The following is a 56,745-nucleotide window of genomic DNA, read 5'->3' on the forward strand; positions in this document are numbered from 1 at the left end:
CCGGGCGGGCTGGGTTGGGTTGTGGCCTGCTTGTCCTCGGGCGCCGGGCGGGCTGGGTTGGGTTGTGGCCTGCTTGTCCTCGGGCGCCGGGCGGGCTGGGTTGGGTTGTGGCCTGCTTGTCCTCGGGCGCCGGGCGGGCTGGGTTTGGGTTGCGGCCTGCTTGTCCTCGAGTGCAGGGCGGGTTGGGTTGGGTTGTGGGCCGGTTGTCGTCGAGCGCTGGGCGGGTCGGGTGCGGGGTTCGGGTGGGTGTTCGGCGCAGTGGCCGTTGCCTTGGGGGGGTTTGGGCGTTGGGACTTGTGTCGGTCGGGTGTGAGGAGGAGGGCGCATGGGTGCGGTTGGTGCGGAGCCCGGGCGGTTGTTGGTTTCGTCGGGAACGCGTGACCACCGCTACGATCCGGCGACCGCCTGGCGGGTGTACCAGGGCGATGACGGCAGCCTCACGGTCAGCACGGACGCGTGGCAGGAGGAGTCGCACACGCTGATGGCGATCCGTACCGACTGGTACGCCGACGCCGCGGCGGCCTCCGCGGCGGGCGGGATGCCGCCGGACGTGGCCGGCCGGGTCACTCGCGCGCTGGGCACCGAGCCGGTCCCGCCACCGCCGTACCGCGACTTCGCCGAGGCGTTTCGCGCGGGCGTGACGCCGTCCCACCCGGAGCCGGTCGCCGGCTTGGAGTTGGCCGTGCGGCACCGGCCCGCGCAGGACGAGTTCGGTGTGGGCGGCGACTGGTACGACGTGTTCACGCTGGACGACGGCCAGGTCGCGCTGGTGGTCGGCGACGTCCAGGGTCACGGCGCGGGCACGGCGCCGATCATGGCCAGGATCCGCACCCTGCTGCACGCGTACGCGGTGGTCACCCCGGACCCCGGCCGGACGCTCGCCCTGGTGAACGACTTCCTGGACCGGTTCCCCGGCCCGGCCTACGCCACCTGCACGCTGGCCTACCTGGACCCGGCCACCGGCAGCCTCCGGGTCGCGCGTGCCGCGCACCCGCCGCTGCTGCTCGCGGATCCGGCCGGTACGCCGCGGATCGAGGACGTCGAGGGCGGGCTGCCGCTGGGCATGCTGGCCGATCAGGGCTATCCGTACACGACGCTGACCGTGGCCCCGGGGGAGACCCTGGTGCTGGTCACCGACGGGCTCGTCGAGGGACCGCAGTTGTCCTTGGATCGGGGTATGGAACGGCTCGCGCACCGCTTCGAGCGCAGCCGGGGCCTGGATCTGGAGGCGACCGCCGAGCGCCTGTTCGGGCTTGCCGACCTGACCGGTCATCGGGACGACGTGACCTTGTTGTTGGCGCGTACCAAGGCGGTTTGAACGCGCCCCATTTCGCCCGTCGAAACGATCTTGCCCTAAAAGCGCGGCGGTGATTGTCGACCACCCTTCGATTTCGGGCCGGTCGGTGTTTTCCGGTGCGTTCATCGGGGCGCTTCCGCGCGGTCGCAGCAGGGGTGTCGCGGGCCACAAAGGGCCGTTCCGCTGGATCTTCGGCCTTTGCCGCGAGAGGATCTGACTATGCGTCAGCTCGATGTCCCGGGCGGCGCCTGACATCTGACGTGACGTTAGCCACGTGTAAACAAAGTTCCGGCCGACGCTCGCATACTGTCCCGTACGCAGACCTCATACAGGCGTACGCAGCGCTGGTTGAACCAGGCGATTTTGGGAGGCTCCACGTGGAGTTCGGCATCTTCCTGAACGGGTACACCCCCGGTCCGGCCGCTCACGATCGCGCGAGCGAGCACCTCGTGCTCATGCGCGAGATGGAATTGGCCATCAAGGCCGACAAGCACAACTGGAAGTACGCCTGGTTCGGCGAGCACCACGGTCTGGTCGAGTACAGCCACATGTCGGCCCCCGAGGTCGTCATCGGCTACGTCGCGGCGAAGACCGAGCGGATCCACCTGGCGACCGGCATCAACAGCCTGTCGCCGCGCAAGGAGCACCCGGTCCGCTACGCGGAGCGCGCCGCGATGATGGACCACATCACCGAGGGCCGCTTCGAGTGGGGCACCGGTCGTGGTGCGGGTAGCCACGAGATGGCCTCGTTCAACATCATGGACAAGAACTCGACGAAGACCGAGTGGGACGAGGTCGTTCGCGAGATCCCCCGAATGTGGGCGCAGACGGACTACACGTTCGAGGGCGACCACTTCACCGTGCCGACCCCGCACGACATCCACCCGAAGCCGTACGGCGAGTCGCACCCGCCGATCTGGGTCGCCTGCGGCAACCCGGCAACCTTCGGCAAGGCCGGCTCGATGGGCATCGGCGCGATCGCGTTCAACTTCGAACCGGTCCACAACCTCAAGGGCCGCATCGAGGCATACAAGGAAGCCGCCGAGAACCCGGTCGAGATCATCGGCGACTACCAGAACAACAACGTGATGATGACGAACGCCGTCATCTGTCTGTCCGACCGCAAGCGCGCCCGCGAGATCGCGCTCAGCAAGGGTCGCGGCTACCTGGTCACCCTGGTGAACCTGTACCACGACACCATGCCGAAGTCGGCGGACGCGATCACCTGGCCGTCGCCCACGTTCGACCTCTCGATGGGCGGCGACGAGCTGCTCGACGAGCTGATCAAGGGCGGATACATGCTCGTCGGCACCCCCGACGAGGTGTGCGAGCAGGTCGAGGCGTACCAGAACGTGGGCTGTGACCAGCTCGTCTTCGGTATCAACGACGGCATGACGCACGAGGAGAACCTCGAGATGATCGAGCTCTTCGGCGACAAGGTCATCCCCGCGTTCGACAAGGACCCGGAGCACTCGACCACCAAGTACCGCCGTACCGCGGTGCCCAAGTTCGGTCGCTTCCAGGGCGCGGGCCCGGACCCCGACCTCAAGGTCGAGGTGCTCCCGACGAGCGCGGTCCTGCCGCTCCCGTACCCCTCGGCGTAACGCGAGCAGCACGCGGGCGGAACCAGGCGACACGCACCAGGCCATCGGGGCATCCCGGTGGCCTCGTGCGTTTCGGCACCGGGTCGCCACATGCCGCGGCGCACGGGCGGATCAGCGCGCCGGTGGGTCCACCGGGCGGGTTCGCGCCGTGTGAGGTTCGAGCTCCTCGGGCGCGTCGTCGTCGGGACGCCCGTCCCCGTCGTCTCCGGCACGGCGTCGCCTGCGGCGGTTGCGGGCGGCGAGGACGCGGCGGACGACCTCGACCAGCGCGGCGATCACCGCGGCGGTGGCCAGGCCCGCGCCGATGCCCTTGATCGGGCTGTCCTTGAAGGCGGTCCCGCCCCAGAAACCCAGCATCACGCCGTAGATCGCCCAGGTCAGGCCCGCGATCGCGGTGAACACCCGAAATCGCGCGATCGGATACTCGACCATGCCGGCGACCAGCGAGATCGCGGTCCGACCGCCGGGGATGTACCGGCCGACCACGATCATCGCGCCGCCGCGTTCGGCCAACCAGCGTTCCGCCTGCTTGCGGGCCCGTTGGCCGCGCTCGCCGTTCAGCATGTGCCGGTTCGCGAACGGTTCGGCCCACCGGCCGATCGCGTAGGTGATGTTGTCGCCGAGGAAGGCGCCGATCGCGCCGGCCAGGATGAGCAGGAAGAGGTTGGGCGACCAGCCCGTGACGGTGGCGAAAACACCGCACGCGATCAGCGAGCTCTCGCTCGGCAGGATCGGCAACATCGCGTCCAGGAGCGCGGTGAGGAAGACGATCAGGTAGGCCCACGGCGAACCCGCGAAGGACATGATCGGGTCGAACCACGCGTCCACGCGCACTCCCTCCTTGTCGTCCGGTGGCGGTCCGCGACCGGTTGGCCGATGCCTCGCTCGATCGGTCGGTCCGGCCGTCTGTTCGGCGGCTACCCGTCGAACCCGGAAACAAGGCACCGTGCGCCGATCGGTCGAACGTCTGTCAGGCTTGATCCCTTCGGCTCGGCCCCTCGATCGACGCGGGTCGTGCGACGCGAAGCATTCGAAGCAGACGAACAACGCGAGGGACGTGGCATGGACGCCGTTCACGAAGGCCTGGACGCCGTGCGGGCGGAGCTGGTCGGCCTCGATCGCCCCGTGGTGCGCCTGTTGGAGCCGGGTCTGCCGGCAGAGGCGGTCCGTACCCGGGTGGGCGCCGAGGTGCCCGCCGAACTGGTCTCCTGGTTCGGCTGGGCGGACGGCACCCGCGAGGAGCCGGACCAGTTGGTGGACGAGGCGTCGTTCATACCGGGCTACGTGCTGGTCAGCCTGGCCGAGGCGCTGGAGTTTCGCGAGGAGGTCGAGATGGACCAGCCGGAGGGCGTGCAGTGGCTGCCGCTGCTGGTGTCGCCGGCCGCCGACTTCTACGCGGCGGTCTGGGACGGCGCGGACGTCCAGGTGGCGAGCTACGTGCAGGGCGCGGATGAGCCGATGGTGTACGCGTCGATCCCGCTGATGTTGCGCACGGTCACCGAGAGCTTCCGGACCGGGGCCTTCGAGGTGGACGAAGAGGGCTACTTCGACATGCACCCCGAGCTGTGCGACCGGGTCTATGAGGCCCTGAACGGCTGATGCGTGGCACGCGGACGAGGTAATCCTCGTCACGCCACGGCGCACGTACGGGCGCGTACGTCGCTGGGCTACCTTGTCCGCGTGTCTATACCCCGCCGCCGGACCGTCGCGCTCGGCCTCGTTCCGCTGCTGATCGCCGGTCTGGCCTCGTGCGGACTGCTCTCCGACTCCGGCGACTCGTCGGGCAGGACGAAGAACGCCTCGGACGCCGATCCCGTGGTCGGCAGGCCTGACCCCTCGGGGGCTCCGGGCACCGGCTCCGCGCCGCCGCCGGCCGCGGCCGCGCCCGGGACGGAGATCACCGTCGCGCTCGCGGGCGACGTGCACTTCTTCGAACGCACCCAGTCGCGGCTGAACGCCGGCACCGAGGGCGCGCTGGGCCCGATCGGCAAGACGCTCGCGGAGGCCGACCTGGCGATGGTCAACCTGGAGAGCGCGATCACCGAGCGGGGCACGCCGGAGAACAAGACGTACCACTTCCGGGCCCCGGCCAAGGCGCTGACCGAGCTCCAGTCGACCGGCATAGACGTGGTCAGCATGGCCAACAACCACGCCGTGGACTACGGCAAGGTCGGCCTGGAGGACTCGATCGCCGCGGTGCGGAACCCGCCGATCGGCGTGGTCGGCATCGGCAAGGACGCCGAGCAGGCGTACCGCCCGTTCGTCAAGAACGTGAAGGGCGTCAAGGTCGCGTTCCTGGCCGCGAGCCAGGTGCAGGACATCACCAACCAGCTCTACCAGGCGGGCAACGCCAAGCCCGGGATAGCCACCGCGTTGCAGACCGACCGCCTGGTGCGCGCGGTGCGGGAGGCGAAGGCACAGGCGGACGTGGTGATCGTGTACATGCACTGGGGCATCGAGGGCGACAAGTGCCCGAGCGCGGACCAGAAGAGCGTGACGCGCAAGCTCGCGGACGCGGGCGCGGCGGCGGTGTTGGGCACGCACGCGCACGTGATGCAGGGCGCGGGCTGGCTGGGTGACACGTATGTGGGCTACGGCTACGGCAACTTCCTGTGGTACGGCACGTCGCCGTACCCGAACTCGAACGACACCGGCGTGGCGACCCTGACCATCAAGGACGGCAAGGTCGTCGGCGAGAAGTTCACCCCGGCCTCGATCGACAAGCGCGGCGTGCCGATGCCGGTGACCGGTGCCGAGTCCAGGCGCATCCTGGACCGCCGGGAGACGTTGCGGCCGTGCACGGGGTTGACCGCGGCGCCGAAGAAGTAGCGCGGGACTCGGGCGTTCCGCGGGCGTGCGGGGCGATGTCGGCCGGCTCGGGACCGGGTCGAGATCGCGGGGGTGTGGGTAGATTGCCGGGCATGTTCCTCCTCTGTGCGTAGGACCGCTCCGGCCGAGCCGCCGTCGACGGGGTCGGTCGTTCGAGCGCCCACGCAGGTTGTCGGTGCGGCCGGGTCGTGCCGACTTCGCGGAGGAATCCCGACACCGTGGCTGACGAGCCCGCTTTCGTTCGTGCCGACGCGCGTCCCGCGCTGGTTCCCTCCTATGCCGCCGTGCTGCGGATCCCTTTCGTGGCGCCGACGATCACCACCGCCTACCTGTCGGCCGACGCGTGCGCGACCGCGAACTCCCGGACCAGGGTGGGCGCGTGGGTCAACACCGCACTCAACGCGGGCGCCTCGACCGGCACCGCGACCACGGGCCTCCTGATCGGCCGGGTGCCACTACCGTTGATCTTCACGGTGGCGGCCCTCCCGACGCTGTTCGCCGCCGCGACGATCGTCATCGCGCCTGCCTCGCCGGAGTCGTGATGTTTCGTCGGACCACGGCTTCAGTGCGCGGGGTCGCCGAACTCGGCCCACCAGGACTCGAACGGCACGGCCTCGGCGAGCGCGAGATCACGGAGACGGCAGAACTCCCCCGACCAGTCGAGCGGCAACACATCGGCTGCGAGGAAGGCTCCGTCCTCGTCGTAGTTCATCACCGCGGTGGTGGTCGAGTCGAAGAGCCAGAAGTCCGGCACTCCTTCGAGGGGATTCGCGCGTTCGGTGACGTCGAGGATGAAGAATTCCTCACCGGCCGTCATGTTTTTGCGGTATCCCCAGCCCAGTTCGAAGCGGAGATAGGGGCTGAGCGGGCGAGTGAGCACGTGCACCCGATGCACGCGGCGGCCTGCCGCCGTGTGCGTACGAAGTTTCGCGAGCCAGGGGGCGTTGTAGTCGGCGGGCTGCGGTTTTCCGGCGAGGAACGCTTGGTAGGCGTCGACATTGCCGGACCGGCCGTAGTCGTCGAGGGTCTCCAATCGGAACGCGTCGGTGTCGAACGAGTCGAAGAGCTCCGCGAATCCGCTGTGCGGGTCGGGCATCGTGCGCCTCCGGGGGATCGGATGCTTGCGTGGTCCGCATTCTCGCCGCGAGGCTCGCCCCCGGGAGCGAAAGCGGCAAGGCGCGGTCTTGCTCACAGCGTCCAGGACAGGGCTTCGACACCCTGCATGGTCGGAAGCCCACCGGAGGTGGGGTCGGGGATCCGGGCTTCCTGGGAGCCGTCGGCGGAGACGGTCCAGCCGAACGCCTCCACGCTCGGCCGGCCGGCCGCGCACCAGCGGGCCCACGCCGCCTCGATCTCGTTCCACAGGTGGCGCGGTCCGTGTCGACGCACGGTGAAGGCGTCGAGTCGCCGGCCGTCGTAGTCGACGCTCGCCCACGAGGTGCCGGCCTCGTCGCCCACCCACAGGCGGGTGTGTACGCCCTCGACGTCGGGGTCGTCGTCCCAGTGCTGCCAGACGCCGGGCACCATCAGGCCGATCGCGAACTCGGCGACGGGGTCGCCGCCGGCCACGTCCCAGGGTGACAGCGTGGTGCCGCTCGACGCGGGGACCTGGTCCGAGAGGACGACCTGGCGGATGTCGGTGATCCGGGAGCGGTGTCCGCGCAGGTGCATGAACGCTCCGCCCGCGCGGAAGCGGCCGTGTGCTCGGCCCAGGTCGTCGACGGTGGCCACGAGGGTGCCGTTGGCGGTCCAGGCGGTCGCCCACGGCGTGACGATCACGGCTCCGGGCCGGCACTGCCGAATCCAGGCCGGCGGGAGGTGGGTCACCGCCGCACCCGACAGGACCCGGTCGTAGGGGGCGCCGGTGGCCCAGCCATCGGCACCGTCTCCCCAGACGACGGTGGGATGCCACCCGAGCGCGGCCAGGCGGGTGCGTGCGGCGCGGGCGAGCGCCGCATCCACCTCGATGGTCACCACGTGTCGGTCGCCCAGCCGATACGCGAGCAGTCCGGCGCTCCAACCGGTCCCGGTGCCGATCTCCAGGACGCGGTGCCCTTCGGTGACTTCGAGGGCCAACAGATGCGCCGCCACGATCGAGGGTTGCGACGCGGAAGAGGACGGCCACTCCGGCCCGCCCGGTCTCGGCGCGCCACCGTCGCACACCTGCACGACCACCGGCTCGTTCGCGTACGCGGCCGACCACCAGCGTCGGGGGTCCTCGTCACGCTCGCAGCGCTCGTGTCGATCGCCGTCCGGCCGACGCAACCACACCGCCTGGGGCAGGAACGCATGGCGCGGGATGCCCACGAAGGCGTCCCGCCACCCTTGGGGCAAGTCACCGACCGACTCCTCGATCAGGCGGAGCAGACCCAGTCGGGCCTCCTGCGTCCCCTCTGCGCCCACGGACACCCGCCTCACCGCCCCTTCGGCGTGCCGGGACGAGCGGGCTTGTCCGGTGGAATGGGTGGCGGAACCGGCTTCTGCGGCTTGTGTCCGTCATCGGTTGCGGGGTCGCGGTGCTTTCCCATGGATATCTCCTCGATAAAGTTCGAAGTCGCTTTCCATGGATACTCGGGCCTGCTGTCGGATGTCCAATTTCAGTCACGTTCCTGCATTGATTGCGTCCGGAAGGATGCGGCCCAGGATTCGATTTCCGCCCGCGCCTCGTCACCGGAAAGCGCGAGACCGGTGAAGTACTCGAACAGGCTTCGGTGATATGAGACGTCCTTCGGGTCACGGAAGACCAGTTGTCCGCTGAACAACTCGACAGTCACCAGGTGGTCGCCATAGACGACGAACGTATTGAACGGAGCATCCGCCAGTCGGCGACAGAGCGGTAATATATGCACGTGGACCTGTGGGAGTCTCGATACGGCAACAAGGTGATCCAGTTGTAGCGCCATTGCCGATGCTTGGCACAGTTGCCAGCGGATCGCCGACTCCGTCAAAAGGAAGTCGAATCGTTTCCGACGATCATGCAGTACCGATTGTCGTTCGAGCTTTATGGCCATCATCCGTGCCGTGTCACCGGCCGCGGGGTCGACGGCCGGTGCCAGGGCCTGCCGCATGTACTCCGGCGTCTGGAGCAGGCCCGTGATCATCACCGGCAGGAAATGTCGGATGTGATCGGCGCCGGCCTCGAGCGCCGCCAGCTCGCGTTGGCGGTGATGGAGACCACGCCGGACCGACGTGCGGACGTCTTCGTACTCGGTATTGGCAACTTCCGCCAGGCGGGTGATCTCGTCTGCGGTTGCGGTATCCACGTCGAGGGCTTCCAGTATCTGCCGCACGTCGAGGATGGACGGCAGAGTCCGTCCGGTTTCGATCCGGGAGATCTTGCTCTGCGACATGGCGCATCGAACGGCCAAGCGCTCGCCGGAGAGACCGCTTGCGTTCCGCAGGGCACGCAGGGCCGAGGCCAGGCGCAGTCGGTCCCGGCCCGCCTGTCGCGGGTCGAAGGTCAATCCGGGAGATATTCCGAGAGGGGGACGGACAGGGCGATTGCCGTTTCCTTCGCCCGGCGATACCAGGCGAGATCCGGAGACTCCAGCAGAATGCGAGCGATTTGAGCGCCGTGTTCGTCGTATCGCATCTCTACGACTTTCGAGTTGTCGAGCATCCAGAAATCCGAAGGCAGTGACGGGACGTCCTGAAGGCGCGTCGTGTCGAGAATTCTGACGTCTTCACCGGCCGCGACGTTGTAGCGATACGCCGCGAACTCGTATCGAAGATAATTGGACAGGGGCGGTGTGACGACGTGGACCCGTCGAATCCGGCGGCCGCCCCTCCGGTAGTGGGCGAGCTTCAAAAGCCACGGATCATCTTCGGGAAGAACCAGACGGCCGGTGGCCAGGAAATCGGAGTATTCCTGCTCTTCGTCGACCATGGAATATACGGACAGCGTCTCCAGTCTGAACGCTTCGTGTGCGAACGAGTCGAAGAACGCGGTCCAGCGCTCACCAGCCAAGTGCACGCGCGGCCTCCCGGAGCACCTCTTCCGGCAGCGAGACGACTGCCTCCCCCTCGGGCGTTCGGTGATCCACGAGGAAGCCTTGAACGGCGATCGTGCCGTTCAGGTCGGTGGTGAAGACAGTCGGGCAGTCGTTCGACCGACATTCCGGATTCCCGCCCGCGACGCGCGACAGCTTCATGTTTCGCCCTCCGTGTTCGTTCGACTACCTATGGGGACGCTAGGAGATGGCGACGAGCCGGGGCAAGGGCTACCCGCGTTGCTGCATAAAACGGGTGCGGGGACGTGGCCTGTGCCGAGGGCGTCGGGTCAGCGTTCGGCGAGGCGGGCCAAGGGGTTGCCGGTGAGGCGGTAGCCGAGCCATTCGCGTTCGGGGAGGGCGCCCAGGGAGTCGTAGAAGCCGATACTGGGCTCGTTCCAGTCCAGGACCGCCCATTGGAGGCGCGCGTAGCCGCGGGAGACGCAAATGGCGGCGAGGCGCTTGAGCAGCGCCGTGCCGTGGCCGCCGCCGCGGGCCTGGGGGCGGACGTACAGGTCCTCGAGGTAGATGCCCGGTACGCCCTCCCAGGTCGAGAACGTCGTGAACCACAGGGCGTAGCCGACCACCTCGCCGCTTTCCTCGTCCTCGGCGACGTGTGCGAAGGCCGCCGGGTTCGGGCCGAAGAGGGCCGTGTGCAGTTGGGCCTGCGTCGACTTGACCTCGTGCAGCAACTTCTCGTAGTCGGCGAGTTCGCGGACGAGGGTGTGGATGGCGGGGACGTCTGCTGCGGTGGCTTCGCGGATCATGGTTCGAAGCTATCGCGACCCCACCGGTCGGCTCGGCGGATTTTGCGCCCGCGTTTTTATGCCGTGGGTGCCACATACATGTAGGACTTCTCCTCGCTGCGCGAGGAGATCCGCCACTCGCCGGCCACGCGTGTGAACGTGTCGATGTACCACAGGCCGCAGAACATCACCGGGCCCGGCGTCTCGTCGTCCTCGCCCTTGAAGACCATCGGGTTGTGACACATCGTGCGGCCCGTGGCGGTGTCGCCGTCGACGGTGATCGACGAGTTCGATATCAGGTGCTGGTAGGCGCCGAAGCCCGGCATCACCGAGGCCAGGAACTCCTTCGTCTCCTTCAGGCCGCCCTTGGAGCCGCCCATCGCCGAGTAGTCGATCAGGGCGTCGGCGGTGAAGACCGTGTCCAGGGCGTCCCAGTCGCCGGTGTCCACGGCGTGCGAGTAACGGACCATCAGGTCCTGGATCTCCATCCGGTCCGAGATCTCCTGAAGCGTCAGCATGTGCGTGCCCACCCTCTCCGGCCCTGCGGCGTCGTTCCGTGATCACGGGTCGATCCGAGGGGCCAACTTGACACGAACAAGCACATGGCGAAAGGGGCACCGCCTCGGCGGGACGGTGAAAAGTCCGATCCTGGGGTTAGTACGAAGAATGCTCGGGGGACCGGCCCCGCTATCGGTATCCGGGCCGTCGCCGGCGACAGCCGCCGAACCCGAGGGAGACATCGTGGGCAGGACGACGCGGCGACGGGTCACGGTCGCGCTGACGGCCGCCGTGATCGCCCTGGGCGGGCTGGGCGCGTGCAGCGACGACGACGGGTCGAAGAAGGACTCGTCCCAGGACGGCGCCACCGCCGGCGGCAACGTCGCCTCGGGTTCGGCCGCGCCGAGCAACGCGCTCGCGAACGACCTCCAGGCGAAGTACCAGGAGGTCGTACGCAACGTGCTGCCTTCGGTGGTCCAGATCACCACGCAGACCGGGCTCGGCTCGGGCGTCGTCTACGACGACAAGGGCAACATCGTCACGAACGCCCACGTGGTCGGTCAGGCCACCACCTTCGAGGTCACCCTCCCGAACGCGAGCAAGCCGGTCACCGCCAAGCTGGTCGCCGCGTTCGCCCCCGACGACCTCGCGGTGATCCGCCTGGACAACCCGCCCGGCGACCTCAAGCCCGCCAGGTTCGCCGACTCCGCCAAGCTCCAGGTCGGCCAGATCACCATGGCGATGGGTAACCCGCTCGGCCTGGACTCCAGCGTCACCGAGGGCATCGTCTCGGCCGTCGGGCGCACCGTCAGCGAACCGCAGAGCACCGGCTCGACTGGTGCGACCATCTCCAGCGCGATCCAGACCTCGGCGGCGATCAACCCGGGCAACAGCGGCGGTGCGCTGGTCGATCTGGACAGCCAGGTGATCGGCATCCCGACCCTGGCCGCGACCGACCCGGAGAGCAACGGCGGCGCGGCGCCCGGCATCGGCTTCGCGATCCCGGCCAACACGGTCAAATCGATCGCCGACCAGATCATCCGGAACGGCAAGGTCGACAACTCCGGCAAGGCCGCGCTGGGTGTCACCGTGCGCACCGTGGCGGGCTCCAACGGGCGGGCCGCCGGCGTCGGCGTCGTCTCCGTCCAGGAGGGCGGCGCCGCCCAGGCGGCGGGCATCCGGCAGGGCGACGTGATCACCTCGATCGACGACCAGCCGATCACCGACGTCGCGAGCCTGTCCGAGGCACTGGGCGGCAAACGACCGGGCGACAAGGCCACGGTGAGCCTGGTCCGCGCCGGCGCCGGCGGCCAGGCCACCGTGGAAGCGACCCTGGGCGAACTCAAGAGCTGAGCGGACGGCTTCCCGACCCGAAACGGCCTCCCGGTCCGGGTACGCCCCCGACCCCGACACGCCCCCGACCCGATCCACCGTCCCTCGGCGCAAGGGACGATCTACGCGATACCGTCCCGGTCATGACGATCCCCCAGCCTCCACGCGGGCCCGGGTCGCCGTACGGGGAGCAACCATCCGTCGACGGTGACCCACACCTGTCCTGGCACCAACCGCCCGTGACCGCAGCACCCCTGATCCCCGATCAGGGGCAACCGCCGCTGCCCGGGCCGCCCGCCGCGCACTTCGACCCGACCCGGCCGCCGCCGCCACCGGCACCGGCACCGGCCGCGAGCCCGACCGACTCCGGCGAACTCCCGCTCGCGTCGCGGACCATGCGCCTGATCGCCCGCACCACCGACTACCTGCTCACCACCGCGCTGGTGCTGCCACTGTGGTTCCTGGCCTACCACTACCTCCAGACCAAGGCCACCGACCTGCCCACGAAGGTGGTTCGCGACGCGTTCCTGGACGTCGTGTTCGGTCGTGCCGGCGAAGCCCAACGCGCGCCGCTGGAAGCCGTGGACGGGCTGTGGGGCACCACCAAGACCCTGCTGCTCCTGCTGATCCTGGCGCACCTGCTGGTGCCCACCGTCTACGACTGGTTCATGCACGCCAGGTTCGGCCGCACGCTGGGCAAGATCATGGTGGGCGCGAAGGTGGTGCCGGTGGGCACGTCGGCGCAGGCGGTGCGCGGCAGGGTGCCGGTCGGCGGGTGGCGATCGGCCCGGCGCACCCTGGTGGCCGTGGTGGTGCCGTGGGCCGCGCTGCTGCTCACCTGGTACGAGATCGCGCTGCGCCAGTGGAGCATGGCGGGCCTGTTCGCGCTGATCACCCTGATCGGCTTTTTGGATCCGCTGGCCGTGCTCGGCCCGCGCCGGCGCACGTGGCACGACCGGACCGCCGGCACCGTGGTGGTCAACGTCAAGCTGCTCGCCCGGGGTTGGTCGGCCACCCGCAACGCTTCGGCGGCGATGGCCCAGGGCGCGCGAGAAGCGTCCGGCAGGGTGGCCCAAGGTGCTCGGGGCGCGTCCGGCGCGGTGGTCCAGGGCGCTCTGGGCGCACGTGAGCGGTGGCAGTCGACCAGGGCCCGCTCCGACGATCCGTCGTCCGGCCCCGGCGACTCGGGCCGACCCGGGGCGGGTTGAGGTCCTACCCGCCACGCCGGGCCGGCCGCGGGTCAATCCTGGATCGAGATGGCTCGGGTCGGACAGAGCCGAGCCGCCTCCTCCACCTGCGGCCGCAACCCTTCACCCGGGTTCTCGTTCAGGATGTAGAGGAAGTTGTCATCCCGGACCTCGAACACCTCGGGTGCCTCGGCCATGCAGAGTGCGTTGCTCTTGCACTTGTCGAAGTCGACGACGATCTTCACATTCGGCCCTTCGGTCGTGGAAGCGGTGCGATGCGGCGATACCTCGAAGCGGTGCCGAACGACGGCCTTCCGCGGCGGTGCGACCCGGTGGCCGCGCCGGCCGACACGCGAACCGTCGTCCCGCGCCGGGGCGTTGGCACACCCGGCGCAACCGCTGGCCTATCACGCGACCCCTCGGGTAAGGCGAGCCTTTTCGCCCGAACGGGGAACCAGCCGGTGCCCTGGGGAGGTCACAAGACCGGATGAGAGGATTCCATCCCGGTACGGCCGCAGCCGCGGGCCGGCGAACCAACACGGGAGGCACGTCCATGACGGCCGAGGGCGGCGCCGAGATACGTCCGTTGCGTCCGGGAGACCCACAACACATCGGACCGTTCCGGATCACGGGCAGACTCGGCGCGGGTGGAATGGGCGCGGTGTACGCGGGCCTGGACGGCTACGAACGCCGCGTCGCGGTCAAGGTCGTGCACGCGCAGTACGCCGACGACCCGGAGTTCCGGGCCCGGTTCACGCGCGAGGTCAACCTGCTGCGCGCGATCAAGGGCACGTGTACGACACCGGTGCTCGACGCCGATGTGGACGCCGAGACACCGTGGTTCGCGACCGAGTACGTCCCGGGCCCGACCCTGGACGTGCGGGTCAACCAGGGCGGCCCGATGCGCGGCGACGAGCTGATGGGCCTCGCGGCCGGGCTCGCCGAGGCGCTCGTGGCGCTGCACGACGCCGACGTGATCCACCGCGACCTGAAACCGCAGAACATCATCTGCTCGCCCGCCGGACCGCGCGTGCTCGACCTGGGCATCGCGCGCTCGATGGAGGACAGCGGACTCACCCGCACCGGCATGATGATCGGCTCGCCCGCGTGGATGAGCCCCGAGCGCTTCAAGGGCCACGACAGCACGCCCGCCGCCGACGTGTACGCGTGGGCGATGCTGATCACCTACGCGGCCACCGGGGTGATCCCGTTCGGTACCGGCGCGCCCGAGGTGGTCGCGCTCCGCGTGCTCCAGGAGGAGGCCGACCTGTCCGGTGTGCCGGACGCGTTGCGCCTGATCGTCAAGCGCGCGGCCGACAAGGAACCGCACTACCGGCCGCACGCCCGCGAGTTGCTGGCCTCGGTCACCCATGTGTGGCGCGGCGCGCTCGGCACCGCCGCGGCGCCCTCGCTCGACCCGGTCGCGGACGCGACGTCGCTGATCGGGCAGTTGTGGACCACGCCCGCGTCCGGCGGCCCGTGGCAGGTCCAGCAGAACCAGCAGCAGCAGACGCCGCAGCCTCGGGTGTACGAGCCGCCGCGCGGTCCCGCGCGTTCGGGCGGCACCGCCGCCTTCGGGGCACCCAGCGTGCCGCCACCGCCCGCGCACGGCGGGCCCTCGCACGACCCGTACGGCGCCTCCCCGACGCAACCGCCGCTGTATCGCGACACGCCGACCTCGGGCGCGCACGGAATCCCCTCGCAGCCCTCCGGCCAGTACGGCGCCCCCTCCGGCCAGTACGGTGCCCCATCCGGCCAGTACGGCGCGCCGTCGGGCCAGTTCGGCACCGCCGGCCAGGCGCACGGCACCCATCAGCATCAGGCGCCCGCCAGTGGCGCGTTCACCCCGCCCCCGGCCGGCCGCGGCGCGGACACCCCGCCGCCCATCGGGCGGGCCGCGGCCCGGCAGGGCGCGGCCGGCGGCGGTGCGGGCCGCAAGCGGGTGGTCATCGTGGCCGGCGCCGCGGTGGCGGTGGTCGCGATCGCAGTCGGCGCGGTGTTCGCGTTGCGCGGCGACGACGGGGACAAGACCAAGCCGAAGGCGAACCCGAGCCCGTCCGCCGAGGCGCCCAAACTCACCGGTAAACCCGGCGGCTTCACCCAGGACATCCAGGGGATGAAGTTCGCGGTGCCCGTCACCTGGGAGCTCAAGCAGGTCAGCGACACCGAGGTGTGCGTACTGCCGACCGCGACGCCGGCCGCGCTGCGCACCACGTGCGAGCGTGCCGGGCTGCGGATCTGGGTCGGCAAGAACGACCAGCGCAAGATCGACTTCAAAAATCAGGCGAACTGGACCTTGGGTGCGAAGGCGACCTGCGTGACCCGGGCCGACGACGCGGTGGCACCGACCAGCAAGACGGACGGGAAGAAGTACGCCGAGCCGGGCAAGGGCAGCCTGAAGTACGAGTACGCGTCGTACAGCGTGACCTGCAAGAGCGGCGACTCGTTCCAGCCCCAGTTGTGGTGGTTGCCGCAGTCGATGATCTCGTTCTCCACGGCGGGCCTGTCCCGCGAGTACGACGCGGACCTGAACAAGATCCTGGCGTCCGTGGACGTGACGAGCTACAAGAAACCCAAGGTGTAGCCCGTCACGTCCGGCGGGACGCGGTGGGCTAGAAGTCGGCCGCCGCGGCCACCGGCAGGAACGGGTTCTCCGGTCCGGCCGGGAAGGAGCTCCAGCTCTGCTCCTCGTAGAGGTTCATCAACTCGTGCTCGGACTCCTCGGTGTCCGGCCACTCGGCGTTGACGACCACATGCACCGAGGGCTGGGGATACTGCTCCCACCACTGGACTATGTGGCCCTCGCCGTCCACCGGGACGGGGTGGTGCTCGACCCGGTGGACCATCATGTACGGTCCGCCGGTCCACGGCCCTATGTGCGCGCCCCCCAGCGGGATCGCCGAGACCGAGTCGCCGCCGCGCGGCAGGGCGGGCCCGGCGAAGTCGCCCGAGAGCAACGAGCCCACGTATCCCGTCGGGGGACGGTCCGGTGGGACGTCCTGGTAGAAGTCCACCCGGACCCTGTACCGGATCACTCGCGTCCCCTCCGCTTCGTTTTCGTCTTGGTGGCGTGCTCGCTCGGAGCCCGGCCGGCTTGTTGCGACCGGTAATACGTATACCAGCCGGCGACGGTTCCGTTTCGTCGATCGGGCGGGGGCTGGACTTCCCGGCGGGGCGCGGGCAGGATCACGCGCACCGGAGGCGGCAGGCAGCGCCCGGATCTCTCCGTGCGCCCAGGCTCGCCGGACGAATGCGGGGAGGCACGATGGGCGGCAGCCGGGACGAGGTGGCGGCGGCACTCGCACGGGGCGGGCCGGGCGCGGGCGATGTGGGCGACCGGGTGTGCCGATTCACCGAGTGGACGATGGTCGACGGCGACCTGGTCTGCCGCTACGTCTGGCACAACCTGCCGGATCCCACCGGCGGCGCCACCAGGTACACGGTGCCCGGGACCGAGATCGTGCGCCGGCTCGGCGACGGCGATCGCTTCGAGACGGTGGGCGAGTTCCGCAACGGCGACGACGCCGACGCGATGATCGCGCGCTGGCACGCGGCGGGCGGCCCGGCCGCCGGGCACGACGGAGCCGAATTGCGCGGCATCGTCGGCTGGGCGCCGGAGCCGATGCCGGTGCCGACCCCGCGCGAGGAGATCGAGCGCGCCTTCGGCGACTTCACCGTGCGACTGACCTCGGCCTCGGCCGGCGGCGAATGGGCGCCGGTGGCGGCGGTGTTCACCGACGAGGTGCGGGTGCGCGACCACGTGATCGGCTTCGTCGAGGGCCGGCACGCGTTGAGCGCGTACATCCGCGACGGTGTGCGCCGCTCGCCGTTCACGCGCTACCCGATCCGGCTGCGGATCATCGACGGCAATCGGGTCTCGACGGTGGTACGCGCCGAGGGGCCCGTCGGCAGCCTGGACGTCAACGTGGTGCTGCACTACGCGGGCGAGGGCCGCTGGTCCTATGTGGAGGTCGTGTACAACCCGCAGGAGATCGGTCGTCCCCCGGCCTGACAAGGTGTCGGATATGGACGACGTGCAACGGCTGCTGGCCTACGAAGACATCCGTCAACTCGCCGCGCGTTACGCGCTGGCTCTGGACAGTCGGGACCTGGACGCGCTGTGCGCGCTGTTCGTGCCCGATGTGCGGGTGAGTCGGCAGGAGTCCGGGCGCGCCGCGCTGCGGGCGTCGTTCGCGGCCCAACTGGCCCCGCTGGGGGTGAGCATCCTCAATGTCGGCACACACGTGATCGACCTGTCGGACGCGGATCACGCGACCGGGCACGTGTACTGCAAGGCCGAGATCCAGGAGGGGCCGCGCTGGTTGCACCAGGCGATCCTCTACCGCGACGTGTACGAACGGCGGGACGGCACCTGGTACTTCGCCCGCCGGCGACACGACCTGTGGTACGGCGCGAACGTCGGCGCCAACCCCGTGGGGCTGCCGCCGGCGAACTGGCCCGAGCGTTCCTACGGCTCGGGCACGGTGCCGGCCATCTGGGACACCTGGCGGGAGTTCCATCGATCCTCGGACGAAGGGGACCGATCGGGTTCCGTCCGGGGATGACGGGGCAGGCGAGGAGCAACCGGATACTCGGCGGCAGACTGCCTACTCGGCGGTGGGAAGGTCGGCCATGGCGCGCGACAGGCTTCCGGACGGCGCGAGAAACGCGGCGGCGCGTACCGGTGTGCTCCTGGCGCTCACCATCGTCGCGGCGATGGTGGCGCTGCTCGGCGTCTGGGCGCACACGTGGTTCTGGGTGTGGGCGATGTTGTTCGTCGGCCTGGGCATGCTCGGCATGGCGTGGAGCGCGCTGGAGATCCTGATCGCGCTCCAGGTGGCCGAGGAGCAGCGGGACCGGGACCGGGGCGTCTACCAGGTACGACCGGTCGAGATGCGCCCCCGGCGGCGCACCGGGCGCTGACCCGGCGCCGGAGCGGCCCCCGCCGCGCGATCGCCCCCACGTCGCCCGCCCCACCCGCGGGCCCGCTTCGTCGCGCCCGGCACGGGGCGCGGCACCCCGATCGGCGCCGCGCCGCGCGAGCCGCGAGCGGTCAGGGGACGATGCGCTCCACCGCGGCGGCACCCAGCTCGGCCAGCCGCCGCCGGGCCTCCTCGATGTTCTTCTCGGTCAGGTCCTTGCCCTCCGCGAGCACCAGGTCCTCGGGGTCGACGGGCGTCTCCGCGCCGCTGCGCAGGTCCATCCGCGGTCGGTCGCCCTCGGGGATCTCGTCCACGGGAATCCGCTCGTCACTCATGTCGCCGTCCTTCGCTCGGAAGTGGAGTCGGTGCCCCCGCACCGCACCCGACTACCCGTTGCGACCGGGGTGGGAACCCCGCGGTCGCGCGCCTGCCCGGAGAGCCGCCCGGCGGCCGCGTTCGCCGTGTGCAGCGCGTCGGCGGGCACCCCTTCGGGACTCGCGTCCCGCATGTCCCGTACGTCCGGCCACGTGCGCGCCGCGGCCGACGGGTCGACCGAGTCGGTGCGTACCCACTGAGGAACGGCTCGCGCATGCCCCGCCGGGTGTGCGTGGGCGACCGGAGGCACCCGAAGGCGATCCCGCGAGGGGTCGCCTTTGTGATGAATGCGGGAAATGCGGAACGGATGAAGGCCAATGATGCTCGCATGGCAGGATAAACGCGCCCGATCAGGTCGAATCGGTATTGATTCTCGCCATTTCGAGCAGCCGGGCCGTACTGAAAGCCTTTGCCCACAGGTTTTCCACAGGATGTGGATCTTCCTTGTGGAAGATCAGCGGGCTGCCCGGCTCCGGCTGTGGATAAACGTCTCCAGTTCGAGGTTCTCGGCGTCCGAAAAGACCCGGCGGGGAATGGTCATCGCCTGGGTGGGACCGAACTCGAAGATCCATTGCGCGTCCACCGAGCGCACCTTGCGGAAGGTGTCCCACTCGGTGGCGCTGCGGCTGCCGCCGAGCGTGGTCACGAACTCCTCGTCGGTCAAGGTGACCTCGCACGGCACCCCGTGCATGTGCTTGTTCTGGCGCGCCGCCTGGATCGGTGCCCAGAACCGCAGCGCGAGCATCGCCAGGCCGAAACCCACGAACGCGAGCGGCCACAACACGGTCGTACCGGACAGCAGCGCCTTCGTCACCAGGACGACGCCCAGCACCGAGAGCACCGCCCCGGCCCCGAACAGACCCCGGAAGAGCCCGCGCCGAAAGGCGAGCACGCCCTCCGCGATATCGGCCTCGGTCGGGACGTAGGTGGTCGAGATATGCACCCGGCCATGGTCGCACGCGGTCGACCCGGGCCGGCTACGCCTCCCGGCGCTCCCCGTACGGCGGGCCGTCGGGCGGCGGGTGCGGGGCGTCGCCGGGGCGGGCGTACCAGATGGGCGGGCCCGGCGGCCCGGTCCGGGCGGGCACGGCATCGTCGGCCGACGCCTGTGGCGGACCCCACGGCGAGCCGGGCGGCCCGGTCGGCTCGGCCCGGGCGCCGTCGGCCGCGTGCCGGGGCGGTTGCCACGGCACCGGGGCGCCGTACGACGGCGCGGGTCCCCAGGCGGGGTGCGCGGCCGGATGCCGAGCCGGCGGCACCCACCCGGGCGGCGGCGGTCCGAACGGCGCCGTTCCCGCCGGCGGCCCCCAGCCGATCGGCGCCCCGTACGGGGCCGTTCCGGCCGGAAGTCCGTACGGCGCCACGCCCGGCGGCCCGTACCGCATCGGCCCCGGCGGGCCCCACCCGGGCGGCGGCTTGATGTAGCGCCAGCGCGGCGAGGGCATGGTGTGGTCGATCACGTGTCCCAGGCTCGGCTTCGCGGCCCACAGCCGGTTCAGCAACTCCCGTTCCTGTTGCGGATACTCCGGCGTCGGCCCGCGGCGCGACCGGCCCGCGCGCCGGCGCAGCTCGGCGAGCAGCGTCGCGTCCGCCTGATACGCGCGCAGCCGCGCCACGCCGGCCGGGCCCAGTGTGGTCCGCGCGGTCCGCAGCGCCCGCGAGCGGTCCGCCATCGAGGACAGCAGCAGCGGCTCGTGCGGCCGGAACCAGCCCGCCGCGACATACCCCGGCAACTCGTCCTCGACCGCCCGCAACTGATCGCGGCGCACGATCACCGCGTACCAGACGAGCGCGCCCAGGATCGGCATCATGACCAGGAAGTACACCCCGAGGAAGGCCAGACCCTGGCTGGCCGAGCCGTTCCAGGCCGCGTGCAGGCCGACCGCGCACAGGTACCCGCCGAGCGGGAGCAGGATCCGTGCCTGGCGGGACCGGGCCAACAGCGAGAGGCCGAAGCCGAGGCCGATCATCGAGGTGAACAGGGGATGGGCGAACGGCGACATGATGCCGCGCGCGATGAAGGTCCCCCACGTGGTGCCCAGACCGTTGCCGCTGTCCTCGCTCGCCGCGAACTCGCGGCCGAAGTACAGGATGTTCTCGGTGAACGCGAAGCCCGCCGCGCTGACCGCGGCCGGGATCAGCCCGTCCAACACGCCTTTGAAGCTGCTCCGGATGGTCACGAACAGCAGCAGGACCGCGAGTCCCTTGACGCACTCCTCGACCACCGGCGCCACGATGGTCAGTCCGAGCAGCTCGGCGTCCTCTTCACCCTTGAGGTCCATCAGCTTGTCGAACGACCAACTGTTCGCGAGCAGCGCCACCAGCGCGCCCGCGCACGAGCCCCACGCGAACGCGAAGAGCAGGCTCTTCCACGGCATCGGCCGGACCCGGCCCAGCCACACGATCGCGCTCACCACCAGCGGGGCGGGCACCAGCGCCAGCAGCGCGCCGACCAGCAGTCCCTGCGCGCCGATGGTGTCGCCGAGCATGACCGCGACGGTGACCGCGCAGCCGAGCAACGCGAGGACGAGCACGGATATTCGGGCGGTCTGGTTCGCGGCGAGCGCGCGCAGCCCCGACTTCTCCGTGGGCCCGGGCCGGTACAGGGCGAACTCGTACGCGGCCCGGTCCGGGGGGACCGGACCGGCCGGCGCGTCGGGTCCTCGCTCAGCGTCCATATGGGGTGACGATAACGCCGCGCGGTGCCGCGGCGCCCCTCTCTCGCTTGGCTGTGACTTGGTCGGTATGGGTGCCTTGCCGAGATCGGGCCGGGCCGGCGCGCCTCGGGCGTGGTCGCCTCGGGCCGAGAGCCGGATCAGCGGCGGCGGAACAGCAGATCCGCGACCTCGTGGCCCTTGTCCAGCCCCTGCTGTTCGAAGCGGGTGACCGGTCGCCAACTCGGCCGGGGTGCGTAGCCGTCGACGGTGTTGACCAGTTCGGGCTCGGCGCAGAGCACGTCGAGCATCCATTGCGCGTAGTGCGCCCAGTCCGTCGCGCAGTGCAGCGTCCCGCCCGGGACCAGCCGTGACGCGGCGAGCGCGGCGAAGCCGGGCTGGATCAGCCGGCGCTTGTGGTGGCGGGTCTTGGGCCACGGGTCGGAGAAGAAGACCCGGATGCCCGCCAGGCAGGCCGGCGGCAACATGTCCCGGAGCAGTTCGATCGCGTCGCCGTTGGCCACCCGTATGTTCGTCAGTCCCCGGCGCTCGGCGTCGTGCAACAGGCTGCCCTGGCCCGGGGTGTGCACGTCGATGGCGAGCACGTTGGTGCCCGGATCGGCCTCGGCCATCGCCGCGGTGGTCTCGCCCATGCCGAAGCCGACCTCCAGCACCACCGGACGGTCGTCGCCGAACAACTCGCCCAGGTCCAGCCGCCGGTCCGCGACGTCGAATCCCCACCGCTCCCACAGCCGGTCCAGCGCGTCGCGCTGGGCGAGCGTGACCCGCCCCCGCCGGGGGGTGAAGCTGCGCACGGTCGCGAGGTGTCGGATCGGTCGATCGGTGATCGGGACGCCGGAGGCGGTCGAGGCGCCGGGAAGAGGGGACATAAGACAAGGATTTTACGGCCGAACCTACGATCGGCCGATCGTCGGGGGAACACCGGGCATCGGCGGCGGCGCGCCCGTGGGCCCGGGCACCGTCGACGCGATCGGCGCGGGGCGCTGCCCCGGTGGACCCGGCGGCGGTCCCGGGCGCAACCGGAACACCGCCCAGAACGCCACGGACGCGATCAGGAAGGCGCCGAACAACCACACCGCGCGCAGCCACATCTCCCGGCTCGCGCCCGTGCTCACGCCGGTCGGGTCGAGCAGGGTGAGCAGGAACAGGAACACCGCGACGGCGTACACCGCCGCCCAGCCCCGGCGGCTCCAGCGCCACAGCAGGTGCCCGTCCAGGAAGCGGATCGGCAGCAGGCCGAAGACCAGGCCGATCACCGCGGCGACGTAGGTCTGGGTGAGCACGTTCTCGGCCAGTACCCAGCCGAAGGCCGGCGTCTCGTCGTCGGCCAGTACGTGCTCGACCGGGATCCGCCACACCCACGCGCTCACGCCGAGCCCGGCGAGCGCCCACGCGCCCAACGCGCCGGCCCGCCCGTCCTCGCGCACGGACAACCGGCGCAGCCCGGCGTGCGTGAAGGCCAGGAACAGCCCGTAGAGGTAGCCCGGCACCAGCTGCCCGAGCCGGGACCCGATCCCCAGGAGCAGTGCGACCACCAGGGCGCCGGGGACCAGGTGCGGGAAGGCGCGGATCCGCGAGACGCGTCGGCGGTACGCCTCGGCCACGCCGGAGTAGGCGAGCACGGTGAGCGGGATCGCGATCAGCAGGGACAGCGCGAGCGTGTACGTGCCGGTGTCCAGGGCGACGTTCGGTTCGACCGCGACGGTGCCGAGCGCGGACAGCGCGACGAAGGCGAGTACCTGGAGCCGGGGCGCTCGGGGCATCGAGCGCGGGCGGGCCGCGCCGGGCCGTAGCCGGCGACGGATCCGCAGCCGGTTCTCCTCGACGGTCTTGTTGAACAACTCGGCCGCGAAGCCGATCAGCGGGAGCGCGAGCGCTGTGCCGACACCGGCCGCCGCCAGGGGCGCGGGATGATCGAGCAGATCGTCGGGGGAGGGCAGGCGGCGCGCGGAGTCGGCGCGGTCGGTGGGTCGGCCCGCCTCCGCCGCGGCCTCGGCCGGGCTTCGGGTCGGCAGCACGGTGAGCGCGAGCCGGACGCTGCCGTCCAGGCGCTCGGTGGCGCACGCCGCGGTGAGCTCGGCCGGTCCCTCGGGCAGCCCCGCGGGCACGGTCAGCTCGCCCTCCACCCGGCCGTCCGGGCCGACCGGCACTCGGGCCAGCTCCCGGTCGCCTCGGCGGATCGCCACCTCGGCCGGCGCGCCGTCCAGCCGTGCGGCGCAGCCGGTGAAGCCGGTTCCGCTCGCCCGGATCCGGTCGCCGCCCCCGGCCCGGGTCGTGGAGAGGGTGAACGTGGCGGGTGCGACCGCGAGTTCGGCGCCCAGGACGGTGTCCGCGTCGACGACGCCGAAACCGTCCCGGCCGGCCAGGCAGGACACGGTGAACTTGTGTCCGCCGCGCACGGGCGTCTGCGGGATGCGTACCCGCAGTGCCCGGGGCCCCTCGTACTCGGCCGGGGCGTGGAACGTGGTGACGAAGCGACCGTCCCAGAAGAGCGCGCCGCTGTGCGTCGCGTAGGCCGGGCCGCAGCGCAGATCGGTCCACACGGTGACCGGCGCCTCGGGCACGGCCTCGGCCGGCTCGACCACCAGTCGCCGGCTCGCCAGGGTCGCCGGCGGCGGACCCGGGGCCGGGAAGCCGTTCGGATTGCCGGGTTCGCTCTCCGGATAGGCGAACGTGGCCTGGGCCATCGGCGCGGGGTGGATCACCGAGCCCCGGTTCGTGCACACCGTGCGGAAGCCCTGATCGCCGGTGTAGATCGGCGGGTCCAGGGTGAAGCGCACGGTGAAGCCGTGATCCCGTGCCGGGTCGATCGGGACGTCCGCCGCGATCAGCCGGTCGGCGCCCATCACGTTCGTGCGCAGTCGCGCGTCGTACCCGATCACGTCGACCCGCCCGGTGGCACAGCCGGTGTGCCCGGTGCCCCGAAGCGTCACCACGTCGCCCGGGCGCAGCGGCCCGCCCGGGGAGATCACCAATCGGGCCCCCGGGGCGTCCGCGTGCGCCGGCGGGTAGCCGCCGAGCAGCACGCCCATTACGCCCAGCACGAACGCGGCACCCACGAACAGGATCCGCGGCAAGGCGGATTTCACGGCCACAACAGTCCCCCGATCGCAGGCCCGCGCCCATGATCTCGTGCCGGGTCGGTGGCAGGCGAGCGCACCCGGACCTTCCGCGCACTCGACCCGGGCCGGGGTCAGCGGCCGGCGAGTGCGCCCAGGCGTTCGTCGACCCGGGTGGCGATCTCGTCCCCGATCGGTAGCGAAGCGGTCGCGGCGGGCGAGGGCGCGTTCAGCACGTGGATCGTGCGCGGGCCGCCGGTGATCAGGAAGTCGTCGACCAGATCGCCGTTGGGTCGCACCGCCTGGGCACGCACTCCAGCCGGGGCCCGGACCAGGTCGTTCGCGGTGACCTCGGGCAGCAGCCGCTGCACCTCGCGCACCATCGCGGGCTTGGCCACCGAGCGCAGCAACTCGCCCGCGCCGTAGCGCCAGTGTCGGCGCGCGATGTGCCACATGCCCGGGTAGGCCAGGGTCTCGGCCAACTCGCGCGGCGCGATCCGGGCCCACGAGTAGCCTTCGCGACGCAGCGCCAGGACCGCGTTGGGACCCACGTGCACGTCGCCGTGGATGCCCCGGGTCAGGTGCACGCCCAGGAACGGGAAGGCCGGATCGGGCACCGGGTAGACCAGCCCGCGCACCAACCCGCGTCGTGAGGGCACCAGTTCGTGGTATTCGCCACGGAACGGCACGATCCGCACCGGCGGCGGATCGCCCGCCAGTGCCGCGATCCGGTCGCTGTACAGGCCCGCGCAGTTGACCAGGATTCGCCCGCGCAGCTCGCCGAGCCGGGTCTGGACGACCACCTCGTCCGGATGCACGGCCAGGTCGACCACGCCCGCGCCGGTGCGCAGCGCGACACCGCGTTCGTGCAGCAGCGCGACCAGGGTCCGACACACGTCGGCGTAGTCCACGATGCCCGTGGAGGCCACGTGCAGGCCGCCGACGGACAGGATGTGCGGCTCGCGTTCGCGGACCTGCTCGATGCCCAGTTCGGTGACCGGCACGCCGTTCGCCAGGCCGCGCTCGTACAGCGCGCGCAGGCGCGGGAGTTCGTGCACGCTGGTGGCGACCACGAGCTTGCCGGTGACGTCGTGCGCGATGTCGTGTCGGGCGCAGAAGTCCGTCATCCGGCGAGCGCCCTCGACGGCGAACCGTGCCTTGAGGCTGCCCGGGCGGTAGTAGAGGCCGGAGTGGATCACCCCCGAGTTGCGGCCGGTCTGGTGGGCCGCCCACGAGGTCTCCTTCTCGACCACGGCGACGGTGCGTCCGGGGTCGCGTTCGGTGATCGCGTACGCGGTGGCCAGGCCGACGATCCCGCCGCCGATCACCACCACGTCGTAGGTCAACGTCATGAGAGCACACCTCCGGCCTTCGACCCTAGACGGTGCGGGCCGGGAGGGGGCGTCGGACGGCGGGCGCCGGTCGTGCGCCGGTCGGCTCACCGGCCGCGGCGCCACCTCGCCGGGGACCACCACGCGGTGGACGCGGCCGGCGCCGGGGCGGGGACCGGGTCCTGCCGCACGGGTGGTGCGGGCGCGGGCGCAGGTACGGGCTCGGGCATCGGCGGCGCGGGGATGGGTGCGGGAGCCGGCTCGGGGGTCGGGTCCGGGTGGGCGGCGGGTGCCGGCCAGGGGGCGCCGCCGTGGATCGGTCGGTCGGGCGTGAAGGCGACCGGCAGCGCGGCGAGGGCGCGGATCCAGGGGGAGGATCGCCAGGTGAGCCTGTCCGGGCGGACGGCCAGGCGCAGATCGGGCAGCCGGTCGAGCAGCGTGTCCACGGCGGTCTTGGCGATCAGCCGGGCGTGGTCTCGAGCGGGACACATGTGCGGCCCGCCGCCCCAGGCCAAGTGCGCGCGGTTGCCCGTGAGTTCGGTGCCGGCGGTGCGCACGGCCGGGTCGGCGTTCGCGGCCGCGATGCCCAGCACCAGGAAGTCGCCGCCGCGGATCACGGTGCCGCCGAGCACGGTGTCCTCGGTGGCCCAGCGACCGGCCGCGTTCTGCATCGGCGGGTCCTGCCACAACACCTCGTCCAGCGCTTCGTCGGTGGTGTGCCGGCCGCCGGTGAGGGACGCGTGCAGGTCGTGGTCGGTCAGCAGGATGCGCAGCGCGTTGCCGATCCAGTTGGCGGTGGGCTCGGTCGGGGTGATCACGAGCAGGTCCTCGATCACCTCGGCGTCGGTCAGCCCGGCCGGGTGCGCGATCAGCCAGGACGTGACGTCCGCGCCCGGCGCGGAGCGCTTGGCCGCGACCAGGTCGGTGATCATCGTGTGGAAGGCCAGTTGATGCGCGAGCGCGTCCGGACCGCCGTCGAACATCCCGTTGATCGCCCGGACCAGGTGCGGTCCGTCCGGGGCGGGCATGCCGACCATCCGGCCCATCGCCAACAGGGGCAGCCGTTGCGCGTACTCGGTGAGCAGGTCGGCCTCGCCCCGGGTGACGAACGTGTCGATCAGCGAGTCGGCCATGTGCTCGATCTCGCCCCGCAGGGCCCGCCGGTCGACCCGGCCCAGGCTGTGCGCGACGGCCGTGCTGCGCCTTCGATGCTCGGCCCCGTCGGCGCACAGGACCGACGGGCGATACTCGACCATCGGCGCCAGCGGCCAGTCGTCCGGGACCAGGCCCTTGATCCGGTCGCGCCACAACCGCGAGTCGTGCGAGAACAGGACCGGATCGCGCAGCACGGCCAGCACCTCGTGATAGCCCAGGACCAGCCACGCGCGCACGTCGCCCTCGAGCACGACCGGTGCGACGGGACCGTGCCGTTCGCGCAGTTCCCGGTACAGGCCGGCCGGGTCGGTCTCGAAGCGCGGGCCGGTCAGGGCCGCGTACGGGCAGCCGGATCTCTCGGTCATCTCAGGACACATCCCGCTCCGCCGCTGCCACGGCTGTCGCCGGCGCACATCGGCCCGCCCCCGGTGGGCGACCCGCCCCCTCTACGGCCCGGAACCATATCGTGCCCGCGACCGCTTGCCACGGGTTCGAATCGGACAGGAACGGCCTTTCTCCGTACGGGAATCGATCTTCGCCCCGGGAGGACCGGCCGGACCCGGCGCGCGGCCCGCCCGAACGAACGAGCCGGCCCGCGCGGGAATTGGTCGTGGGCGCGGTCGCGATGGCGTACAGTTGGGGTTACCGACGCGGGGTGGAGCAGCTCGGTAGCTCGCTGGGCTCATAACCCAGAGGTCGCAGGTTCAAATCCTGTCCCCGCTACTTGGATCGCAGGCCCGACATGTACATGTCGGGCCTGCGGCGTTTTCCGGGACGGCGCCGCACGGTTGCCCGCGCCGGTCGGGGGGCGTTCCCGGAGCGGCTCAGACGGTGATTCCGCCGACCAGCCTGGCGCGTTCGGTGAAGTCCTTGACCGCGCGCACGTCGGCGTACGGCTTGAGGCCGACCATCAGATCGTTGAGGTAGGCCGCGTTGCGGGACGAGTGCACCCGGTCGGCGATCTCCAGGGCCTGTCGGCCGGTCGCGCACGCCGCCTCGATCTCGCCCGCGCGCAGCTCGGCCTGGGCGCCCACGGCCAACCGCAATCCGTGCGAACGCTGGAACGCCTCGCCGCGCAGGCCCGCGAGCGCCTGCGCGGTGAAGTAGCGGGTGCGCTCGGGCACGCCGAGGTCGCGGTAGCACTCGGCGCCGTCCGCGCACAGTCGATCCCACGTGAAGAAGTCGATCCACTCCGGGTCGGCGTCGCCCGGGCGGGACCGCTCCAGGTGCGCCTCGGCCGCGTTCAGCGCCCGTCCGCAGCCCGCCGCGTCGCCGGCCCGGGCCTGGGCGCGGGCCTCGACCAGGTGCAGGAAGCCGGTCACCCGCGCGGTCGCGATGCCTTTGTTCCGCTCGATGGCGGCCTGCGCGAGGTCCACCGCGATGTCGGGGTTGCCGCGATAGGTGGCCTGAAGGCTCATCGACGCGAGCACATAGCCGCCCAGCGGTACGTCCGCCGCCGCGCGGGCCAGCCGCAGGGCCTGGATGTAGTAGCGCTGCGCGACCTCGTGTTGGCCGGTGTCGAAGGCCATCCACCCGGCCAGTCGGGAGAGTTCGGCGGTGGCGCCGAACAGCCGGCGGCCCACGTCGTCGTGGTAGCTGCCGCGCAGCAGCGGCGTCGCGTCGCAGCGCAGACACTCCGGCACCATCGACGCCCGCCAGTCGCCGCCGCCGTATTTGCTGTCCCACCGGCGGGCCTCCTCGGCCGCCTCGCGCAGCTTGGTGACGTCGCTGTGGCCGACGTGCGACCCGGTGCCGCGGTGCTCGGCGCGGGCGTCCGCCGGGGTGATCAACCATCGGGCCATCGGGGTGCCGTAGGCGGTGACGGCGAACGTCCCGGCGAGCAACTCGCGTCGATTCACGTGGTCGTGCCTCCACAGGTCGGTGGCGGTGCGAACTGCCTCCCCGACGTCGCGTGGGAAGGCCAGACCGAGATCGGGATCCACCGGCCGGCTGTCGTCCAGGCCGATCTCCTCCAGCGGCACCGGGCGGCCCAGGCGCTCCGCGAGCACGGCCGCGATCAGGTGCGGCACGGGGCCCTGTGGAGTCATCCCCTTGCCGACCCAGCGGGCCACGGAGGTCTTGTCGTAGCGGAGGGACAGGCCGCGCCGCGCGCCCAGATCGTTGACCCGGCGGGCGAGCCCGGCGTTGCTCACCCCGGCGACGCCCAGCAGTTCGCCGAGTCGGCCGTTGGGTCCGCGCTCGCGCGGGGTTCGAGGGCGGGGGTCGACGGCCTCCGGGCCGGTGTGGTCGGGCGCGGGAACGAGACGGACGCGGTCGGAGGGCGCCTGCTCGGCGCCGGCCGGGGAATCGCCGAAGGAGCCGTCGGACCCGGTGCCGACGCCTCCGCTCACCACTCCCGGATCGGAGACCTCCGGGTCACCGTGGCCGGGAGCACAACGCCCCGACTGATCCTGCTTGGGACTGCCGCGCATAGTTTGCCCCCAAAGGCAACCCTCCGTCCGCCTCAGCGTAACCGGACCGGCCACCGTCGGTAAGGGAGATATTCGCCATTCCGGGGTGTCGTGCGACGGGATTTCACGTGTCGTTCGTGGTCGAGCCGCCGCCGGGACAACGCTTGGCCAAGCCGTCACCAAGGCCCGGTCGCAATCATTGACAGAACGTACTTGACGGCGCGTCAGTACCCAGGCACGGTCAAAAGGAACCATGCGCCGGGTGTGTGTCCCCGTGCGCCGTCGGATGCGCTCTACTCAGGCTTGCCTAACCTTGGTTTCATGGAAGTGTCGGAGCACATACGGCCGGTATCCATGGTGGTTCGCGCGGAGCCGTAACCCGAAGGGGGTCGAGATGCGCTGGTTCGCAGGGACGTCCGAGAGTCGGAGCGTGACCCGGCCGACCGGGGCCAGGACGCTGTGGGACGGCTCCGATCCGCTGTGGCTGGTGGGGGATTGGCCCGCGGACGAGGTCCGGGTGGTCAGCCGGGGTGGGATGCGGATGGCGGTGCTCGGGGTGTGCGGCGCCACCGACGCCGAGCTCGAGGTCGGTCTCGCGGTCGCCCGCGGCGGCGCGCTGCGCCACCTGACCGGGTGGGCCGGCAGCTATCACGTCGTGCTGCGTACCGGGCTGCGTACCGTGGTGCTCGGTGATCTCGCGGGCGTACGGCAGGTGTTCCACGCCGAGCCGGCCGACGGCGTGGTCTACGCCTCGCACGCGCTCCCGCTCGCCGACCTGACCAGGGCGGGCCTGGACACCGAGGCGTTCGCGGCCCGACTCGCCTGCCCCGATGTGCCCGAACTGGTTTCCGGACGCTCGATGTTCGTCGGAGTCGGCCGGCTGGAACCAGGCCATGCGCTGGACGTCGCGCACGGTGTGGCGCGGGTCCGGCTGTACGAACAGCACCGCTCCCCGCTCGACTTCCCGGGCGCCGCCGACGCGCTGGGTCGTGCGCTGAACGACGCGGTCGGCCGGCGGGTGGCCGGATCCAAGCGCCCCGGCGCGGATCTGTCCGGTGGACGGGACTCGGCGGTGCTCGCGCTGCTCGGCGCCCGCTCGGTGTCGATGGCCAAGTCGCGGGACCTGCTCGCGGTCACCTGGGCCGAGCCGTGCGCCCCCGGCGACCCGGAGTCCGCCGCGGACATCGTCGCCCGCTCGGCGCGGCTGCGGCACCTGGTGATCCCGGGTGGCGTCGACCACCTGCCCTACACCGGTCTGGAGGACGTGCTCGGCGGCGCGGTGATGCCCGACGAACCGGGCTTCTCGCTGATCGGCATGGCCCGAACCACCCGTACGTTCAACGCCATTCGCGAAGCCGGCATCGACATGCACATCACCGGTTACGGCGGGGACGCGGTGCTGGGCACCCCGCTCGCCTACCTCGCGGACCTGGCGATGGACCGCCGCCGGATGACCACCGCCCGACACGCCCGCACCTGGGCGCGCAATCTGGGCATGAGCGGCCACGAACTCGCGAGCACCGCGAACCGGGTCGCGCGCACCACCTTCCCCCAGGCGCTCGACCAACTCGCCGAGATCTTCGCGGGTTCCGGTCGGGTGGCCCCGGGCCCGGCCGCCGCGATCGCGTGGTGCACCGCGGCCCCGACGGCGGTCTGGACGACGCCGGACATGCGCCGCCGTCTTGCCGTGTCGCTGCGCCGCCTCGCGGGCGAGTCGGTGGTCTCCGCCGGATCCGTTGTCGCCGCGGACCCGGCGGTCCATGGCCGTCCGGGGGACCGCGCCGCATGGGTCGCGGTCCGCCGGGCGGCTGAGCGCCAACGCGCCTGCCAGCAGCTCGCCGAGCGGATCGGGGTGCGGGTCCAGGCGCCGTACCTGGACACCGCCGTGGTGCGGGCGGGGTTGTCCCTGCCGGCCTGGGCGCGCGATCGGGACGACGGGCCCAGGGCGCTGCTCACCGCGGCCGTGCAGGGGTTGTTGCCCCGACACACGCTGGGCGAGGTGCATCGGGCCGACTACACCGAGGCGGAGCGGCGCGGGTTGCGGCTGAACGCGCGCGTGCTGCGCGAGCTGTTCGCCGATCCGCTGCTGGCCGAGCTGGGTGTGCTCGATCCGGTCGAGGTGCGGCACACGCTCGACCGGGCGATCGGCGGCCCGAACCTCGGCAAGGGCGAACCGGTCGTGCGACCCGACGTGCCGCTGGGCGCGCTCGCCGACATCGTCTCGGCCGAACTGTGGCTGCGCGGCGTCTGGGAGGGCCGAGTAATGCGCTGGGACGCAACTCCCAGCTCCGCCCCCGGCATCCGCATGGCCGCCGTCGCCTGACCCCGCACACGCCTTCGCCCGGCTGCGCAAAGGGCGCGGTCGGGCGAGCGCGCAGAGGGCGCGCACGCCTTCGCCCGGCCGCGTGGACGACGGGCCCGCCTTTCGCGGTCGCGCACAGGGCGGGCACGCCTCGCACGGTCACGTGCCCGCCCGCACCCGGATCGCACGCCGTTGACCACAGTCCGCCGCACCCTCGGCGCGGCCACCGAGGGGCGCGGCACCCCGGCCACGCCCGGAGGCCGCCACGCCGGCCCGGGGCCATGGGGCCTCTGGAGCCACCACCGCGCGCTTGTCCGCCCGGCCCGCCATCGATCGGGAGACGGCGCCCAGCCGCGCGGGGTACGTGAATGGCCACCGCCGGGCGGACATGGCCGCCGCCGTCGCCCGACGCGATCGCTTCGGCGTGCCCGCCGGTCGCGGCGCGATGCGGTGGGTCCGGTGCACGGGAGCCCGACCGCCCGGCACAGCGAGCCTGGTGGACATGGCCGCCACCTTCTCCCGACACGAGGTCGGCAGGCCCTTGGCCCACCGCACGGCCCGCCTCGCGGGCCACCGAATCCCACCCGCCGCCCATCCCACCCGCCGCATGGCCGCTCGCGTGTCCGGCGCCGCTCGCTCGCGCGGTGCGCGCCCCTGCCGGCGCCTCACGTCGTGGCTCGCCGCATGGCCCCCACCGCACCGAGCGCGTGTCCGGCGCCGCCCGCTCGCCCGGCGCGCGCCCATGCCGGCGCCTCACGTCGTGGCTCGCCGCATGGCCCCCACCGCACCGCCGGCGTCCTCACTCGCGCCGCCCTTCCCGCTCCCCGCGCGCGTGCCGGGTCCGCCCCCTCAGCATCGCAGTGTTGCTAGAGAGCTAGCCGCTCCCCGCGCGCGTACCGGGTCCGCCCCCGTTCCGCCTCGTGGCTCGCCGCGCCGCAGGCGTCCCCACTTGGGCGGCCCGTCTCGTTCGCCGCGTGGCCGCCCCGTGCCCGGCGTCGCTCGCTCGTCCCATCCGCTCCCATCCGCGCCGCCCGTCGCGTTCGCCGCGCGGTCGCCCCCGCGCCGCAGGCGTCCCCGCTCGCCACGCGGCCGGTCGCGTGCCCGGGCGGTGGGCGTGCGTTGTTTGGGGTGCTTCGGGGGTGAGGGGTTGGTGGGGGATTCGGGGTGGGGGCCTTGATCCGCTTTCGGTGCGGACCTAGCATGCGAGCACGTGGCACCTACCGACCGGTAGGAATGTCCGATCCGGCTCGATCCACCGCGACACCGCAGGGGGAGCACACACATGAGGGACCGCCACCTCGAACCCGAGCACATCGCCTTCCGCGAATCCGCGCGCGAGTTCTTCCAGCGCGAGGTCGTCCCGTTCCACGACCAGTGGGAGAAGGACGGAATCGTGGACCGCTCGGTCTGGCTCAAGGCCGGCAAGCAGGGGCTGCTGGGCATCGACGTGGACGAGCGCTACGGCGGCGGCGGAGTATCCGACTTCCGCTACTTCGCGACGTTGTCCGAGGAGCTGATCCGGGTGGCCGCCTCGGGCGTGGGCTTCGGGCTGCACAACGAGGTGGTCGCGCCGTACCTCAACGACCTGGCCACCGACGAGCAGAAGGAGCGCTGGCTGCCCGGCTTCTGCTCCGGTGAGATCATCACCGCGATCGCGATGACCGAACCCGGCGCGGGCAGCGACCTCCAGGGTGTGCGCACCACCGCGATCCGCGACGGTGACCACTACCTGCTCAACGGCGCGAAGACCTTCATCACCAACGGCATCAACGCCGATCTGGTGATCGTGGTGGCCAAGACCGACCCCACGGCCAAGGGCAGCAAGGGCATCAGCCTGATCGTGGTCGAGCGGGACATGCCGGGCTTCGAGCGCGGGCGCAATCTGGACAAGATCGGGATGAAGGCGCAGGACACCGCCGAACTGTTCTTCGCCGACGTCCGGGTGCCGGTGGCCAACCTGCTCGGCGAGGAGAACCGCGGCTTCTACCACCTGATGAACAACCTGCCGCAGGAGCGCCTGGGCATCGCGAGCGCGGCGGTCGCCGGCGCCGAGACGGTCTTCGCGCACACCCTGGAGTACGTCAAGACCCGTACCGCGTTCGGCCGCCCGATCGGCTCGTTCCAGAACACCAGGTTCGAACTGGCGGAGATGGACACCGAGTTGGACATCGCGCGCACGTATGTCGACGACTGCGTCATGAAGCACATCGCGGGCGAGCTGGACGCGGTCGCGGCCTCGAAGGCCAAGTGGTGGACCACCGACCTGCAAAAGCGCGTGGTCGACCGATGTCTGCAACTGCACGGCGGCTACGGCTACATGCTGGAGTACCCGGTGGCCAAGGCGTTCATCGACACGCGCGTGCAATCGATCTACGGGGGGACGAACGAGATCATGAAGGAAATCATCGGCCGCTCCCTCGGCATCTGAAGCGGAGTGCGAACATGACGCAGAGTCCCCTGGCCGAGGCATTGCGGCCGGAAGCCATCACGGCCTGGCTGGCCGAGCGGACCGAGGTGTGCGCACCGCTCGGCTTCGACCTCGTGCTCGGCGGTCGCTCCAACCTCACCTACGTGGTCTCGGACGCCGACGCGCGCCGCTGGGTGCTGCGTCGGCCCCCGTTGGGGCACGTGCTCGCGACCGCGCACGACATGGGCCGCGAGCACCGGATCCTGGCCGCGCTCGGTTCCGGACGCACCGACGTGCCGGTACCGCCGGTGCTCGGCCTCTGCACGGACGACACGGTCAACGGTGCGCCGTTCTTCGTGATGGACTTCGTCGACGGGCACGTGATCCGCTCCGCCGAGGACGCGACGAAGCTGCTCACGCCGCAGGCCCGACAGCGGGCCGGAGAGCAGCTCGCGGACGTGCTCGCCGCGATCCACGCGGTGGACGTGGACGCGGTGGGCCTGGGCGAACTCGGCCGTCGCGAGGACTACATCGGGCGCCAGTTGCGCCGCTGGCATCGCCAGTGGGAGGCCACCCGGGTGCCCGGGATCGAGGCGATCGACGAGGTGCACGACGCGCTCGCGGCATCCGTACCGCCGCAGCAGGGCGCCACGATCGTGCACGGCGACTTTCGGCTCGACAACGTGATCCTGGGCCCGGACGGCACGGTGCGGGCCGTCCTGGACTGGGAGCTGTGCACGCTCGGCGATCCGCTCGCGGACGTGGGCACCACGCTCATGTACTGGGTCGAGGCGGGCGAGGACGGCGCGTTGTTGCCCGCCGACGGCACCGCGAGCGAGGGCTTCGTCGACCGGGCCGCGTTCGCCGCGCGTTACGCGGCGGCCACCGGTCGGGATCTGTCGCACATCCGCTGGTACCAGGCGTTCGCGTGCTGGCGGCTCGCGTGCATCCTGGCCGGCGTGCTCGATCGCTACACCGCCGGCGCGATGGGCGACCAGGACGCGGCCGGCCGGTTCACCGCCGACGGCCTGCGCGCGCTGGCCGAGCGCGCGCGGGAGATCCTCGCGCACGCCTGACCGCCGTCCGGGTGGCGTTGCCGCGGAAAGGTGAGCGCGCGACATCCGGGTGGTATGGGGCCCTCCACATCCGGATCCGGTGACGAGGAGGGCCCATGGCCGACGCTGAGCCGAAGGGCGTCGTGGTCGGCGTGGACGGGTCGGAGCCCGCCCGGCGGGCGCTGGACTGGGCGATGACCGAGGCCGAGCTGCGCGGCCTGCCGCTGTACGTGGTGACCGCGCAGCCCGCGACCCCCGGGTATGTGCTCCCGGCGCCCGACCCGAACTTCCAGGAGGACCTCGAGCGGGTGCTCGCCGAACTGCGGATCCGTACCGAGACCACGTTCGCCGAGGTGAACGGCGAACGCGAGCGGCCGTTCGGCGGGCGTGCGGAGGTCCAGGTGTACTCGGGGACGGCGACCGAGGTGCTGCTCGGGATGTCCGAGCGGCACGAAATGGTCGTGGTGGGCTCGCGTGGTTCCGGCGGCTTCTCCCGCCTGCTGCTCGGCTCGGTCAGCACGGCGGTGGTGCACCACGCGGCGTGCCCGGTGCTCGTGGTGCGCGGCTGACCGGCGCGAAGCGTGTGAGTGGGCCGGGGAGGGCGAACCCGGGAGACCGGGCTCGGCGCGGTGCGGCTCGGCTCAGGAAAGCGGTGCGGCTCAGCTCAGGAAAAGGGTGTCCAACTCGTCCTGCGTGAACGGCTTCCCGGGCAGCGGGGAGGAGTGTCCCGCGTGCAGGCCGTCGAGCAGGATCTCCAGATACCGTCCGGCGATGGTCAACCGCTGTGGATGCGGAAGCCCGGACGGGGGCAACAGGCACGACATCATCAGCGAGATGTCGGCGTCCGAGACGTCCGCCCTGAGCAACCCGCCGGCCTTGGCCCGATCGACCAATACGCCTACCGCGTCGTTCAGTTCGGCACGTGAGGAACTCATCTCCTCGGTCACCGGAACCCGGCCGCTGAGCGCGGGGAACAGCCGCCCGGCACCCGAGCCGACCGCGCGACGTAAGTAGCGCGCGAGGGCGGACCACGCGTCCGGCTCCTCGTCCAGCGCGTTGATCGCCTCGGCGGTGAGCCGATTGGTCTCGGCGATCATGATCCGCTGGACCAGCGCCTCCTTGCCGGTGAAGCGGCGGTAGATGGTGCCCACCCCGACCCCGGCGCGGCGGGCTATCTCCTCCATCGGAGCGTCGTAGCCCAGCTCGCCGAACACCTCGCGGGCCGCGCGGAGCACCTGTTCCAGATTGCGTCGGGCGTCGGTGCGCAACTGCGGCGACGGCTCGGCCGGCCGGCTTCGTTGCGGCTTGCGAGCCGGTGGGATCGTCGTCGTGTGCCGACCCCCGATGCCGTCGCCGGTGTCCTGTGTCTTCGTGGTACGCGTACGCGAAGCGCCGCTCATAGCGTCTCCCCCGAAAGGCAAGTGTGTCGATTCCCCCACCAGACCCCGCTTTGCCCAGGGCGTCGAGACTACCCGAACCGACCCCGCCCCAGAAGCGGAATCCGACAGCACGGTTGTGAAGATATCGCTGACCGCTGACGTCTCGTCACCAACCGTGCGGGGCACGCAAACCCGATGAACATCTGTCTGTGGCCGCCGGAAAGGGGCAGAGTGGGACGCATGACGACCTCGACTCGGCCCGAGCGCATCCTGATCGTCGGCGGCGGCTACGTCGGCATGTACACGGCCCTTCGCCTGCAACGGAAACTCAAGGCGGGAGAGGCGACGGTGACCGTCGTCGAACCGCAGTCGTACATGACCTACCAGCCCTTCCTCCCCGAGGCCGCGGCCGGCGCCATCTCGCCGCGGCACGTGGTGGTCCCGCTGCGCTCGGTGCTGCCCAAGTGCCGCATCGTGACCGGGACCGTGGAGCACGTGAACCACGCGAAGCGGACCGCGACCATCGAACTGCTCGGCGGCGAGACCTACGACGCCTCCTACGACCTGCTCGTGGTCGCGCCCGGCTCGGTCGCCCGCACGCTGCCGATACCCGGCCTGGCCGAGTGGGGCATCGGCTTCAAGACCGTGGAGGAGGCCATCGCTCTGCGCAACCACGTGCTCGAGCAGATGGACACCGCCTCCTCGACCCGGGATCCCTCGATCCGCGACCACGCGTTGACCTTCGTCTTCGTCGGGGGCGGCTACGCGGGCGTGGAGGCGCTCGCGGAGCTGGAGGACATGGCCCGCTACGCGTGCCGGTACTACGACAACATCACTCCGGCGGACATGCGCTGGATCCTGGTCGAGGCATCGCCGCGGATCCTGCCCGAGGTGGGCGAGGACATGGGCCGGTACACCGTCGCCGAACTGCGCCGGCGCGGCATCGACGTACGGCTGAACACCCGGCTGGAGTCCGCCCGCGACCGGCACGTGGTGCTCTCGGACGGCACCGAACTCGACGCGAGCACGCTGGTGTGGACGGCGGGCGTCAAGCCCAGCCCGATGTTGATCGCCACCGACCTGCCGCTGGACGACAAGGGCCGGCTCAAGGCGCGCGCGACGCTGGAGGTGGACGGCGTCCCCGGCGTGTGGACGGCGGGCGACTGCGCGGCGGTGCCCGATCTGACCAAGCCGGGCGAGGAGTTCACCGGCCCGAGCGCGCAACACGCGGTGCGCCAGGCGCGTGTGCTCGCCGACAACATCATCGCCACGCTGCGTGAACAGCCGCAGCGGCAGTACCGGCACAAGCACGCCGGTTCGGTGGCCTCGCTGGGCCTGCACAAGGGCGTCGCGCAGGTGTACGGGATCAAGACCAAGGGCCTTCCGGCGTGGTTCATGCACCGCACCTATCACCTCAGCCGGGTGCCCACGCTGAACCGCAAGATGCGGATCATGGCCGAGTGGACGCTGTCCCTGATGTTCCGGCGCGAGATCGTCTCGCTGGGTTCGATCGAACACCCGCGCGCCGAATTCGAGTACGCCACCCGAGGCGACCGCAAGCCCACCAGGTAGGCGTGAACGACCGGCGGGCTCGTAGGCTGCCGTGGTGCCCGAGGGTTGAGTGTCTCGCGACCGGGTCCCGTACATTGCCACAGCGCACTCCTGTGGTACCCCGAACGGGGGCCCGGTCACGGGACGTGATTCCCTCACGGCCGACTTTCGCCCACACTGGTGATGTCACCTGCGGTAAACCTCCATGCGCTTTGCGTGAACGAACTCCCTAGGAAGCGAGCGGTTGAACATCACTCGGTGGGGCGCCCGGCTGGCCGGTGACCGGCGGCGCTCGGTGCCGGCGGCACGCAGCCAGGAATCGAACGACACCTTCCCGTTGCGCGACGTGCTGGCCCACGCGCCCGCGCTGATCGCGGTCACCCGAGGGTCGAACCACGAGCTGTGTTACGTCAACGACGCCTACCGGGCGGTCTTCGGCGCGCGCAGATCGGGCGTTCCGGCCCGGGACGCGTTGCCCGAGTTGGCCGAGCACGGGCTGCTGACGCTGATGGATCAGGTCTACCGGACCGGGCGCGGGCGGACGGTGCGCGCCCGCCGCGTCGACCATCGCGGCGAGACGTATCCCGGCATGCCGGAGAGCGAGCGCAAGCACGGCTACTACACGTTCGTCTGCACGCCGGTACGACCCGAGGCGGCCGGGCGCGGCGGCGACACGCGGGGCGTGCTGGTCTTCGCGGTCGACGTCACCGACCAGGTGCAGGCCACCGACCGGCTGCGGGAGAGCGAGCGGCGGCACCGGCAGGCCGCGGTCACCCTGCAACGCAGCCTGCTGCCGCAGCGGCTGGAGAACCCCGACGACCTGATCGTGGCCGCGAAGTACCTGCCCGGCGGCACGGACGCCGCGGTGGGCGGCGACTGGTACGACGTGATCACCCTGGGCGCGGGCCGCACCGCGCTGGTGATCGGCGACGTGATGGGTCGGGGCGTGCGCGCCGCTGCGGTGATGGGTCAACTGCGCACGGCGGTCCGGGCGTACGCGCGGTTGGACCTGCCGCCGCACGAGATCCTGCAACTGCTCGACGAGACCGCGATGGAGATCGACGCCACCCAGATCGCCACCTGCGCGTACGCGGTCTACGACCCGGGGGAGGGCGTGCTGACCTATTCGACGGCGGGCCACCTTCCGCCGCTGGTCCGCGACGGCGAGGACGTGATCCACAAGCTCGACGACGCGAACGGGCCGCCGCTGGGCACGGGTGCGAGTTGGCCGCACACCTCCGGCCGGATCACCCTGGACCCGGGCTCGACGGTGGTGCTGTACACCGACGGCCTGGTCGAGCGCCGGGGCGAGGACCTGGACGAGGGCATCGACACGCTGGGCGCCGCGCTGTTGTCGTCGGTGGGCGAACCCGAGGCGGTCCGCGACCATCTGATCGCGCACATGCAATTGCCCGAGGAACACGACGACGACATGGCCATGCTCGTGCTGCAACTGCCGCGTCGGGAAGGCGCCCAGGCCCGGCTGTTCCGGACCGCGTCGCTGGACCTGCTCGGCGGCAGCGAGGTGGCCGCGCGTGGCCGGGCGTTCACGTCGGGCGTGCTGGCGAGCTGGCAGGTCGGCGAGGAACTGCGCGAGTTGGGCGTGCTCGCGGTCAGCGAGTTCGTCGCGAACGCGCTCACCCACGGGGCCGCGCCGATGCGGTTGCGCCTTCGGCGCACCGACAAGCGGTTGATCGTCGAGGTCTCGGACGCGGACGATCACGTGCCGCGGCGGAGGCGGGCCGCGGCCGACGACGAGAGTGGGCGTGGGGTGGCGATCGTGGCGACGATCGCGAAGTCGTGGGGGAGTCGGCTCACGGACGAGGGCAAGACGGTCTGGTGCGAGTTCCCGTTGGGGTGATGGGGTTTTTGGCCTCATGCGCCGGCCGGGCTGGGTGGCCTCAAGCGCCGGCCGGGCTGGATTGGTTTTGGCTGACCTTGGGCGGTGGGTTGCTTTGGGGTGGCCTCAAGCGCCGGCCGGGCTGAGTGGCCTCATGCGCCGGCCGGGCTGGATTGGTTTTGGCTGACCTTGGGCGGTGGGTTGCTTTGGGGTGGCCTCAAGCGCCGGCCGGGCTGGGTGGCCTCAAGCGCCGGCCGGGCTGAGTTGGCGTCATGTGCCGGCCGGGGTTGAGGTTGGTGGTCAGGCTGTGAGGGCCTGGGGGGTGGGGTGGGGGGTGGATTCGGCGATTATTGTGCCGTTTTGGGTGGGGTTGAGGGTGTGGCGCATGCGTAGGGCGAGTGCGGTGATCAGGAGTGAGCAGGCCATCAGGGCGGCCAGGTAGGGGCCGTACAGGCCGGCGCCGACCATGACGCCGGCGAAGGCCGGACCCGCTGCCATGGCGAGCTGCTTCACCAGGGACTGGGCCGCGTTGTACTGGCCGAGCAGGTGCGCGGGTGCCAGGTCCGCGACCATCGGCCCCAGCGTCGGCGCGAGCAGCGACTCGCCCACGCCGAGCAGCGCGAACGTGATGATGATGGTGACCGCCGCCGCGACCTTGTCGCCGTGCACCAGGCCGGACACCGCGGTCACGATCCAGGCGAGCAGCCAGACCAGGCCGGTGGCCGCGATCACCGTGCTGCGCCGGCGGCGCTGGGTGATCCGCAGGACGGTGAGCTGACCGAGCACGATCACCGCGGTGTTGGCCGCGAGCGCGACGCCCAGCATGCTCGGCGAGATCCGGCTGACCTCGGTCGCGAACGCGGCCAGGCCCGACTCGAACTGGCCGTAGCAGGTGAAGAAGATGACCGCGCTGACCACGCACAGCCGGACCATCGCGCGGTCTCGCAGCAGATGCCGGAAACCCGCGCCCGGCACCGTCCCGGCCGGCGCGGCAGGCACCGCGGGCAGCCGGACCGTTCCGCACACCGCGCCGAGCACCAGGAACATCGTGGTCTCGATGGCGAACAGCAGGGTGAAGCTGGCCGGCCGCGACGGGTCGACGATCAGGCCGCCGATCAACCCGCCGATGCCCAGGCCCAGGTTGTTGAAGGTGAACTGGAGCGCGAACGCGCGAGCGCGGGTCGGCGCCGTCGTGCACCGCACGATCATCGTCGCCAGCGCGGGCTGGATCGCGGCCACGCCGGCTCCGAGCAGCGCGGCGCCCACCATCACCGGCAGCTCGCCGCGGGCCAGACCCAGGGTCAGCGCGCCGAGCGCGGCCACCACCGAGCCGACCGCGACCACCGGGCGGGGGCCGCGCCGGTCGATCGCCGGACCGACCATCGGGAGCGCGCACAGCGCGGCGATGGCGAGCACGCTGAACATCAGGCCGGCCTGACCGGCCGACAGCTCTCGTACCCGCGTCACGTACACGAACAGGAACGGCACCGTGAAACCGCTGCCGAACGCACTGAGCGCGTTACCGAGCTGGATCCGACGCAGAGCGCCCTGGGTCGCCATCACACACCTCCCGACTACCGGTCGCGCGGGCCGGCCGCTCCGGCCCACGGGGATCGGTCCGCAGGCCGGGCTCGGGCGTACGGAGGCGTGCGAGAGCAGCCGAGCCGACCGTCGCCGGCCCGGGGCATGCCCGAGTCCGGCGGCGGGGGACCGCCTGTATCCGCGTCGAGGCGGGTGCGCCGGGGGCGACCGGAGTCCAGGGCGCGCCTGGTCCGGGCCCACGCCGGCGTCGCCGCCGTGCCTGATCCGAAGAGTCCGAGTCCTCAAGCCTGAAGACTTCAGAGCTAAACTATACGGATCTATAGCGTCGCCGTCCAACGCCTTGTGTCGCGACAGCCCGGAGACGGCGGCCGAGCGGGCCGAAGATGCGATACTTCCGGGCATGACAGAGGGGGCCGAGCAGGCAACAGCGGACGAAGGCGACATCGAGGAGTACCTCGCCGTCTTCCAGCGCGAGTTCCCCGAGGTGGACCCGCAGGTCGAGACGATCGTGGCGGCGCTGTCCAAGCTCAACCGCCGGATGAACGTCGCGTACGGCCGCCAACTCACCGCGCTGGGCATCACCAACGCCGAGTGGGAGGTGCTCAAGGCCCTGGTGCTGGTCGGCCGCCCCTACCGGCTCAGCCCCGGCGACCTGGCCCGCCGGTTGGGCCTGACCCCGGCGGCGATGACCCATCGGCTGGACCGGATGGTCGCCGAGGCGCTGGTCACCAGAACCCGGGACGAGCAGAACCGGGTGCGGGTGATCGTCGAACTGACCACGACCGGTCGGGATGTGTGGCTGCGCGTGGTGCGCGAGGCCGCGGTCTTCGAGGCCGGTCTGCTCCAGGACCTGGGTCCGGCCGAGCGGCACGCCCTCGCGGCCGGCCTGCGCGGCATGCTCGCGCGGGTCGAGGAATCCCAGCCGGACGCGGGCGGGCGCCTGGACACGGAGTGATCCGGCGGGCTCCGAGCGCTGCCACGCTCGGGTGCGCCGCCACGGCGGGACCGGACGAGAAGGGGACCGGATACATGCGAGTGCGCATTCCGAGGCAACGCGGCGACATCGAGCGGCTGGACCGACCGCTGCCCGAGGGACTGTCCAGACCGGCGCCGCGCATCCTGCGCGCGCCGCGCCCGAGGGCCCCGCGCCCGGCCGAGGACCCACTGCTGGACTACCGCCTGGTGGTCACCCGCACGCTGATCCGGCACCGGCCCGCCGAGGCCGGCGAGTGCGGTTGCGGCGTGCCCGTACCGTGCCCGGTCCGGGCGCACGCGGCCCGGCTCCTGGAATGGGTCTGACCTGATACGGATCCGACGCGACCCGCTCTGAAGTCTTGTGCGCGAAGCTTCAGGGAAGCGGGTCGCCGGCCCGCCGGAAACGGGTGACCATCGGCTGGAGCAGCCACACCCACAGGATCAGCACCGCGAGCGGGATCGCCATGGACAACGCCCAGGAACGGCCGAAAAGGTAGTCCACGACCAGCAGGATCGCCGAGATCATGGCCACCGCGAGGGCGACCGCGCCGGCGATTCCGTAGCGGTTCGACCGCCTGAGCAGGACGTCCTTGAGGCCGCCCCGGAAGAGCAGTCGATGCTGGACGGCCGGCGCGATGAAGCACACCGAGGACAGCGCGGTCGATATCAACGCCACCAGGAAGACGTCCTTCTGGAACTCGGTCACCCGCGCGAAGCCCTGCGCGAAGGGCACCGTCAGCAGGAACGCGTACATGAACTGCACACCCGGGAGCGCGATGCGCAGCCCTTGGAGCAACTCGTTCAGTTCGCGGTCCAGTCGTTCCTTCGACGTTTCGTCCATGGTGGGCTGCTGCCCCGAAGAAACGTTTCACACCCTCTCCCGGCACCGCGAAATCACCTGCCCGCGGCGCCGGCGCGGCGTTAGGGTGTCGTCCATGCACCGCGACTGGTCGATCTGCCCGCCGCCCCGCCACTGAGCGGGGTGTCCCCGGGTCCGATCCGACAGTCCGGGTCGCGGCCCCAGCCCGACCTGGCCCGAACCGGTGCCGCCCCGCTCCGACGTTGTCCTGTTGGCGTCGAAGTCGGAGCCATTCCATGTCTGTTCGTACCTTCGTGCACGCTGCCCGGAACACCCGATCCGGGCTCGATCTGTTCGTCCTCGCCGGAGTCCTGTGGGGCACCGGCGGGATCGCCGGCGCGGTCCTGGCCGGCCGCGCCGGCCTGCACCCGGTGGCCATCGCGGCCTACCGGCTGCTCGCCGGCGGTCTGCTGATCACCGGCTACGCGCTGGCCACGGGGCGGCTGCGGGTACGCCGCCCGAGCCGGGCCGAGCTCGCCCGGATCGCGAGCGCCGGCGCGCTGTTCACGGTGTTCCAGGCCGCCTACTTCGCGGCCGTGGTGGCCGGCTCGGTGAGTCTGGCCACGCTCACCACCATGGTCGCGGTACATCTCATGGTCACCGTCGGCACGGCCGTGCGCGAGCGGCGCCGACCCGGCCGGATCGTGCTCGCGAGCCTTGCCGCCGCCGCGCTGGGTCTGGTCCTGCTGCTCGGCACACCCGCGGGCGGCGCGGGCGGCGCGCTCGTCGGTACGGGCTTCGCACTGGTGGCCGCCGGTGGGTTCGCGGTGCTGACCCTGGACTCCCGACCGGCCCTGCCCACGCTCGATCGGGTCGCGGTGACCGGCCTCGGATTCCTCTTCGGGGGTTGTCTGTTGCTGCCCGCGGGGCTGGTGGTCGGGATGACCGTGCCGATGCGCGCCGACGTCCTGGGCGCGGTGGTCTTCCTGGGCGTGCTGCCCACCGGGGCGGCGTATGTGGCCTACTTCACCGCGCTCGGCCGCGCGCACCCGGCCGGCGCCGTCGTGGCGGTGCTGCTCGAGCCGCTGACCGCGACCGTGCTCTCCGCGCTCCTGCGCGGTGAGCGACTCGGTCCGGTGCAACTGCTCGGTGCACTCCTCGTGCTGACCTCGATCGCCGTACACGGACGCGCGGCCGGCCTGCCGGCCCGCGACTGAACCCACGCGGCCCCGTCGGCCCTTCGGGCGGAACCATCCCGAACCACCCGCCCCGCACCCGTTTCTCGGCTAGCGTGCCGGCACACGGAGGAGGTGCCATGAACGTGTCCGAGGATGTGTCCGACGGGGCCGCGTGTTCACCGTTCGACCCGACCGCGCTGCCGGCGACGGGGGGTTACTACAAGAAGCTCCCACCCACGCCGTGCACCTACGAGACGGCGCCGTTACCGGCCGAGGCGGTCGACGGCCACCCGATCGTCTGCAAGAACCGCGCGTGCAAGTACTACCGCAAATCCGACAAGGTGGAATACAAGTCCGGCCCACGCGCCTACCGCTGCGAAGAATGCATGACCTGGACGGACTGAAACCGTCACCCGTCACCGTCACCCGGAGCCGGCGACATCTCGGCCCGGCCGGCGTCCGCGGCCACTCCATGGCATCGACCAGCCAACCGCCGGCCGAGTCCCATCAGGGCCATGCGGCCACGAACATGGTGGGTCGGGCCGATCGCCGGGTGACCGTGCGGCCACGCGGCGACCAGGCCCGGCCACGTTCGGGGGCGTCCTCGACGAGGACGCAAGCGCATCATTCCCCGTCGGGGAGCCGCTGATTCCGTTTCGGGGCCAGTGAATTCGGCGATTGTGCCGGTGCGTTCGCGATCGCGGCCGCCGCCGGCGCACGCGCGGCCCTCGCCGCCATCCGGCGCAACCACCACCGGAACACGCACCCCGCCGCGATCAGGAGGAGCAGCACCACGAAGCCGAAGGACACCCAGAACGCGGTGGGGGTGGGCAACTGCCCCGGCGGGGTGTCCGGCCACGCGCGCGGCAGGTCGTCGGGCGTGCCGAACACCGAGCGCATGGCGAGCGCCGACCGGCGGTAGGTGACCCCGTCCGGCCAGTCCTTGCCGCTCGCCAGCGCGGCCAACCCGGTGGAGAGCCAGATCACCGCGGTGCCCGCGATCAGCAGCAACAGGCCCGCGATCAGCAGACCGTCCGGCACGCCACGCGAGGGCGCCCGGCCCGGCGTGGGCAGGCGCGGTTCCGGCGGTTGTCCGGGCGAGCCCATCTACGCCGCCGGATCGTCGGCCAACGCCGCCTCGGCGCGCACCCGTTCCTCCACCGCGTCCTCGGTCATCGCGCGGTCGGTGTAGACCATCGGCCGCTCGGTGTCGGTGATCAGGTGCTTGACCACCTGTACGTTGCCGTTCACGTCCCACACCGCGATACCCGGGGTCAGCGTCGGGATGATCTCCACCGCCCACCGGGGCAGGCCGAGCACCTTCCCGGTCGCGCGTGCCTCGTCCGACTTCTGCATGTACACGGTTCTGGTCGAGGCCATCTTCAGGATCGCCGACGCCTCCTTGGCCGCCGCGCCGTCCACCACGTCGGAGAGGTGGTGCACGACCGCGACGAAGGACAGACCCAGCCGACGGCCGAACTTGAGCAGGCGCTGGAAGAGTTGGGCCACGAACGGGCTGTTGATGATGTGCCACGCCTCTTCGACCAGGAAGATGCGCTTGACCCGGTCCGGGCGGATCCAGGTGTGCTCCAGCCACACGCCGACGATCGCCATCAGGATCGGCATCGCGATCGAGTTCCGGTCGATGTGCGACAGGTCGAAGATGATCAGCGGCGAGTCCAGGTCGATGCCGTCCGTGGTCGGCCCCTCGAACATGCCCTTGAGGTCGCCGTCGGTGAGCCGGTCCAGGACCAGCGCGACGTCCAGACCCCAGACCCGGACGTCCTTGACGTCCAGGCTGAGCAGTTCGCACGACTCGGGGGTCGGATTGCGCAACGCCTCGACGATGTCCGGGAGGATCGGCTGCCGCCCGTGCACGGTGCGCATCACGTGCGTGTGCGCGGCCTTGAGCGCGTAGCCGGCGCGCTCCTGGAGCGCGTGGCCCATGGCCACCTCGATGATGGTGCGCAACAGCGCCAGTTGGCCGGTGACGGCGATCGCCGGGTCCAGCGGGTTGAGCCGGACCGCGTCGCCGGAGAGGTCGTTGGGGTCCAGTCGGACCGGCTTGACGCCCAACGCCTCGGCGATCAGGTTCCACTCGCCGACGCCGTCCTCGCCCTGCGCGTCCAGGACCACCACTTGGCGGTCGCGAAAACGCAGCTGGCGCAGCACGTAGGTCTTCTCCAGCGCCGACTTGCCGTTCCCGGACTCGCCCAGGACCAGCCAGTGCGGTGCGGGCAGTTGCTGGCCGTAGAGCTGGAAGGGGTCGTAGATGTAGCCCTTGCCGGAGTACACCTCGCGGCCGATGATCACGCCCGAGTCGCCCAGCCCGGGTGCGGCCGTGGGCAGGTAGACCGCCTGGGCCTGGCCGGTGGACGTACGCACCGGCAGCCGCTGGGTCTCGTTGCGGCCGAAGATGATGCCGGAGAAGCCCTGGGTCAACGCGGACATCAGACCTGACACGTGATCACCTCATCCCTTGGTCGCGGCCACTGTCGTGGCCGCCGACGCTCACTTGCGAATGCCCGTCGCGAACGGCAGCGTGTTGACGAACGCGCGGTGCTGCTCGCGGTCGCACCACTCCAGCTTGAGGAAGCACTTGCCCGCCGACGCGCGGATCGTGCGCTTGTCCCGGGAGAGTTGGTCGGGATTGCGCGAGGACACCGTGATGTAGCCGACGATGTTCACTCCCGCCGCGCCGCCCGCCAAGTCCTCGCCGCGCTGGTCGACCCGGCCGGTGTGGGCCATGTCGCGCGGGTCGACCACCCGGTTCATCTTGGCCGCGCGGGCCGCGTCCGCGTCGTCGTTGGTCTTCTCGGTGAGCATGCGCTCGATCGCCACGTCGGTGGGTTCCAGGTCCATCGTGACGGCGACGGTGCGGATCACGTCCGGGGTGTGCACCAGGAGCGGGGCCAGGAAGTTGACGCCGACCGGGGTCAGCGGCCACTCCTTGATCCACGCGGTGGCGTGGCACCACGGTTCGGCCGAATCCGACTCGCGGGTCTTGGCCTCCAGGTAGTTCTGGTGCGTCGCGTCCAGCTCGGCCGGCCACGCGTAGCGCGCCTGCATGCCCTCGAACGCGTCGATCTGGTGCTCGGGGTCGTACATCGAGTGGATCAGCGAGGACAGCCGGGCCTCGTTCAGCGGTTGCCGGACCCGGATGTCCGCCTCGGTCAACCGGGCGCAGACGTCGGTGAGTTCACGTGCCATCACCACGCCGATGCCCTTGTCGCCCTTGCCCATCACGTTCGCCTCGGCGGCCAGCTCCCGGGTGTAGTGCATGCACGCGATCAGGTAGGCCCGGTGCTGCTCGGAGGAGGTGGAGACCATCGACTGGAGCTGCTCGTAGGAGTCCTGGACCCACAGCGGCGCCTTGTGGTCGCCGCGCCGGGCCACGTCCTTGGCGTGCGCGTCCGGGTCGGCGGGCAGCGTCCGGGCCAGCACCTGCAACCGGGTGACGAAACCGTCGCCGTTGGCCACGTGCTTGAGCAGCGTGCCGAACCGCTCGACCAGCGCCTCCTGGTCCTCCGAGTCGCGCAGCCCCACACCCGGGCCCTCGATCTCGACGGCGGCGGTGACCGTGCGCCGTTCCAGGTGCAGCAGCACGGTCAGGTCGTCCGGGCCGAACGGCACACTCGACCAGGTCACCCGGCCGACCCCGGGCGGGGCACCGACCGCGACACCCTGGCCGGTCAGCCTGGTGCCCGCCTCGGTGACCGCGGACCGGTACTTCGCGCCGCGCTTGAGCGTGCGCTTGTAGGTGCGGTTGATCTCCCACCACTTGTAGAACGTGCGCTTCTTGTACGGCATGTACACGGCGGCGAACGCGAGCAGTGGGAAGCCGACCAGACCGGCGATGCGGATCACCAGGACGGGCACCAACAGGCCCCACATCAGGGCGAGTCCGCCGGCCGCGATGATCAGGAAGATCTCACCGGGCTCGCGGTTCTTGCCGATGACGGCGGTGGGTTTGGCCTTGCCGATCAGGAAGGTCCGCCGTCGGGCGACCGGTTGCGTAGTCATTACTCTTTACCGTTCCTCGCGTGAGGCGTTGCCGCGGGGTTGGCCGGAGGCGTCGGTGCCGGAGTCGGGGCGCCGCCCGATCCGCCGCCCCTGGTGCCATGGGCCGCAATGCCCGACGATACGGCGTTCGCGGTCACCGGGGCAGAGCCGGAACCGGTCGATCCCCGCGAGGCGTGCGCCTGGATGCCCTGCTTCACGTACGTGGCCGGGCCGTTGACCATGGACGCCGGACCCGCCGACTGCATCGCCTTGCGGCTGCTGTGCAGCGAGGCCATGTCGTCGCCGATGCTGGGGACGAAACGATAGATGAGCACGCTCGCGAAGATGGACAGGAACAGGATCGCCAGGCCCGAGAGCACCGACGAGAACGCGTCGTCCTTGCCGCCGGCGGTGACCGCCGTGGCCAATCCGAGCACGATCACGATCACCGGTTTGGCGAGCAGTACCGCGATCATGATCCCGGCCCAGCGCCGGACGTGGTGCCACATCGCCTTGTCCACCAGACCCGAGTACACCGCCGTGCCCAGGATCGCGCCGACGTACAACATCGCGGCACGGACCAGGAGTTCGACCCACAGCACGGCCGCGGCGGCCATCGAGAGCAAGGACACGAAGATGAGCATCACCGGCCCGCCGCCGAGGTCGCTCGCGGGATCGAGCGCCTTGGAGAAGCCGCCGAGGAACTTGTTGGTGTCCTGTTGGGTACCGGTGGCGATGGCCGCGGTGACCGCGTCGGTCATCGAGACGGCCAGATACAGCATCAGCGGCGTGAACGCGGACGCGATCACCGCGAGCCACAGGTAGCCGACCGCCTCGCTGATCGCGGTGCCGATCGGGACCCCGCGCACGGCGCGCTTGGCGACCGCGAGTATCCACAGGATCAGCGTGAGGAACGTGGACGCGGCGAACACCACCGCGTACTGGCGCAGGAAGCCGGGGTTGGTGAAGTCCACCTGCGTGGTGTCGTTGACCGCGCCGGCGAGCTTGTCGATGATCCAGGTGGCCGCGTCGGCGCAGCCCTTGGCGATCGAGCCGAGCGGGTCGGTGACGGTACCCAGCGTGCCGGTGCCCGGAGCGCTGGGGCCGCCGTTGTTGCAGATGTCCTTGGCGGGGCCGGTGAGCAGGTCGCACTCCGGCTTGCTCGCGGGTGCGCTGGGAGCGGGTGTACCGCCGGGCGGTGTGGTGGCGCCCGGTGTGGGCTCGGCCCACGCGCGGCCGGCGCCGAGCACGACGACGGTCCAGGCCGCGGTCAGTGTCCCGCCGAGGGTCAGGAATCGGTTGCGAAGGCTGCGGCGTTCCCGGTCAGCGTGCATGGCGCAATTCCCCGAACTCCCCGTCGGCCTTGGCGATGTCGTTGGCGCTGGACGGATCCTGTAGCCCGGAGACCGGAGTCGGGCCCTCCTTCTGACTGAACTCGACCAGCTTCCAGTCGCCGTTCACCCACGACAACTTCATCGTGGTGGTGTTCCACGCCTCGGCCACCGGCTTGGTGGAGCCGGGTCCGGCCAGGCCCACCACGCCGACGCTCCAGACCTCGACGGTCGCCGAAGCGGCGGTGAAGACAACGGACTTGGTGCCCATCGGGACGGCCCGACAAACGAAGGTCTGTCCCTTGGGCGGCGAGCCGTCCGGTTGCAGGCCGAATGTCGTGGTCTGCGTGCGGTAGGTCTGGTCGGCGCGCGCGAGCAGACCGTCCCGGACCGCCGGGTCGGTGACCGTGGTGATGATCGCGGTGCGCGGCTGGGCCCGGAACATCCGGTCCGAGCCGAACGCGACGACGAAGTTCGCCGCGGCGGACTGGGCGCCCTCCGCGGTCTGCGGGTAGCCGACCGGCACACCCGACTCGACGCGTTCGGGCAACTGGGCGGCGGACAGCGGTGGTCCGCTCGACGCCTCGGGCGCGGCGGAGGTCTTCGCGGCGTCCCCCGTGGTGGAACCGTCGTCCTCGTCCGAGCGGTTGGCGGCGAACAACAGGGAAACGATCACCACGGCGACCACCACGACCACACCGATCCCGGACAGTATGGGGTTGCGTCTGGGCTCCGGATCCTCCGGTGAGGAGGTGGGTCTGGGCAGCCGGGTACGCGTGACCGGTTCCTCGTCGCTCATGGCCTGTCCCCCTTACCGCGGCAGGCCGGAAGATACGGACGACCCGCGCGCACAACACTGTCCCCGGCGGCGGAGCGCCGCCGGGTTCGGTTGCAGCCGGAACGATCTTCCCAGACGGGAACTCATTCCGGTGGCACCGCGCTGTTGCGTGAACACAGGCTCGATTGTCCGGTAAAGGAACCGGAATTGCTGCTTTGCCTCGAATGCGGAATGGGGCATTCCGGTTTCGGGGCGCACGGCACACCGAAGTGCGCCGCGCCCGGGATGAAACACCACGGGATTCGCCACCTTGGGACGGCAGGGTGCGAATCGGTCTAGATCGCCATTCCGTACACGATCGTGAACAGCGTCCCGAGCGATCCGATGATGAAGACACCGGTCAGGCCGGCGATGATGAGGCCCTTGCCCTGCTCCGCGCTGAACGTGTCGCGCATCGCGGTGGCACCTATGCGCTGCTTCGCCGCGCCCCAGATGGCCAGGGCCAGACAAAGCAGCAGTGCGACGGCCATGATCACCTCGACCATGATCCGGGCCTCCGCCCCCAGCTTCGCGAACGGGCCCCAGTCCGGAGCTATCCCGCCGATGATCGTATTGATGTCGCCATTGCCTTCGCCAAGAAACACGTTGTTCACCGCCCCCGAGGTCGGGCTTTTGGTTGCCTCCGGTCGCATTCGACCGGAGGAGTGGTCGTTCGTTTATTGTGCTGTGGGGAAGCCGATCGGGCTACCACCTCGGCAAGTGTGTCTGCTCACTGTGTGTATCACGGGTGATTGCGCTGAGCAATCGTGGCACGCACAATGTGGACGGAGAGTCCGTCGCGGCCCGTCCAGGCCGCGAAGAATCGGGGGTGCCCGCCATGCGCAAAGCCTGGGTCGCCGGTGGCATCGCGTTCGCGATTCCCTTCGGTCTGGTCGGTCTTCTCACTGTAGGCGTCGGTGCGATGCAATCCGCGTCCGGTACGCAGACCGGCGTGGGCGGCACGATGGCGCTGGCTCCCGGCACGGTGCCCGCCGCGTACGCGGCGGCGATCGACAAGTGGGGGCGGCTCTGCCCGGAGATCTCCCCGGCGCTGCTCGCCGCGCAGCTCTACCAGGAGAGCGGCTTCGACCCGAACGCGGTGAGCAACGTGGGCGCCCAGGGCATCGCCCAGTTCATGCCCACGACGTGGCCGGAGTGGGCCACCGACGGCAACGGGGACGGCAAGTCGAGCCCGTGGGATCCCGCCGACGCCATCCCGGCCGCGGCGCGCTACGACTGCTCGTTGGCCAAATATGTCGCCTCGGTGCCCGGCGACCGCACCAACAACATGCTCGCCGCGTACAACGCGGGCGCGTACCGGGTGATGCAGTACAAGGGCATCCCGCCGTACACCCAGACCCAGGACTACGTGAAGTCGATCCGCTCGCTGGAGCAGAGCTTCGGCGTGGTGCAGGCCCCGCTCCAGCCGATGGCGCAGGCGGCGGGCGCGGTCAACTGGGCGCAGACCAAGCTCGGTACCCCCTACCTGTGGGGCGGTGAGGGCACCGCGGCCGACGGCGGCCGGTTCGACTGCTCGGGGCTGACCCAGGCCGCCTACGAGACGGTGAACATCAAGCTGCCCCGGGTGGCCAACGACCAGTGGAACGCCGGCCGGCACCCCTCACGCGACCAACTCCTGCCCGGCGACCTGGTGTTCTTCGCCACCGACCTGAGCGACCCGCGCAGCATCCACCACGTCGGGATCTACGTGGGCAACGGCCAGATGATCCACGCGCCGTACACCGGCACGGTGATCAAGTTCGGCCCGATCGACAAGCCGGACTACATCGGCGCGACCCGGGTCACGCCCGAGGGCGCGAAGTCGCTGCCGGACCGCAGCCCCGGCTCGGCGAACAACGATTCGGGCGCGGGCAGTCCGGCCGCCGACCCGGGCCGCTCCACCGCGTCGGGCGGCAAGGTGCCGGCCCGACTTCCGGCCGCGGCCGAGCCGCGCGGCGCGGACGCGGGCGGCGCGCGGGCGCGCTGACCGCCGGGGCGCCACGCGATTCCCGCCGGCCGATCGGGCCGTGCCGGGTGCGGGCGGGCGCCGGCGACCGGCGATGATGAGGTCGGTTCGCCCGCGACGGCAGAAAGGTACCGGCCGAGATGGCGATGATCCCCGGCACCGGAAGATTCACCGCGGTGGTCGGCGTCCTGGCGCTGGGCTTCGCGCTCGGGGTGGTGAAGTTGACCGGTCCGTACGGTTCGCCCCCGTACCACGCGCCGACCCGACCGATCGGCATCGAGACCCTGACACCGCGGCCCGGCACGACCGGTGCGGTGATGCAGGTGGTCGCGCACCAGGACGACGACCTCTACTTCATGAACCCCGACGTGGACCGCGCGGTGCGGGCGGGCACGGAAAGCGTCACGGTCTTCCTCACCGCGGGTGAGGCGGACGGGCGCAACGGCCCCGGCGGACGGCCCGATCCCCAGGCGTACGCCGCCGCGCGCAACAACGGCTCACGCGCCGCGTACGCGTTCATGGCGCTCGGGGATCGCGCGGCGCGCTGGGAGCGGCACAGCGTACGGCTGCGCGACGGCGCGCACGCCGAACTCGACCGACTCGTGGACGCCCCGAACATCAAGCTGGTGTTCCTCAACACCCGCAAGGAGGAGGGCATCGGCGCGCACGGGCGGCTGCGCACGTTGTGGAACGGCTCGGAACGCGAACTGGACACGCTGGCCCCGCGGGACGAGCCGGCGGGCGGACCCTACACGTACACCAGGGACGGCCTGATCGACTCGCTCGCGGACCTGATGCGGGCCCAGACGCCGACCGTGGTGCGCACGCTCGACCCGGAGCCGGACCGGCAGCGACACGATGGCGCGCACCCCGTACACGCCGACAACGGTGGTGTCTCGGACCACCAGGACCACACCGCCGCCGCACAGTTCACGTGGGAGGCGCTGCGCCGGTACAACGCCGATCGACCGGCCGCGAGCGCCGCCGCGATCGCCTACCGGGGCTACTACAACGAGCGTTGGCCGCACAATCTGGCGCCGGCGGCGCGCGAGCGCAAGGACGGGATCATCCGGGTGTACGGCTGGACGGACCGGGTGCGTCACTGCCCGGGTCGGGTGGACTGCGGCGACCTCAAGGTGCGGGACACCGCGCCCGGGACCAACTGGCCGCAGAGCACCACCTATCGCTACCCGAACGCGGGAGTGCGCCCGGTGCTCGGCGCGGACGGCCGGCTCACCGCTTGGGCCGTGCTCGGCGGGCGCGTCACCCGGTGGACCCAGGACGCCGTCGGCGGCCCGAACTGGTCCCCGGCGCACTCGATGCCCGGCCCCGGCGACGGCGAACTGGCCCCGGGGCTCGCCGCGGTGCGCATCGCGGACGGCCGGATCGCGGTGTTCGTGCTGCGCATCGGCGGTGCCCGCCGGGCCGATCGGGACCGGTTCGAGATCCTCACGGCGACCGAGACGACGCCCGGCGGCGAACTGGGGCCGTGGCGCGGCCTGGGCAACCCCGACGGCGACGGACGCGGCCCGGGCACACCGGTGGTCGGGGTGGACGGCGCGGGCGGGCTGTACCTGTTCGTGCGCGACCGGGACAAGGGGATCAGCGGCCGTCATCGGCCCGCCGGGAGCGACACGTGGTCGGCGTGGCGGGACCTGGGCGGCGGGGAGATCGTCGAGGGGCCCGGCGCGGTGACCCGCCCGGACGGCCGGGTCGTGGTCTTCGGCACGGCGCGTGAGGGCATTCGCTACTGGGAACCGGTCGGCGAGCGGTCGGGGCCGCCGCGCACGATCGCGGCCGAGCGACCGGCGGGCCCGCCCGCCGTGTCGGTGGGCGCCGACGGCCGGGTGGGTGTCGCCTACCGGCGCGCCGGCACACCGGAGATCGCGAGCGTGGTCGAGGGCGGGCCGAACGGGTGGGTGCCGGCCGACTCGGGAGCCGCGGGCGCGGGTTACGAGGCGTTGAGCCGAGTGCCCCGACCGGACGGCACGACGGCGACGCTGACCCGGGACGCCGACGGCCGGCCGATCGTCCTCGGCGCGTCCGGGGCGCCGGTCGTGCTCGACGAGCGCACGGTCGCGGTCGATCCCACCGGCGCGCCGGACGGCGCCGGGCACGCGGTGGCCCTGTGGCTCGGTCCGGACGGTGCGCTGCGCACCGCGCGGCTGCCCTGACGGCACCGTCCGGGCACGCGCACCGGTCCGCACATGCGAATCGTCCGCACACGCGCACCGGTTTGAACACGCGAACGGCGGGCGCTCCCTGGAGGGAACGCCCGCCGTTCGATGCAGCGGGTGGAGCGGGTGACTCAGACGCTGACGCCGTGGCTGCGCAGCCAGGTCATCGGGTTGACCGCGGAGCCGTAGTTCGGCGTGGTGCGGACCTCGAAGTGCAGGTGCGGGCCGGTGACGTTGCCGGTCGCGCCGGAGAGCGCGATCTTCTGGCCGGTCTGCACCTTCATCCCGGCCTTGACCGAGATCGAGGACAGGTGCGCGTACTGGGTGTACTTGCCGTCCGCGTGCCGGATGACGACCTCGTTGCCGTACGCGCCGCCCCAACCGGCCGACACGACGGTGCCCGAGGTGACCGCGCGCACCGTGGTGCCGGTCGAGACCGCGAAGTCCTGGCCGGTGTGGCTGCCGCTGGACCAGCGCGAGCCGCCGGAGCCGAAGCTCGCGGTGAGCGTGGCGCCCGAGACCGGGGCGACGTACGAGCCGGAGGCGGTCGTCGTCGATTCGGTCTTGGCGGCCTCGGTCTTGGTGGTCGCGGCCTTCGGAGCCGGCTTGCTCTCCGTCTTGGCCTTCGGAGCCTCAGCCTTGGGGGCCTCGGTCTTCGGCGTCTCGGCCTTCTGCACCTCGACCTTGGGCGCGGCGGCCTCGGTCTTGGTGGTGGTCGGCGCGGCCTTGCCGTCGACCGTGAGCTTCTGGCCCGGGAAGATCAGGTCGGGGTTCTCGCCGACGACGGACTTGTTGGCCTCGTACAGCTTCGGCCAACCGCCGGGCACGTGCGCGGCGTTCGCGATCTTGGAGAGCGTGTCGCCGGTGACCACGACGTAGGACGAGGTCGCGGCGGCCGGCTCGGTCTTCGGAGTCTCGGTCTTGGGCGCCTCGGTCTTCGGGGCCTCGGCCTTGGGGGCCTCGGTCTTCGGAGCCTCGGTCTTGACCTCGATCTTCGGCGCGGCGGCCGTCTTCTTCGGGGCCGGCTTGGCGGTCTCGGTCTTGGGAGCGGTCTTCGGCGCGGTCTTGCCGGCCGAGGAGCCGGTGTCGACGTCGGCGGCGGCGCCGCCTCGGGTCAGGCCGGCCTTGACCGAGCACACCGGCCACGCGCCGGGGCCCTGGCCCTTGAGGACCTTCTCGGCGATCGCGATCTGCTGACCCTTGGTCGCCAGGTCGGCGCGGGCGGCGAACTCCGTGCCGCCGAACGCCTTCCAGGTGCTCGCGGTGAACTGCAGGCCGCCGTAGAAGCCGTTTCCGGTGTTGATCTGCCAGTTGCCCGTGCTCTCGCACTGGGCGACCTTGTCCCAGGTGCTCACGGAGGCGGCCTGGGCGGTGCCCGCGCCGATGATCGGCATGGCGACGCCGACTCCGGCGACACCCGCCGCGGCGATCAGACGCGTGGTCCTACTGGTGCTGCGACGGCGATGACGCCCGGTTCCGGACAGCATGGCTGGATCCTCTCCCACGCCTACGAGGTGAGCTGTCGGATTCGGGCCGGAGATCGATAGCCCGGCCACGTCCCGAAGGACATGGCTTCACCCCAAGCCGTTCGCGGCGTCCGATCATCGAGATCGGGGCCGTTCGCGGCGGTTCACCTGTGGTTCCCCCGCTCCTGTCGTGTGGTGCTCGTCAGCCTCCCGAACGGCCGGCGACAGGATTCGGCGTACCGGCGATCGGGGTCCGTGTGGGATACGGACGGATCGAACGCTAAGCAGGCCTCGCCGAAGATCACAAGTCTGTGTCGGATAGACGTCGATTATCCGTTTTGCGGATGAGCGCAATGTAGATGATCCCTTACGGAAAGGACCGTAGTTGGCGTTCCGTGGTGGAAGGGCAGGGAACGCGTGACATCGGCCCTTGGTCACGGCGTACGCCGATCACCCGGGAAAGATCACCTACGCCCCGTTCGTCACACCCGCATCGCGTGTGGCGTCGCGCGGACCGGGCCCCTGCCCACCGACAGGGGCGTACGCAC

General features: G+C 71.3%; 51 protein-coding genes, 1 tRNA gene and 1 riboswitch. Of the genes, 24 read left to right on the forward strand and 28 right to left on the reverse strand.

Annotated elements, in window-relative coordinates; translation table 11 throughout:
• Positions 1–325: 325 nt before the first annotated feature.
• Both ACIRL2_RS29365 and ACIRL2_RS29370 read left to right on the forward strand, forming a co-directional pair.
• Positions 326–1,318, forward strand: a complete 993-nt coding sequence (locus ACIRL2_RS29365; protein WP_402235957.1) for a PP2C family protein-serine/threonine phosphatase — start codon at positions 326–328, stop codon at positions 1,316–1,318.
• 356 nt (positions 1,319–1,674) lie between these two features.
• Positions 1,675–2,901, forward strand: a complete 1,227-nt coding sequence (locus ACIRL2_RS29370) for an LLM class flavin-dependent oxidoreductase (protein ID WP_395864547.1) — start codon at positions 1,675–1,677, stop codon at positions 2,899–2,901.
• A gap of 111 nt (positions 2,902–3,012) precedes the next feature.
• On the opposite strand, the gene ACIRL2_RS29375 is transcribed toward ACIRL2_RS29370, so the two are convergent.
• Entirely contained in the window at positions 3,013–3,729 is a 717-nt protein-coding gene (locus ACIRL2_RS29375) for a DedA family protein (RefSeq protein WP_402235958.1), read from the reverse strand.
• Positions 3,730–3,963: 234 nt separating this feature from the next.
• Between ACIRL2_RS29375 and ACIRL2_RS29380 the strand changes: the two genes are divergently transcribed.
• The 3 genes from ACIRL2_RS29380 to ACIRL2_RS29390 all read left to right on the forward strand — a co-directional run bounded on the left by ACIRL2_RS29380 (position 3,964) and on the right by ACIRL2_RS29390 (position 6,272).
• The gene (locus tag ACIRL2_RS29380; protein ID WP_395864543.1) at positions 3,964–4,500 is read left to right on the forward strand and encodes a hypothetical protein; all 537 of its coding nucleotides are present in this window, start codon (positions 3,964–3,966) and stop codon (positions 4,498–4,500) included.
• Positions 4,501–4,581: 81 nt separating this feature from the next.
• Positions 4,582–5,730 carry a CapA family protein gene (locus tag ACIRL2_RS29385; RefSeq protein ID WP_402235961.1) on the forward strand — a complete coding sequence of 383 codons (1,149 nt, stop codon included), beginning with the start codon at positions 4,582–4,584 and terminating at the stop codon, positions 5,728–5,730.
• A 218-nt stretch (positions 5,731–5,948) separates the two neighbouring features.
• Complete coding sequence (locus ACIRL2_RS29390; RefSeq protein WP_395864539.1) at positions 5,949–6,272, forward strand: hypothetical protein; 324 nt, start codon at positions 5,949–5,951, stop codon at positions 6,270–6,272.
• Between the two features lie 20 nt (positions 6,273–6,292).
• Here ACIRL2_RS29390 and ACIRL2_RS29395 read toward each other — a convergent pair whose 3' ends face one another.
• The 7 genes from ACIRL2_RS29395 to ACIRL2_RS29425 all read right to left on the reverse strand — a co-directional run bounded on the left by ACIRL2_RS29395 (position 6,293) and on the right by ACIRL2_RS29425 (position 10,983).
• Positions 6,293–6,826 carry a DUF6879 family protein gene (locus tag ACIRL2_RS29395; protein ID WP_402235964.1) on the reverse strand — a complete coding sequence of 178 codons (534 nt, stop codon included), beginning with the start codon at positions 6,824–6,826 and terminating at the stop codon, positions 6,293–6,295.
• Positions 6,827–6,918: 92 nt separating this feature from the next.
• Positions 6,919–8,133 carry a methyltransferase domain-containing protein gene (locus ACIRL2_RS29400; protein ID WP_402235967.1) on the reverse strand — a complete coding sequence of 405 codons (1,215 nt, stop codon included), beginning with the start codon at positions 8,131–8,133 and terminating at the stop codon, positions 6,919–6,921.
• A gap of 194 nt (positions 8,134–8,327) precedes the next feature.
• Entirely contained in the window at positions 8,328–9,194 is an 867-nt protein-coding gene (locus ACIRL2_RS29405) for a helix-turn-helix domain-containing protein (RefSeq protein ID WP_402235970.1), read from the reverse strand.
• On the reverse strand, positions 9,191–9,703 hold the full coding sequence (locus ACIRL2_RS29410) for a DUF6879 family protein (RefSeq protein WP_402235973.1): 513 nt from the start codon (positions 9,701–9,703) through the stop codon (positions 9,191–9,193). The genes ACIRL2_RS29405 and ACIRL2_RS29410 overlap by 4 nt, the downstream gene beginning before the upstream one ends.
• A complete protein-coding gene (locus tag ACIRL2_RS29415; protein WP_395864530.1) occupies positions 9,687–9,881 on the reverse strand; it encodes a hypothetical protein in 195 nt (64 codons plus the stop codon). The genes ACIRL2_RS29410 and ACIRL2_RS29415 overlap by 17 nt, the downstream gene beginning before the upstream one ends.
• A gap of 128 nt (positions 9,882–10,009) precedes the next feature.
• The gene (locus ACIRL2_RS29420; RefSeq protein WP_395864528.1) at positions 10,010–10,486 is read right to left on the reverse strand and encodes a GNAT family N-acetyltransferase; all 477 of its coding nucleotides are present in this window, start codon (positions 10,484–10,486) and stop codon (positions 10,010–10,012) included.
• A 56-nt stretch (positions 10,487–10,542) separates the two neighbouring features.
• Positions 10,543–10,983, reverse strand: coding sequence for a nuclear transport factor 2 family protein (locus tag ACIRL2_RS29425; RefSeq protein WP_402235977.1), 441 nt, complete (start codon positions 10,981–10,983; stop codon positions 10,543–10,545).
• Between the two features lie 223 nt (positions 10,984–11,206).
• On the opposite strand from ACIRL2_RS29425, the gene ACIRL2_RS29430 reads away from it, so the two are divergent.
• Both ACIRL2_RS29430 and ACIRL2_RS29435 read left to right on the forward strand, forming a co-directional pair.
• Positions 11,207–12,316 (forward strand): S1C family serine protease, encoded by a 1,110-nt coding sequence (locus ACIRL2_RS29430; RefSeq protein ID WP_395864524.1) that lies wholly within the window; start codon positions 11,207–11,209, stop codon positions 12,314–12,316.
• A 218-nt stretch (positions 12,317–12,534) separates the two neighbouring features.
• Positions 12,535–13,503 carry an RDD family protein gene (locus ACIRL2_RS29435; RefSeq protein WP_402235980.1) on the forward strand — a complete coding sequence of 323 codons (969 nt, stop codon included), beginning with the start codon at positions 12,535–12,537 and terminating at the stop codon, positions 13,501–13,503.
• Between the two features lie 32 nt (positions 13,504–13,535).
• Here the strand turns inward: ACIRL2_RS29435 and ACIRL2_RS29440 are convergent, their stop codons facing one another.
• On the reverse strand, positions 13,536–13,727 hold the full coding sequence (locus tag ACIRL2_RS29440; RefSeq protein ID WP_395864520.1) for a ferredoxin: 192 nt from the start codon (positions 13,725–13,727) through the stop codon (positions 13,536–13,538).
• Positions 13,728–14,035: 308 nt separating this feature from the next.
• Here ACIRL2_RS29440 and ACIRL2_RS29445 point away from each other — a divergent pair, with 308 nt between their 5' ends.
• Entirely contained in the window at positions 14,036–16,066 is a 2,031-nt protein-coding gene (locus ACIRL2_RS29445) for a serine/threonine protein kinase (RefSeq protein WP_402235982.1), read from the forward strand.
• A gap of 28 nt (positions 16,067–16,094) precedes the next feature.
• Here the strand turns inward: ACIRL2_RS29445 and ACIRL2_RS29450 are convergent, their stop codons facing one another.
• Positions 16,095–16,517 (reverse strand): hypothetical protein, encoded by a 423-nt coding sequence (locus ACIRL2_RS29450; RefSeq protein ID WP_395864516.1) that lies wholly within the window; start codon positions 16,515–16,517, stop codon positions 16,095–16,097.
• A gap of 230 nt (positions 16,518–16,747) precedes the next feature.
• Here ACIRL2_RS29450 and ACIRL2_RS29455 point away from each other — a divergent pair, with 230 nt between their 5' ends.
• From ACIRL2_RS29455 to ACIRL2_RS29465, 3 genes are all read left to right on the forward strand, one after another.
• The gene (locus tag ACIRL2_RS29455) at positions 16,748–17,494 is read left to right on the forward strand and encodes a nuclear transport factor 2 family protein (protein ID WP_395864514.1); all 747 of its coding nucleotides are present in this window, start codon (positions 16,748–16,750) and stop codon (positions 17,492–17,494) included.
• Between the two features lie 13 nt (positions 17,495–17,507).
• Positions 17,508–18,047, forward strand: a complete 540-nt coding sequence (locus ACIRL2_RS29460; RefSeq protein ID WP_402235985.1) for a nuclear transport factor 2 family protein — start codon at positions 17,508–17,510, stop codon at positions 18,045–18,047.
• A 67-nt stretch (positions 18,048–18,114) separates the two neighbouring features.
• Entirely contained in the window at positions 18,115–18,405 is a 291-nt protein-coding gene (locus tag ACIRL2_RS29465) for a hypothetical protein (RefSeq protein ID WP_395864511.1), read from the forward strand.
• Between the two features lie 130 nt (positions 18,406–18,535).
• Here ACIRL2_RS29465 and ACIRL2_RS29470 read toward each other — a convergent pair whose 3' ends face one another.
• The 7 genes from ACIRL2_RS29470 to ACIRL2_RS29500 form a co-directional block, all read right to left on the reverse strand.
• Positions 18,536–18,739 carry a hypothetical protein gene (locus ACIRL2_RS29470; RefSeq protein WP_395864509.1) on the reverse strand — a complete coding sequence of 68 codons (204 nt, stop codon included), beginning with the start codon at positions 18,737–18,739 and terminating at the stop codon, positions 18,536–18,538.
• Positions 18,740–19,233: 494 nt separating this feature from the next.
• On the reverse strand, positions 19,234–19,722 hold the full coding sequence (locus ACIRL2_RS29475; protein WP_395864507.1) for a YcxB family protein: 489 nt from the start codon (positions 19,720–19,722) through the stop codon (positions 19,234–19,236).
• A gap of 34 nt (positions 19,723–19,756) precedes the next feature.
• Positions 19,757–21,457 carry a PrsW family glutamic-type intramembrane protease gene (locus tag ACIRL2_RS29480; RefSeq protein WP_395864505.1) on the reverse strand — a complete coding sequence of 567 codons (1,701 nt, stop codon included), beginning with the start codon at positions 21,455–21,457 and terminating at the stop codon, positions 19,757–19,759.
• 137 nt (positions 21,458–21,594) lie between these two features.
• Positions 21,595–22,323, reverse strand: a complete 729-nt coding sequence (gene trmB, locus ACIRL2_RS29485; protein ID WP_395864503.1) for a tRNA (guanosine(46)-N7)-methyltransferase TrmB — start codon at positions 22,321–22,323, stop codon at positions 21,595–21,597.
• 24 nt (positions 22,324–22,347) lie between these two features.
• Positions 22,348–24,543: an FGLLP motif-containing membrane protein gene (locus tag ACIRL2_RS29490; protein WP_402235990.1), complete on the reverse strand. Its 2,196-nt coding sequence runs from the start codon at positions 24,541–24,543 to the stop codon at positions 22,348–22,350.
• Between the two features lie 104 nt (positions 24,544–24,647).
• Positions 24,648–25,865: an L-2-hydroxyglutarate oxidase gene (lhgO, locus tag ACIRL2_RS29495; RefSeq protein ID WP_402235992.1), complete on the reverse strand. Its 1,218-nt coding sequence runs from the start codon at positions 25,863–25,865 to the stop codon at positions 24,648–24,650.
• 86 nt (positions 25,866–25,951) lie between these two features.
• Complete coding sequence (locus tag ACIRL2_RS29500; protein WP_402235995.1) at positions 25,952–27,364, reverse strand: cytochrome P450; 1,413 nt, start codon at positions 27,362–27,364, stop codon at positions 25,952–25,954.
• Positions 27,365–27,648: 284 nt separating this feature from the next.
• On the opposite strand from ACIRL2_RS29500, the gene ACIRL2_RS29505 reads away from it, so the two are divergent.
• Positions 27,649–27,722, forward strand: a tRNA-Met gene (locus tag ACIRL2_RS29505).
• 101 nt (positions 27,723–27,823) lie between these two features.
• Here the strand turns inward: ACIRL2_RS29505 and ACIRL2_RS29510 are convergent.
• Positions 27,824–29,353, reverse strand: a complete 1,530-nt coding sequence (locus ACIRL2_RS29510; RefSeq protein WP_395864729.1) for an MFS transporter — start codon at positions 29,351–29,353, stop codon at positions 27,824–27,826.
• Positions 29,354–29,804: 451 nt separating this feature from the next.
• On the opposite strand from ACIRL2_RS29510, the gene ACIRL2_RS29515 reads away from it, so the two are divergent.
• From ACIRL2_RS29515 to ACIRL2_RS29530, 4 genes are all read left to right on the forward strand, one after another.
• A complete protein-coding gene (locus tag ACIRL2_RS29515; RefSeq protein WP_402235998.1) occupies positions 29,805–31,733 on the forward strand; it encodes an albusnodin/ikarugamycin family macrolactam cyclase in 1,929 nt (642 codons plus the stop codon).
• Positions 31,734–32,994: 1,261 nt separating this feature from the next.
• Positions 32,995–34,140 carry an acyl-CoA dehydrogenase family protein gene (locus ACIRL2_RS29520; protein WP_395864495.1) on the forward strand — a complete coding sequence of 382 codons (1,146 nt, stop codon included), beginning with the start codon at positions 32,995–32,997 and terminating at the stop codon, positions 34,138–34,140.
• 14 nt (positions 34,141–34,154) lie between these two features.
• Positions 34,155–35,195, forward strand: coding sequence for a phosphotransferase family protein (locus tag ACIRL2_RS29525; RefSeq protein ID WP_402236001.1), 1,041 nt, complete (start codon positions 34,155–34,157; stop codon positions 35,193–35,195).
• A gap of 95 nt (positions 35,196–35,290) precedes the next feature.
• Positions 35,291–35,743 (forward strand): universal stress protein, encoded by a 453-nt coding sequence (locus ACIRL2_RS29530; RefSeq protein ID WP_395864491.1) that lies wholly within the window; start codon positions 35,291–35,293, stop codon positions 35,741–35,743.
• Positions 35,744–35,833: 90 nt separating this feature from the next.
• Here ACIRL2_RS29530 and ACIRL2_RS29535 read toward each other — a convergent pair whose 3' ends face one another.
• The gene (locus tag ACIRL2_RS29535) at positions 35,834–36,574 is read right to left on the reverse strand and encodes a TetR/AcrR family transcriptional regulator (RefSeq protein WP_395864490.1); all 741 of its coding nucleotides are present in this window, start codon (positions 36,572–36,574) and stop codon (positions 35,834–35,836) included.
• Between the two features lie 219 nt (positions 36,575–36,793).
• Here ACIRL2_RS29535 and ACIRL2_RS29540 point away from each other — a divergent pair, with 219 nt between their 5' ends.
• Positions 36,794–38,125, forward strand: a complete 1,332-nt coding sequence (locus ACIRL2_RS29540) for an NAD(P)/FAD-dependent oxidoreductase (protein WP_395864488.1) — start codon at positions 36,794–36,796, stop codon at positions 38,123–38,125.
• A 223-nt stretch (positions 38,126–38,348) separates the two neighbouring features.
• On the forward strand, positions 38,349–39,965 hold the full coding sequence (locus ACIRL2_RS29545; protein WP_395864487.1) for a SpoIIE family protein phosphatase: 1,617 nt from the start codon (positions 38,349–38,351) through the stop codon (positions 39,963–39,965).
• 279 nt (positions 39,966–40,244) lie between these two features.
• On the opposite strand, the gene ACIRL2_RS29550 is transcribed toward ACIRL2_RS29545, so the two are convergent.
• Positions 40,245–41,504 (reverse strand): MFS transporter, encoded by a 1,260-nt coding sequence (locus ACIRL2_RS29550; protein WP_395864485.1) that lies wholly within the window; start codon positions 41,502–41,504, stop codon positions 40,245–40,247.
• A gap of 382 nt (positions 41,505–41,886) precedes the next feature.
• On the opposite strand from ACIRL2_RS29550, the gene ACIRL2_RS29555 reads away from it, so the two are divergent.
• Together ACIRL2_RS29555 and ACIRL2_RS29560 are read left to right on the forward strand one after the other, a co-directional pair.
• Positions 41,887–42,441: a MarR family winged helix-turn-helix transcriptional regulator gene (locus tag ACIRL2_RS29555; RefSeq protein WP_395864483.1), complete on the forward strand. Its 555-nt coding sequence runs from the start codon at positions 41,887–41,889 to the stop codon at positions 42,439–42,441.
• Positions 42,442–42,515: 74 nt separating this feature from the next.
• A complete protein-coding gene (locus tag ACIRL2_RS29560; protein ID WP_395864481.1) occupies positions 42,516–42,785 on the forward strand; it encodes a hypothetical protein in 270 nt (89 codons plus the stop codon).
• A gap of 49 nt (positions 42,786–42,834) precedes the next feature.
• Here the strand turns inward: ACIRL2_RS29560 and ACIRL2_RS29565 are convergent, their stop codons facing one another.
• Positions 42,835–43,302 carry a DUF6328 family protein gene (locus tag ACIRL2_RS29565; RefSeq protein ID WP_402236007.1) on the reverse strand — a complete coding sequence of 156 codons (468 nt, stop codon included), beginning with the start codon at positions 43,300–43,302 and terminating at the stop codon, positions 42,835–42,837.
• A gap of 254 nt (positions 43,303–43,556) precedes the next feature.
• Here ACIRL2_RS29565 and ACIRL2_RS29570 point away from each other — a divergent pair, with 254 nt between their 5' ends.
• Both ACIRL2_RS29570 and ACIRL2_RS29575 read left to right on the forward strand, forming a co-directional pair.
• The gene (locus tag ACIRL2_RS29570) at positions 43,557–44,477 is read left to right on the forward strand and encodes a DMT family transporter (RefSeq protein ID WP_402236009.1); all 921 of its coding nucleotides are present in this window, start codon (positions 43,557–43,559) and stop codon (positions 44,475–44,477) included.
• 98 nt (positions 44,478–44,575) lie between these two features.
• Positions 44,576–44,842 carry a hypothetical protein gene (locus ACIRL2_RS29575; RefSeq protein WP_395864476.1) on the forward strand — a complete coding sequence of 89 codons (267 nt, stop codon included), beginning with the start codon at positions 44,576–44,578 and terminating at the stop codon, positions 44,840–44,842.
• 220 nt (positions 44,843–45,062) lie between these two features.
• Here the strand turns inward: ACIRL2_RS29575 and ACIRL2_RS29580 are convergent, their stop codons facing one another.
• The 6 genes from ACIRL2_RS29580 to ACIRL2_RS29605 form a co-directional block, all read right to left on the reverse strand.
• On the reverse strand, positions 45,063–45,479 hold the full coding sequence (locus ACIRL2_RS29580) for a hypothetical protein (RefSeq protein ID WP_395864474.1): 417 nt from the start codon (positions 45,477–45,479) through the stop codon (positions 45,063–45,065).
• A gap of 66 nt (positions 45,480–45,545) precedes the next feature.
• Positions 45,546–46,889, reverse strand: coding sequence for an ATP-binding protein (locus tag ACIRL2_RS29585; protein WP_395864727.1), 1,344 nt, complete (start codon positions 46,887–46,889; stop codon positions 45,546–45,548).
• A gap of 60 nt (positions 46,890–46,949) precedes the next feature.
• Positions 46,950–48,461 (reverse strand): SCO6880 family protein, encoded by a 1,512-nt coding sequence (locus ACIRL2_RS29590; protein ID WP_402236012.1) that lies wholly within the window; start codon positions 48,459–48,461, stop codon positions 46,950–46,952.
• Positions 48,461–49,774: a hypothetical protein gene (locus ACIRL2_RS29595; RefSeq protein WP_395864471.1), complete on the reverse strand. Its 1,314-nt coding sequence runs from the start codon at positions 49,772–49,774 to the stop codon at positions 48,461–48,463. Before ACIRL2_RS29595 ends, ACIRL2_RS29590 begins: the two co-directional genes overlap by 1 nt.
• The gene (locus tag ACIRL2_RS29600; RefSeq protein ID WP_402236014.1) at positions 49,764–50,570 is read right to left on the reverse strand and encodes a hypothetical protein; all 807 of its coding nucleotides are present in this window, start codon (positions 50,568–50,570) and stop codon (positions 49,764–49,766) included. Before ACIRL2_RS29600 ends, ACIRL2_RS29595 begins: the two co-directional genes overlap by 11 nt.
• A 314-nt stretch (positions 50,571–50,884) precedes the next feature.
• Entirely contained in the window at positions 50,885–51,193 is a 309-nt protein-coding gene (locus ACIRL2_RS29605; RefSeq protein ID WP_395864725.1) for a hypothetical protein, read from the reverse strand.
• A gap of 233 nt (positions 51,194–51,426) precedes the next feature.
• Between ACIRL2_RS29605 and ACIRL2_RS29610 the strand changes: the two genes are divergently transcribed.
• Together ACIRL2_RS29610 and ACIRL2_RS29615 are read left to right on the forward strand one after the other, a co-directional pair.
• A complete protein-coding gene (locus tag ACIRL2_RS29610; protein WP_402236017.1) occupies positions 51,427–52,575 on the forward strand; it encodes an NlpC/P60 family protein in 1,149 nt (382 codons plus the stop codon).
• Positions 52,576–52,694: 119 nt separating this feature from the next.
• Positions 52,695–54,728, forward strand: coding sequence for a PIG-L family deacetylase (locus tag ACIRL2_RS29615; protein WP_402236019.1), 2,034 nt, complete (start codon positions 52,695–52,697; stop codon positions 54,726–54,728).
• Between the two features lie 134 nt (positions 54,729–54,862).
• Here the strand turns inward: ACIRL2_RS29615 and ACIRL2_RS29620 are convergent, their stop codons facing one another.
• Positions 54,863–56,218, reverse strand: coding sequence for a transglycosylase family protein (locus tag ACIRL2_RS29620; RefSeq protein ID WP_402236022.1), 1,356 nt, complete (start codon positions 56,216–56,218; stop codon positions 54,863–54,865).
• A gap of 4 nt (positions 56,219–56,222) precedes the next feature.
• A riboswitch (cyclic di-AMP (ydaO/yuaA leader) is annotated at positions 56,223–56,444 on the reverse strand.
• Between the last annotated feature and the right edge of the window lie 301 nt (positions 56,445–56,745).

The organism is Embleya sp. NPDC127516 (genome assembly GCF_044765325.1).
Classification (GTDB): Bacteria; Actinomycetota; Actinomycetes; order Streptomycetales; family Streptomycetaceae; genus Embleya.

Coding starts and splice junctions, on each gene's coding strand:
- ACIRL2_RS29585 (WP_395864727.1), bottom strand. CDS start 46,889: ATGTCCGCGTTGACCCAGGGCTTCTCCGGCATCATCTTCGGCCGCAAC.
- ACIRL2_RS29530 (WP_395864491.1), top strand. CDS start 35,291: ATGGCCGACGCTGAGCCGAAGGGCGTCGTGGTCGGCGTGGACGGGTCG.
- ACIRL2_RS29620 (WP_402236022.1), bottom strand. CDS start 56,218: ATGCTGTCCGGAACCGGGCGTCATCGCCGTCGCAGCACCAGTAGGACC.
- ACIRL2_RS29480 (WP_395864505.1), bottom strand. CDS start 21,457: ATGGACGCTGAGCGAGGACCCGACGCGCCGGCCGGTCCGGTCCCCCCG.
- ACIRL2_RS29365 (WP_402235957.1), top strand. CDS start 326: ATGGGTGCGGTTGGTGCGGAGCCCGGGCGGTTGTTGGTTTCGTCGGGA.
- ACIRL2_RS29525 (WP_402236001.1), top strand. CDS start 34,155: ATGACGCAGAGTCCCCTGGCCGAGGCATTGCGGCCGGAAGCCATCACG.
- ACIRL2_RS29465 (WP_395864511.1), top strand. CDS start 18,115: ATGGCGCGCGACAGGCTTCCGGACGGCGCGAGAAACGCGGCGGCGCGT.
- ACIRL2_RS29575 (WP_395864476.1), top strand. CDS start 44,576: ATGAACGTGTCCGAGGATGTGTCCGACGGGGCCGCGTGTTCACCGTTC.
- lhgO (WP_402235992.1), bottom strand. CDS start 25,865: ATGACGTTGACCTACGACGTGGTGGTGATCGGCGGCGGGATCGTCGGC.
- ACIRL2_RS29515 (WP_402235998.1), top strand. CDS start 29,805: ATGCGCTGGTTCGCAGGGACGTCCGAGAGTCGGAGCGTGACCCGGCCG.
- ACIRL2_RS29555 (WP_395864483.1), top strand. CDS start 41,887: ATGACAGAGGGGGCCGAGCAGGCAACAGCGGACGAAGGCGACATCGAG.
- ACIRL2_RS29520 (WP_395864495.1), top strand. CDS start 32,995: ATGAGGGACCGCCACCTCGAACCCGAGCACATCGCCTTCCGCGAATCC.
- ACIRL2_RS29420 (WP_395864528.1), bottom strand. CDS start 10,486: ATGATCCGCGAAGCCACCGCAGCAGACGTCCCCGCCATCCACACCCTC.
- ACIRL2_RS29615 (WP_402236019.1), top strand. CDS start 52,695: ATGGCGATGATCCCCGGCACCGGAAGATTCACCGCGGTGGTCGGCGTC.
- ACIRL2_RS29460 (WP_402235985.1), top strand. CDS start 17,508: ATGGACGACGTGCAACGGCTGCTGGCCTACGAAGACATCCGTCAACTC.
- ACIRL2_RS29500 (WP_402235995.1), bottom strand. CDS start 27,364: ATGACCGAGAGATCCGGCTGCCCGTACGCGGCCCTGACCGGCCCGCGC.
- ACIRL2_RS29595 (WP_395864471.1), bottom strand. CDS start 49,774: ATGCACGCTGACCGGGAACGCCGCAGCCTTCGCAACCGATTCCTGACC.
- ACIRL2_RS29540 (WP_395864488.1), top strand. CDS start 36,794: ATGACGACCTCGACTCGGCCCGAGCGCATCCTGATCGTCGGCGGCGGC.
- ACIRL2_RS29470 (WP_395864509.1), bottom strand. CDS start 18,739: ATGAGTGACGAGCGGATTCCCGTGGACGAGATCCCCGAGGGCGACCGA.
- ACIRL2_RS29560 (WP_395864481.1), top strand. CDS start 42,516: ATGCGAGTGCGCATTCCGAGGCAACGCGGCGACATCGAGCGGCTGGAC.
- ACIRL2_RS29590 (WP_402236012.1), bottom strand. CDS start 48,461: ATGACTACGCAACCGGTCGCCCGACGGCGGACCTTCCTGATCGGCAAG.
- ACIRL2_RS29380 (WP_395864543.1), top strand. CDS start 3,964: ATGGACGCCGTTCACGAAGGCCTGGACGCCGTGCGGGCGGAGCTGGTC.
- ACIRL2_RS29610 (WP_402236017.1), top strand. CDS start 51,427: ATGCGCAAAGCCTGGGTCGCCGGTGGCATCGCGTTCGCGATTCCCTTC.
- ACIRL2_RS29455 (WP_395864514.1), top strand. CDS start 16,748: ATGGGCGGCAGCCGGGACGAGGTGGCGGCGGCACTCGCACGGGGCGGG.
- ACIRL2_RS29395 (WP_402235964.1), bottom strand. CDS start 6,826: ATGCCCGACCCGCACAGCGGATTCGCGGAGCTCTTCGACTCGTTCGAC.
- ACIRL2_RS29425 (WP_402235977.1), bottom strand. CDS start 10,983: ATGCTGACGCTTCAGGAGATCTCGGACCGGATGGAGATCCAGGACCTG.
- ACIRL2_RS29535 (WP_395864490.1), bottom strand. CDS start 36,574: ATGAGCGGCGCTTCGCGTACGCGTACCACGAAGACACAGGACACCGGC.
- ACIRL2_RS29445 (WP_402235982.1), top strand. CDS start 14,036: ATGACGGCCGAGGGCGGCGCCGAGATACGTCCGTTGCGTCCGGGAGAC.
- ACIRL2_RS29570 (WP_402236009.1), top strand. CDS start 43,557: ATGTCTGTTCGTACCTTCGTGCACGCTGCCCGGAACACCCGATCCGGG.
- ACIRL2_RS29550 (WP_395864485.1), bottom strand. CDS start 41,504: ATGGCGACCCAGGGCGCTCTGCGTCGGATCCAGCTCGGTAACGCGCTC.
- ACIRL2_RS29565 (WP_402236007.1), bottom strand. CDS start 43,302: ATGGACGAAACGTCGAAGGAACGACTGGACCGCGAACTGAACGAGTTG.
- ACIRL2_RS29600 (WP_402236014.1), bottom strand. CDS start 50,570: ATGAGCGACGAGGAACCGGTCACGCGTACCCGGCTGCCCAGACCCACC.
- ACIRL2_RS29415 (WP_395864530.1), bottom strand. CDS start 9,881: ATGAAGCTGTCGCGCGTCGCGGGCGGGAATCCGGAATGTCGGTCGAAC.
- trmB (WP_395864503.1), bottom strand. CDS start 22,323: ATGTCCCCTCTTCCCGGCGCCTCGACCGCCTCCGGCGTCCCGATCACC.